This window comes from Acinetobacter sp. YH12076 (assembly GCF_013419525.1).
GTDB classification, from domain to species: domain Bacteria; phylum Pseudomonadota; class Gammaproteobacteria; order Pseudomonadales; family Moraxellaceae; genus Acinetobacter; species Acinetobacter amyesii.
Genome location: NZ_VOZY01000001.1, coordinates 1 through 57,671, shown reverse-complemented (window position 1 = coordinate 57,671; position 57,671 = coordinate 1). Strand labels below are relative to the sequence as shown.

Below are 57,671 nucleotides of genomic sequence, written 5' to 3'. Positions count from 1 at the left end.
TCATCGATTGATGATCAATAATCAAAACGGGTACTGGTAATAAAAATTCACTCATCATACATTTCGCTCATTTATTATTTTAATCAAATTGCATTTCCATAATTTGCACGAATGCGAATCATAAAAATATACCTAGAAGTTGGGATTTATACATCAAAATATAATTAAGTTATTGTGATTTAATAGAATTTAAATAGCGTATATTTTTGGTGTTTTTCATTATTTTGAATGAAAAGATTTATGGTTTTTTGTTTTTAATTTTAGATTTATTGGTTAAATAACAATTAAATTTGTATTCGGATTGAAAAAAATAATCGAAATGTGAATATCGTATTTTGACAACGGATAAATTGGACTGTTTCCGATATGAATTTATTTCTATCTATTGCTTAGTTATTTTAAATATAAAGCGTAGTAAATATTTAAAATAATGTGATTGATTTTTAGTCAACATTTATTCTATAGGACCTTATTTTCAATTCGCCTACTTTATCTAAAATACCTGAAACTAGTGATTTTAACGAAGGTTATATTTTAATAAGATGTATTTATCTTCTTACTTATCTGGCTAGTGTGAAGATATTATCGAGGCGATGAATTGAGATATACATCAAGTCATATATTACCTTATCAGGCTACCTATTTGGGTTAGCCTTTTCTTTTTTCTAGATGCTGTATTTCATTTTTTAACTGATGTTATATAGTAACATCAGAAGCGCGATTTGATTTAAATAAAAACCGATATGCGTAAGGCCATCCGCAAGTGTTTGAGACAGGATGACTTCTAATCAAAAATGTTTTTGCGATACTTTGAATAAGTAGACGCTAGTGAACGAGTTTTGCGGTGAGGAGCATTGCTCTGCAAGATGGTTTTCTTACGAAGCGCACTTCTCATTTTGCCGAATGAAGAAACAACGTTTCGTAAGAGTACCTCCAGCCGAAAACTAATCTCTTTATTCAATCCCTAGATGTAAGATTCCATCGAATAGATTTAAAAATGCGAAATTACTTTTACGTGAGTAACATCAGTTTTTAAATTAATATTAACTTCTGCCAAATAAAAAAAGAGAGCACAGGGCTCTCTTTAATTTTCACACTGATTAGTTAGTGCAGATTGTTAGTGATTTTCTGCAAGATTTGAAGCAATACATCAAATTCACTTTGAAGCGGCGTACTTTTACGCGTCACCAATGCTAATGTGCGTGTAGGGCTTGCTTCAATTTCTTTCACAGCCAAATCTTCATTGGCTTTGATCATATTGGTATGAACTGCAATTTCAGGCAATAAGGTAAAGCCTAAATCTGCGGAAACCATTTCAACCAAAGTTGGCAATGAGCTTGCTTTTAAACGATGGTCGTTTTTACGTTCACCAATCGGGCAAGCACTCAAAGCATGATCACGTAAGCAATGGCCTTCTTCAAGCAACATTAAACGAGATAAATCTAGGTCGTCTAAAGATTTCGCTTGAGCTGCATTTTGGTCAGCTTTGTTGTACACCAAGAACAATTTTTCTTTGTTTACTTCTGCAACTTTCAAGCTACGTGTATCGAAAGGAAGAGCAAGTAATACAATATCTAGATTACCGTGCTCGAGTTTCTCAACAATTTTTTCACTTTGTGCTTCATGTAAATGCAATTGAATTTTTGGTAATTGCTTATGCACTTCTTCTAATAATGGCGCAAGTAAGAATGGCGCAATAGTGGGAATGACCCCTAGATGTAAATCACCCGTTAGAGGTTCGCTCATTTCACGACTTAAACGCATTAGGTCTTGCGCATCTGCCAATAGAACTCGGGCTCGTCCGACAACTTGTTCGCCAAGAGGAGTTAAACGCACGTTTTGACGGTCGCGTTCTACCAATACGCCACCTAGTAAACGCTCAAGTTCCATGATCCCGCCAGACAAAGTAGACTGGGTGACAAAAGAACGACGCGCAGCTTCAGTAAAGTGTAGCGTTTCTGACAGTGTTACTAGATATGACAGCTGTCTTAAGGATGGTAATGCAGCCATAGTGTCCTAATTTATGATTTAAAGTGATCAGCAAACAAACCGCTAAGATATGGAATAAAATGCGGTGGGATATCATGCCCCATTCCATCAATTAATTCAAATTTAGCACCTGAAATAGCCTTTGCAACGGCCTTACCATGGCTTGGCGGCAGCAAACGGTCACGAGCTCCATGAACCACAATGGTTTTATGCTGAATTTGTTTATCCAACTGCAGCAGGGAACCTGTACATAATATTGCTAAAAACTGTTGAAGTACACCCGCTGGGTAAAAACTCCGCTTATAGAGTTTACGTGCAGTTTGTATCGCTTCAAGCTGATTAATATAGCCTGGAGAGCCTATAATATTAAAAACTTTCAGGCTATGGTTAATAATGCCATCTTCATCGTTAGATTCAGGTTTTTCAATTAGACTAAATAATTGCTTTGGAAATGGCGGTGGAAGTAAGGGTTGGATGTTACTGGTAAAAAGTAAGCTTAAGTTGTGCACTTTATCTGGATAGCGTGCCGCCACGATTTGAGCAATCATGCCGCCCATCGAAGCGCCTAAAATATGGACTTTATCAAGTCCCATACGATCAATTAATAGTGCAACATCGTCTGCCATATCGTAGAGATCATAGGGCGCACCTTGATTCTCTAGACCTAAGGCAAAACGTCCCATCAGTTTAAAGGTGTTAAGACGTGGGCCTGGGTTACGAATTTTACTCGACAGACCAATATCGCGATTATCAAAGCGAATAACTCGGTAACCTTGGTCTATTAGGGACTTACAAAAGAAATCGGGCCAATACAACATTTGTGCGCCGAGTCCCATAATCAGTAAGATTGCAGGATCTTCAGGATGACCACCCACCTCGACATGAAGTTCAATGCCATTGCCTAACTCTACGCGAGTTTCATGCATAAAAGAGGCATAAGGTGAAATATTAAACTGAAGGGCACTATTCATTTTTATTTTCCTTTAAAAAGGACGTCTATTATTATCAGGACGTCCTTGTATTTAAACCTTAAACTGAAGCGGGAATCAAGTCCGGAACCTGCTTAGTCAAAGTTAAGCGTTGCTTCCCAGCAGTTGCACCGAGCAGTACAAATCCACGTAATACGCCATCTTGATCGATCGCACGGGCAATCATGCCATCTTCAAGCTCTTCTGTTTCCCATTGAGTTTCAACATCAATAGGCGCAGGAAGGACAGTTAAAGGTGCTGCAGGTGTTTTAACGGCTACAGGCATAGCTGGATAATGCACAGCGGTATGTTCACCATTGAGGGTTTTTGCCAAAGCACGTGCTTGTTGCATGATCGGCATGACGTATGGAAGAAGGGTACCATTGACTTCAGCACAGTCACCGACAGCATAGATATCTGCCAAGTTGGTTTCTAAGCCTTTATTGGTTAATACGCCACGACTGGTGTGAATGCCGGCTTGTTTTGCCAAGTTAATTTCAGGCTGTAGACCAATCGCAGACAACACAACATCTGCCACTAAGCTTTGACCATTGGCAAGGCTCACTTGATAGTCACCATTTTCAATACGTGACACTTTGTCGACTGTCGTACCTAAAACGAATTGAATACCCGTTTCTTCTAAATTGCTTTGGAATTTAGCTGCAACATGAGACGGCAGTAGGCGACCCAAAGGTTGCGGAGCTAAATCGACCACCGATACTTTCGCCCCAGTATTTTGGAGGTCGTTGGCAAATTCACAGCCAATCAAGCCTGCCCCTAAAATCACCACACGTTTATCTTCACGTGCTGCTAGCTGTTTACGGAAAGCTTTGTAGTGATCTAAATTGTTGACGACGTGAATGTCTTCACTGCCATCACCCGAAATAGCTAAGCGAATTGGATTTGCGCCGACTGCTAAAACGAGTTTTGAATATAGTTGTGTTTGAGTTCCATTTTGGCTTTCAATAGTAAGCTCATGTTTTGCTGCATCAATGGATTTAACCCAACTCTTATTGATGATTTGCATATTGAGTTGAGCCGACATTTTTTCGGCATCCCCTAGAGGGATTTGCTCAGGAGCTTTATTACCAACGAGCGCATTGGATAATGTCGGTTTAGCGTAGTTAATGGCATCATCCGCACAGATCATAATAAGTTCTAGTTCAGTATTTAACTTTCGAAATTCACGTGCAACGGCATATCCCGCCATACCAGAACCAATAATGACAATAGGGTGCATACTCAACTCCAAACACATTTCATATTTTTTTAAAGACAAAAAAAAGACCATAACGATGATGGCCTTAGATTCTATTTATTAGATTTCAACCATTTCAAAATCTACTTTTGAGACACCACAGTCTGGGCAAGTCCAATCATCTGGGATATCTTCCCATTTCGTTCCTGCCACGATACCATCTTGTGGCCAGCCTTCTGCTTCGTCATAAATCCATCCACAAACGATGCACTGATACTTTTTCATTCCATTCTCCAAAAACTGACACAAAATTAAGTCAGTAAATACTTCATAACTGTATAAGTTTATTCCTTAAGGTTAAATCACCTTATACAGTAGACTCTTATGCTAAATTTTTACGCAGTTCTGACTATAAAGTAAAGTGGCTAAGAGTTTAATGAGTGAAATTAAAAGCAGAATGGCAGTGAGGGACAATAAATATCATCAAAACCCCAGATCTGGGAAAAATTGTCTGACAATATTTATGCCTATTGAAAGCTATATTGGAATTCATTTCCGTGAATTGGGCTCTAAATACCACTTTTTCTATTTTCATAGACTAAAGTCTTGCAGAAAAAATCTCTAAAATCTTTTATTTTATGATTAGGAAAATATATATTTGATATTTTTTAAATAAATACAATATTAATAATCAATAACTTATGTAAATTTACTGTATCTTAAATATGCATTTTGGTCGGGGGTTAGCTGTTCTTTTCTCTCAAATCGCGTTAAAATTCACACATTCCTTCCTTAATTTATTTTCTCCTATTATGAGTAATTCTACTGCTGCGGCATTGTGGTCTAACATTCGTACTGTCCAAGATTTCCCAAAACCAGGAATTTGTTTCTTTGACCTTACGCCGTTATTTATGAATAACATCGAATCGTTAACTGATGCCCTAATTGCAAGTATTCCAGCTGAGCAATTGGCAGAAGTAGATAGCTTTATTGCAGTTGAAGCGCGTGGTTTTGTTTTGGCAAGCTTACTTGCTCAGCGTACAGGCAAAGGTTTGGTGTTGGTACGTAAAGCCGGAAAATTACCACCACCAGTTGTCGGTGTTGGTTATAGCCTTGAATACGGTTTAGATCGTCTTGAAATGTCAGCTGAAATAGAATCACAAAAAGTAATTATTGTGGATGACGTATTGGCGACGGGCGGTACGCTTCGTGCAGTGAAACAATTGGCTGAAAAATGTAAACACCAAGTTTTAGGCGCAAGCATTTTCTTAGATTTGCCTGACTTGCATAAAGATTTAGGACTAAATATTTGGTCTGTTTTAGATGATAAAACACGTCCTGAAGCAGATGCAGCTTAAGCGTCAGTTTTAAAATGTAAAAAGCCTTGTCTATGACAAGGCTTTTTTATGTCAGATAAAAGCGACGTTGCTGCTTAAGGTTAATATTAATATTATGATTTATTTTTTTAAGTAATTTAATTCGAGATGTTGGATTAAATCATTAATATTTTCAGGGCATTGAAGGCGATGATGTCCGCCATCCATGACTTGAACCTGCATATAGTCTTCGAGTTGTTTTTCTGCCTCATACATATCCAAGATTTCATCGCCACGTTCGATATAGGCGATTTGTGGAATATCGTTATCCAAATCCATTTCATTAATTGCAGGGTAGTCGTCACGAAAGTCTGGATGCAGACTCGGGTTAGCAATCACACAAGGAATGCGATGAAACAGCGACATTTTCAAAGCCCAGTATGCCCCGAGACTATGACCGACGATGATATCGGGCTTAATGGTTTCAATACTCTCGTGGTAAAAGTCCGCAACAGTTTGAAAATTTAAGTTGCGATAGTCCACTTCAATGCAGAATTTTTGTTTTGCATTGATGGCATGGAACTTCGTAGATTCACGGGAAGAATCCAATCCATGTAAAAACAGAATTTTCGATAAGCAGGAAGTCATTGTTTTTCTACACACTGTTTTCAAACATTTTTGGATGTGTTGAATATTTTATTTTTCAACAATTTTATGACTTCATTGTAGAGAGAATTGTCAAAAAGAGAATTTAGCTTTTGGTCTAATTTATAGGCATTTAAAAGACTTTAGTCTTAAAGAAAATAGATTAAAAGGTTGAATTAAGTTATTGATATATATTTTAATGTATTGATAGTTATAAGTATTTTTTAAAGCTTTTAGTTATCATCTGATATCATTAAAATGTAGGTTTTCGAGCTTGAGTATTTAATTTTTATCTACTGCACATCTGTAAGGTATGTTCTATGTCTACCTGAAGTTATAACGATTAAAACATCTTACTTCGATAAATTTCTACTTATTAAAAAAATGCGCGCATTGCTTACTGCTCAATTCAAAGGAAATCTGCTATGCTATGCAACTTCCGTTTTTTAACTATTTGAGACAGAGATGACGCAACATAACGCTCAATCGACTTCTGAACAAGCCATTTCCGAAAACGATTTAATTGCACAGCGTCATGCCAAGTTAGAGCACATCAAAGAGCACGCCAAGGAAACAGGTGTTAGCCCGTGGCCTAACACATTTAAGCGTGAACACTATGCACAAGACCTACAAGATCAATTCGCTGAAAAATCAAAAGAAGAAATTGAAGCAGGCGAAAAGGTTTATGTAAAAGTTGCTGGTCGTGTGATGTTGAACCGTGGTTCATTCATCGTAATCCAAGATATGACTGGTCGTATCCAGCTTTATGTACCACGTAAAGAGTTGGATGCTGATGTTCTTGCAACAATTAAAGCACTCGATTTGGGCGATATTATTGCCATTGAAGGTTATATTGGTCGTTCTGGTAAAGGTGACCTTTATGTTCATATTGAACATTTTGAGCTTTTAACCAAATCACTCCGTCCACTTCCAGACAAATTCCATGGTTTGACTGATACTGAAGTTAAATACCGTAAGCGTTATTTAGACCTCATCATGAACGAAGAAACACGTAAAACTTTTGAAATTCGTGCAAAAGTGGTGTCAGGTATTCGTTCATATTTGAGCAATGAGCGTTTCATGGAAGTTGAAACACCAATGATGCATGTGATTCCGGGTGGTGCATCTGCGCGTCCATTCGAAACTCACCACAACGCATTAGATATGCCTTTATTTTTACGTATTGCGCCTGAGCTTTACTTAAAACGTTTGGTCGTTGGTGGTTTTGAGCGCGTGTTCGAAATTAACCGTAACTTCCGTAACGAGGGTGTATCAACACGTCATAACCCAGAATTCACCATGATTGAATTTTACCAAGCATATGCAGACTACAAAGACCTGATGGCTTTGACAGAAAATATGCTTGAAAAATTGGCCATCGACATCTTAGGTTCGACTGATGTGCCTTATGGTGATGAAGTGTATAGTTTCAAAGGTCCATTCAAGAAAATTTCGATGTTTGATGCGATTCTTGAACACAACCCAACGTTCACCGCTGAAAATGTATCTGACCGTGAGTTTCTTGCAAACTTCGTTAAAAATGAACTGAAAGAGCAAGTAAAACCTGGTTTTGGTTTAGGCAAACTTCAAACCATCGTATTTGAAGAAACTGTTGAAACAAAACTTCGTCAACCGACATTCATCACAGAATATCCAGCGGAAACTTCACCATTAGCACGTCGTAATGATGAAAATCCACATATTACTGATCGTTTTGAATTCTTCATCGGTGGTCGTGAATTGGCAAATGGTTTCTCAGAGTTAAATGATCCGATTGACCAAGCTGAACGTTTCCAAGCCCAAGTTGCTGAAAAAGATGCGGGTGATGATGAAGCAATGCATTACGATGCAGACTTCATTGAAGCATTGGAATATGGCTTACCTCCTACAGCGGGTGAGGGTATCGGTATTGACCGTTTGGTGATGTTGTTTGCGAATGCTGCAAGTATCCGTGAAGTGATCTTGTTCCCACATATGCGTCATAAAAACTAATTTAGTTTTTTGAAATAAAAAACCCGCTTACTGCGGGTTTTTTATTTTGTATTTTTATTGAACATCTTTACCTAAATGATGAAAAAAATAAAAGGAGATACAGTTTCACCCTTGAATAAATGAGTTGAAAAATCTAAGGTGGGCTGTGAATTAAACTTGAGAAAAAGAGCATGTATTTAAGAAAGTCACTCTATGCTGCTGTACTGTTTGGATTATCAGTTCCTGTTTTTGCTCAGGGGATTGTATTAAATAATGAAGAGTTACGCGCAGATTTGAATTGGTTGAATCAGCAAGGCGTTATTCAAATTAGTACCTCAACATGGCCAATGAGTGGTGATGAAATACAGCGAGCGTTAACTTCTGCAAAAGTGATGACACCTACACAACAAAAAGTATTACAAAGTATTCAAAATAAATTGACTGCCGAAAATGCATTATTAAAAGCAGAATTGTTTGCAGAGTCAGATAAAAATAATTTACCGCAAAATTTTGGTGATCATCAAAAAGCGCAATATCAAGGTGCACTTGAACTCAACGTTGGTGGTGAAAATTGGGATGGTCGTTTACGTGTAAATGCTGAAGATAAACAGCAAATTAATAACGATCAAGATGTAAATGTGGAAGGCTCATACATTGCCGGGAAGCTTTGGAACCAATGGTTAATTGCAGGTCAGATTCCGACTTATTGGGGGCCTGGTCATGACGGTAGTTTAATCCGTGGTGATGCGAGTCGTCCTGTGTACGGTGTTACTGCACAGCGTGCACAACAGAATGCTTTTGAAACACCATGGCTATCATGGATCGGCCCTTGGCAGTATCAAGCTTTTGCTGGACAGTTAGATGATTATTCTGCTATCCCAGATGCAAAACTCATTGGACTTCGACTAACTGCACAACCTACTCCATATTTGGAATTGGGAGCATCACGTTCTATACAATGGGGTGGCGAAGGTCGTCCCGAAAGTTTTAGTTCACTTTGGGATGCCTTTATTGGTAATAAAGATAATGGTGGAACAGGTAAGGCTGATCCATCAAATCAAGTCGCGGGTTTTGATGCGCGTTTGAATTTACAACCACTTGTGCAAGTTCCAGTTAGTCTTTACGGCCAATATATTGGTGAGGATGAAGCAGGTGGTTTACCGGCAAAAAGCATGTATCTTGCAGGTGTTGATTATTCTTCAAGTGTAAATAATATGCCTTATCAACTGTATACTGAATGGGTTGATACTCGAACTAATGGTGATGCCAAAGGCATTTCATACAATCACTCTATTTACACAGATGGATACTATCAACATGGCTATCCACTTGGTCATGCCTTAGGTGGTGATGCTCAAATGGTTTCAGTGGGTGGGAATATACGTATTGATCCACTAAACCGTCTAAATGGTCGTGTACTTTTTGCAAAAGTTTCTGAAACAGAGCGTGCAGCTTTGAATAACGCAGCATTTCCTGAAAAAGATGAATTGAAAGCTCTAGACTTGACTTGGACACATTATTTACGTCCAGATATGCCTTTAAAAATTAATGGTTGGGTGAGTGACTCGGATTTAAATGGTAATGATGGTGGAGCGTCAATTGGAATTGAACTACCATTAGATAAACGTTTATTTCATTACTAATTTATATTCATTTTTAAAATGATGTATTAATTGAAAAGTCCGCTTATAGCGGACTTTTTGATATTGGTTATTGCTAATTTTCAGACAAAAAAATACGCAATGATTGGGGTGTTCATTGCGTATAACAACGAATCTGTTTTCACAGGTTCGGTAAAGGAGAAATGTTATGAATTTAGGTATTCCTAAAACATAAATAGATAATAGAGTGAACGGTCAGTCATTTCATTGGTGTTCACGTTAAGTGATGTTACCTAACGTTAAAACTAAGGAGATTTTGTGAATACCTTCACAAAAAGTGCCTATAAAAAAGCCTTTCACATTGGAAAGGCTTAATTTTATAGAATTTTTTAAATTTAGAAGTGGAATACACCCAGTCCAGATTTAATTTCGTCTAACGTTTGTTGGGTAATATCACGGCATTTATCGGTACCGGTTTTTAAAATATCCATGATGTAGTCAGGATCTTTTTGCAATTCTAAACGGCGTTCACGGATCGGGCCGATCAGCTCTTTTAGTACACCTTCAAGACGCTTTTTCACAGTACCATCGCCTAAGCCACCACGACGATAGTGTTCTTTTAATTCTGCAACAGCATCTTTATCAGGGTCGAATGCATCAAGGTAAGTAAATACGACGTTACCTTCCACTTGACCCGGATCTTCAATACGTAAATGATTTGGGTCGGTATACATTGCATTAACAGCTTTCTTGATATCTTTATCAGTCGCGTCAAGCACAATAGTATTGCCCAAAGATTTAGACATTTTTGCTTTGCCATCAAAACCAGGTAGACGGCCTACATTAGAGAGTAAAGCTTTACATTCAGGAAGTACGTCACGACCAATTTGACGGTTTAAACGACGAACAATTTCATTGGTTTGTTCAATCATTGGAATTTGGTCTTCGCCCACCGGAACGACAGATGCTTTAAACGCTGTAATATCGGCAGCTTGAGCCACTGGATAACATAAGAAACCTGCAGGAATGTCACGCTCAAATCCACGCATTTGAATCTCAGATTTGATGGTTGGATTACGCTCTAAGCGAGAAACCGTCACAAAGTTCAAATATAACATGGTCAATTCATTCAATGCTGGTAAGCATGATTGAACGCAAATCGTGGTTTTGGTTGGGTCAATTCCTACAGCAAGATAATCGGTTGCGACTTCAATAATATTGCGACGAACTTTTTCGAAGTTATCGGCATTATCAGTTAAGGCTTGAGCATCAGCTAAAAGAAGATGTTGATGATGCGAATCTTGTAAACCTACACGTGAACGTAAAGAACCTACAAAATGACCTAAATGTAATTGTCCAGTCGGACGGTCGCCAGTCAAAATCACTGGACGATTATCTTGAGTACTCATTATCTGTTCCAAAGTGGTAGTCAAAGCTACGGCTGTTTTTCAAAGAATGTCCCCATTGTACGGCATTCTATTTTTGATTGTTACTGACACAGCACAATTGACTGAAAAATGGGTGAATATTTTGTTAATTATTAAAAAACTAAATACAATTTTAGCGTTAAATAGAATTAGAATATTAAAAAATGCCTAAAGGATAAAAATAATGGCGAGTAGCTTATTAATCTTACTTGATGATATTGCAACTGTGCTGGATGACGTTGCTGTCATGAGTAAGATGGCAGCCAAAAAAACAGCGGGTGTCCTTGGAGATGATTTAGCACTGAATGCACAACAAGTCAGTGGTGTCCGTTCGGATCGTGAACTTCCAGTTGTTTGGTCTGTGGCCAAAGGTTCTTTTGTTAATAAATTAATTTTAGTTCCGGCTGCCTTATTGATTAGTGTGGTTGCACCTTGGCTGATTACACCGCTTTTGATGATTGGTGGTTTGTTCTTATGCTATGAGGGCGTGGAAAAAGTTCTGCATAGTTTGCATCATAAAAAAGCCAAAACAGAAGAAGTTGCTCGTGAAGAGATGACTCATATTGAAACGGATTTGGTGACTTTTGAGAAAGAAAAAGTCAAAGGCGCCATCCGGACCGATTTTATTTTATCTGCTGAAATTGTGGTGATTTCATTGGGTACGGTTGCAACTGCGGCATTTGGGACCAAGGTCATGGTACTTTCGGTGATTGCAATATTAATGACCGTTGGTGTCTATGGTTTTGTCGCGATGATTGTCAAAATTGATGACTTAGGGCTTTATCTCACTCAACAAGCATCACAATTTAAAAAGACCGTTGGACAAGGTTTGTTAGCATTTGCACCTAAGTTGATGAAGACATTGACCATTGTTGGTACGATTGCCATGTTTTTAGTGGGTGGTGGCATCATTACCCATGGTGTGCCTTTGCTACACCATTTTATTGAAGGCTCTGTAGATTATGCAGAACATATTCCTACAGTTGGCAGTATTGTGGGTGCATTAACACCGACTTTAATCAATTTAGTGACAGGTTTTATTGCAGGTTTAATCGTGCTGTGCGTCGTATCTTTAATTCAAAAGGTATGGCCAAAGTCGCAAAAGGATTAATCTGTAAACGCACGGATATCAACTATTTTATATAAGGAAGATCACTATGCGCTGGAAAGGTCGAAGAGTTAGTTCAAACGTAGAAGACCGTCGCGGTGGTGGCGGTGCAAAAGCGGGTGGTATCAGTATTCTCGGTTTGGTTGTGGCATTTGTTGCGTGGAAATTTTTTGGTGTAGATCCGCAGCAAGCTTATCAGGCGACCAAACAAGTGACTTCACAGGGTCAAACGGCTGAAGTCAAAGGTCTGGATAATCCAACACCTGAACAACAAGAAGCGATGGATTTTGTTGGAACGGTTTTGGCCGATACGGAAGATACATGGACTAAAGTCTTCCAAGAACAGTTAAATGCCCAGTATAAGCCGCCTAAATTGGTCATGTTTAATGGTGTGGTCAATTCAGGTTGTGGTACAGCACAAGCTGCAATGGGGCCGTTTTATTGCCCAGCAGATCAAAAGGTCTATATTGATACTGCATTCTTTAAAGATATGCGTACGCAAATGGGCATTACGGGTGAACAAAATCAAACTGAATTGAGTCGTCAAGATCAGGCGGGTGATTTTGCGCAAGCCTATGTGGTTGCCCATGAAGTTGGACATCATATCCAAACGATTTTAGGTATTTCTGAGCAAGTTCAGCAGGCGCGTGCGCAAGCGTCTAAAGCTGAAGGTAATCGTTATTCGGTCATGCAAGAACTACAAGCAGACTGCTTTGCGGGTATTTGGGCGCATCATAATCAACAGCGTACCCAATTTTTAGAGCAGGGTGATGTAGAAGAAGCGATGGACGCTGCACATAAGATTGGTGATGACTATTTACAGAAAAGTGCAACTGGGCAAGTGGTCCCAGATAGCTTCACGCACGGAACCAGTGAGCAACGTATGAAATGGTTCCAGACAGGGTTGAAATCAGGCAATATCAATAGCTGTGATACCTTTAACCAAGCCATTTAAAACAAAAAAAGGAGGATGCAAACATCCTCTTTTTTTCATTGAAAAATAGATTGAAGCTTATTTGTTGAGAAATGATTTGAAGTTTCGAACAATACGATAGCTGACATACAATGCGGCAAATGCAAATAAAGCCACGCCAAAAACAGTATATTTAAGGCCTGAAATATCGTTTTGATAGAACTGTTTTAATTGGGCATCGCTATAGCGTAATTGTTTTTTTTGTCCAGTGCGGCTATTGGTGAAACTCACATTTTGGATATATTGAAATTGTCCGATTTTCAGTAAATCGAGGTGTTGAATTTGTCGGGTGTGTTGCTGATTAAATTCATCGAGACAAATATCTTGTGCATAGTTTTCACAATTCATTTTGGCAAGATAACCATTATTCGCCAGCATGATAAATATCGCACGATCGGGTGATTCATTATTGGAGACCAAAACCAATTGTTCTTTGGGTGTTGAATCCAGTGAGATCGTTTTTGCCTGACTAAAATAGTGCTCAGCACGTAAAATTTCCTGTGTCTTACTATAGCAAGTGAGGATCAGGGCCGCAGTAATGATAAAAATCACAGCAGCAAAAAAGAGTCGAAAAACAGTTTTAATAGTCTGATGCATAGGAGAAATCATGTAGATGATGAAAATGCATAAAATCTATGCAGGCTTGCTATGTTAAATGATCTTGATAAAAGATGTGAAAAAAACTGAATTGATACACGGAATTTAGATAAAATTCGTTAGAATATTTTATTTTTAAATACTAAATAATTTATTATTTATTTTAAAAATACCTATATCTCACTCTGTAGGCAACACAGCACCAAAATTGGGAACAAAATGGGAAATTATTTTTTTCTACAGGTTTTTACCGTTATTTTTGCACTTTCGATTGCAACCACGATTTTTAATAAACGTATCTTGGGCTTTCCACAAGCCATAGGTGTTCCTATTGTTTCTGCAATTTTTGTCTTTATTTTGCAATGGGGTGCAAGTTTGCTCAATGGCAATCAATTTGTGACGATTAATTTGCACAATATTGAAGAGGCAGTTCGTCATATCGACTTTTATGACTTTTTAATTAATGGCGTGATTTGTTTTATTTTGACCTCATCTGCCTTGAAATTTAAAGTTTCCGATTTACGTTTGCATTGGAAGCCGATCAGTATTTTGGCCAGTATAGCCTTGGTGCTCTGTGCGGTGTTTTTTGGTGTTGCTTTATATGGTTATCAGTTCTTAATTGGTCATCATGTTGATTTATTAGTGTTGTTGTTATTAGGTGCTGCTTTAGGTGCGACTGACCCAATTGGGGTTAAAGGTGTACTAAGTTCGGTGCGTGCGCCACATCATTTGATGGTGAAATTAGAAGGCGAATCGCTCTTTAATGATGCCATGTGTATTGCTGTGTTTATGACTTTACTCAATGTTTTGCAAGGTGAACATTTTACCGTCATTGGTACGCTTGAAACACTGTTATATGAAATTGTTGTTGCAGTCATTATTGGCTGGGCATTCGGTTTAGGGATTTTACGTTTACTCCGCGGTAAACATGAAATGGAATCCTTGATTTTAACTACAGCATTATTGGCAAGTGGTTCATATCTAGTCGCTTTATTCGCACATGCATCTGCACCAATTGCATGCGTCATCGGTGGTTTGATTGTTGGCAATAAATGGAAAGAAATCCTTCAAGATCGTGAAATTCGGGAAGTCAATCATTTCTGGCATACCGTTGAAGGGATCATCAATTCCTTCTTATTTACCCTGATAGGTCTTGAGTTATTTATCTTAGATTTAAGTATCAGTTTGATTTTAGGCGGTATGGTGGCGTTTATTATTTTGCATGCATCGCGCTTTGCAGCAAACTATTTATCTTTTGCATTCTTCCCAAGTTTCCGCAAAAAAAGTTACAACGGTAGCCTTGCCATCTTATCGTGGGGTGGGGTTCGTGGAGGCATTTCACTGGCCTTAATCCTTGCTGTTGCCAATATTCCTGAACTTAGTGAATACAGCAGTATTTTGATTGGATATACATTTATTGCGGTATTAATGTCGGGGCTCGTGTGTGGTCTAGGTTTACCTGCTGTGATGAATGCTTTTTATTACAATCCGAATGAAGAAACCAAAGGCTTTAAAGGTTGGTACCAAAGAATGTGCCATAAAATGAATAAAAAGGGCTTCCAATATATTGTGGGTGAAGATATCCATGGTAATGAAACCATCACGGTATATAACCCAGAAGCATTAATAGATACCAAAGCGGATGATGGTGTTGCTGCTGTACATAATCCAGAGAAAGTGCAAGAAGTTCGTCGATTAGAAAACCCCGAAAACTTCTAAATTGCTTTGTTCGATTTAAAAAAAGGAAATGCTTGAGCATTTCCTTTTTTTATTTCTAGCTGTGTTCCATCATGAAACAGCAAAATGTGGGAAATTATGACTGGTCATTCAGCAGGAGATAAAAACATATTGATATTGCGATTAGCTATCAAAAAAGTTCTGATGGACTACATCTACTTGTTGACTCTATAGGTTTGAAGTTATTAGCTGAAGGTGAATCGAAACCTAATAAACATCAGTCTGAAGGTCGACGACAATGGCGTAAACTTCGTATTGGTATAGATGCTGAAAACATTGCAAACATGGACAATTCAGCTCATGACAACAATGTCAGCAGTTCATAAGTACTAGAAAACTTACTTGCATAAATTTCACCTAGTGAGCCAATGAATTCTAGCTATACCGATGGCGCATATGACACAAAATGCTGTAGGCATATCATTTCAGATTTATAAGCACTCTAGTCATTCCTCAAAGAAAAAATGCGAAACCATGAAAAGACAAAAAACTGTGGCTTTGGGAAGAAATGAATTCTTAAAGACAGTCCGACGTGTAAGGTGTGCCGTCATGAAGCTTTTAGTCACATCATGATAAAGTTTATTTGAAGTTCTGCTTTAAATGACGCTGTCTTTTTGCATAAAAAATACGATATCTCGCCATGTTTTTAATTGCATAAATGCGCTCTCTACCAAGGGGCGATATTTATACAAATGGTTGTCATAGCCCAAATGTGTCGATAAAGTTGAATTTCTCACATTGAAAAATACTGATGTGACCTTGAAAGATTTACTCGATCACAACCAATTACTGTACTAATCTGTAAAAATTAAGTATTAATCAAAGAGAACCTTAGGGTTCTCTTTTTTGATGCGACTCAAAGGAGCTCATGTGAAGCAGAGTGATGAATTGGCAACGCAGATTTTGTCGGTTATTCAATTGATACCGCAAGCGAAGATTGCCACTTACGGACAAATTGCCAAATTAGCGGGTTTACCGAAGCATGCACGACTGGTTGGCTATGTGCTTAAGCATCTAGATGCAACATCAACGATCCCATGGCATCGGGTGGTCAATGCGCAGGGAAAAATCAGCACGCAGCGCTGTAATGAAAAAGGCGAAAATATTCAGCAATTGAAATTGGCAGCTGAAAATGTCTTTGTAGTGAATGGACGCATCTCATTGAAACAATATCAATGGATACCTTAAAAAATCCTTGCCTTAAACTTAGCGTTTTAATTTTATTATTGATGAAGTAGTCAATAAAAAGCCCTCTAGGATCAGAAGGCTTTTTTAAGCTATAAATCTAATGGCTTATTTGCGTACAACCAAAACAGGAATGTCTGAAGCACCCAGTACGCTTTGAGCTACGCTGCCCAAGAAGAATTTTTTGATCCCAGTACGGCCATGTGAACCAATGATAATCAAGTCCGCATGTGTTTCTTCTGCAGCTTTAACCAGTTCTGTATGCACCACTTGACCTTCAAGTAAGCGAGTTTCAACAGTGACACCTTCAGTTGAAAATTTCGCTTTTGCTTCTTCAAGTGTATTTAAAATCGATGCACGAGCACGTTCAATTAAATCATTGGTTTGTGTTGCTGAAATATACTCTGCAGCAATATATGGATCGAGCGTCAGTACTTGAACCACAGTAATTTTACTGCCAAAAGTTTTTGCAAACTCGACAGCTTTAGCCACCGCAGCATAAGAAGTTTCTGAACCGTCCACTGGAACTAAAATATTATTTAAAGCCATCTTATTTCTCCTTATCTGATCAATTGAATTTGGATGGAAAAACCTGAAAAAAAGCGCTATTTACATTGATCATAGTTTCATCATACGCTTTTTTATTTAGGAATAAAACCAAGTAAATTCATAGGGATATTGTGAAATTCGCAATAAAAATATTGCAAAAATATGGACTTGTTTTCACCATGCTTAGCGATAGCAAAAATGCTCAATAATGTAAGCAGCTATGTCTAGATTGTAAGACAATTTGGTCCTGAAAAAATTGAGCCTAGATGAATTCATCCATCAGTGGACTTGGTTTCAATCACACTGTTTTTCTTGCTCTGTCAGGGTAATATGCAACGCTTGTTGCTCAAGCAAGCTTAATTTATGCAACGCATCTTCAGGGAAGATCTGTTTTTGTAGGCGTTGAATCTGTCGTGCTGATAAATGCTGATTGGCACAATACATTGCAGCTTCATTGGCGCGAGCAACACTGACTAATTTCTCCTGATCATTGAAGTCGAGACGAATGATAGGCTGCTGTGCTCGGCTAAGTTGAGCCATGCTGCGCTTTTGTTGCATGCTCAATAAAGGCTGTTTATTAATCCAAGTCGCCACATCACGTCGCACACCATTATAGTCAACAAAAATAGGTGAGACGATTTGGCAGCCCGTTAAGGTCATGACGGCAAGGCTGAGGGTTAGACAGGTTTTTTTTATCGAACTGAATTGCATGATAAAACTCTAATTTTTAATCAAAAAATATAGTAATTAGGGCTAAAAATAGCATGATTTGCTTAAATAGTAACATCTTGAACTTTGCTTGTTTAAACTCTGAACAATTGCAAACAAAAATGCTTGACGATAATGTGTGAAATCTAGATAATGCCACCACAGTTTACGGCTATGTAGCTCAGTTGGTTAGAGCACCGCACTCATAATGCGGGGGTCACAAGTTCAAGTCTCGTCATAGCCACCATTTTTATAGACCAAGCTCTCAGCTTGGTCTCTTTTTTTGTGCCTAGAAAAAGTCAAATAGATTGAAATAATTACAGCACTAATAAAATGATCTATTTACGATATTTATGTGGAAATAAAAGAGAACTCAAATCTTTAACTGCATTATTTTATGACCTAACTTTTGAAATACACATCTCAATTACTTTTCATATTTACTGCTGTGTTTTTTGCGCCTATAAAAAGCCCAGTTATAGAACTGGGCTTTTTTTAATTTGAATCGAATAATTAGATACCCGGTTTCCAACCATTCACGATTGGGTAGCGTCGTTCACGGCTAAATGCACGTGAGCTGATACGTGGACCAATCGCGCCTTGGCGACGTTTGTATTCGTTTAGATCAACCAAACGGATGACTTTTTTCACGACTTCAGCATTAAAACCTTTGGCAATGATGTCATCTTGGCTCATGTCTTCTTCGATATACGCATACAAGATGGCATCCAATACTTCATATTCAGGTAATGAGTCTTGGTCTTTCTGATCTGGGCGAAGTTCCGCAGAAGGTGGACGAGTAATTACACGTTCAGGAATCACCGGTGTTTCTGAAATGCTGTTACGGTATTTTGCAAGTTCAAATACAATCGTTTTATAAACGTCTTTAAGAACCGCAAAGCCACCGACCATATCACCGTACAATGTGCAGTAACCAACAGATAATTCAGACTTGTTCCCCGTAGAAAGGACTAAATTGCCGAACTTGTTCGATAAGGCCATTAACAATGTACCGCGAGAACGCGCTTGTAGGTTTTCTTCAGTCGCATCAGTCGGTGCAGCGCCAAAGAAAGGGAATAAGGTTTGCATAAAGCCATTCACAATTGGATTGATTTCGGCAATACCAAAAGTCACGCCCATATTCTTGGCTTGTTCAGCAGCATCTTCAACACTGATTTGTGCAGTATAAGTATATGGCATCATGACCGCTTGAACTTTATCTGCGCCAATCGCATCGGCAGCAATCGCTAAAGTTAATGCTGAGTCAATACCACCAGATAGACCTAAAATCACGCCAGGGAAGCCTGAACGTTGTACGTAGTCACGGGTTGCGATTACAAGGCTTTGGTAGATTTCAGCCATGGTATTTAATACAGGCGTGATTGCACCTGGTTTAAAGGCTTTTTGTTCAGCATCGTATTCTGCGATATATAGATCTTCAACAAAACTCGGTGCTTGCAATGCAACTTCACCTGAATTGTTCATCACAAAGCTTGTGCCATCAAAGACAAGGTCATCTTGACCGCCCACTTGGTTACAGTAAACCAAATTGATGTTCAATTGTTTGGTCAATGCAGCCATGGTTTCAATGCGATGCTGTGGTTTACCAACTTCATAAGGTGAAGCATTTAAAACCAAAGCAGTTTCAACATTTAACTGAGCAAGCTGTTGAACAGTTGGTAAAGCCCAAACATCTTCACAAATCAACACACCAAACTTATGACCTAAATATTCAAAGACAAGGTGTTGATGACCTTCACTGAAATAACGTTTTTCATCAAAAACGCTATAGTTTGGAAGATTTTGTTTATTGTAAATCCCGAGAACTTGACCATTTTTCATGACAGCAGCAGAGTTATAGCGCTGACCATCTTCAGTTTGATTCACAAAACCAAAGACTAAAACGATGTCCTTAATGCTTGCTAATTGTTCAAAAGCTTGCTGTGTACGTTTATTTAAACTTGGACGTAATAATAAATCTTCAGCAGGATAACCAACTGTAGAAAGTTCAGGAAAAACAATAATATCTGCGTTCTGTTCTTTTGCAGCATTGGCTTGTTGAAGCATTTTTGCTGCGTTTGATTCTAGGTTACCAATATGCGGAGAGAACTGAGCAAGTGCAATTTTAAAACTATTCATTCCAACTAAATCCTATTCCTATAGGTGAATACACTTAACACACTGATTTGTATTATTGTGATTATTCAGCGAGTGTATTTAGATACGAAAAATACTGCCGAAAGGCGAAAACAAAACACCATCATCGTATGATAATTCACTTGTTTTGATGCAAAGCAAAAAAATAAGGTGAACCTATTTTATCTGAATTTAAGCGAGATACTAGAGGTATTCATAGCTTTTAAAAGCCTAGCTGAGCTTATGTGCCATAAAGTAAATATTAATGCTGTTTTTTTGTACTTAAAATAGCGTCAATGGCCGAGCACTAGTGTGAAATAGAATGATCAGGCGATATTCAATTTTATCCATAAATATTCGTCAAAGAGCATGGAAGCTTTACAGCTCAATGTGATGAACAAGTTCTGGATATAAAATAATATTTTTAATTCGCTTTAAATAGATGTCACGAGCAATGTCGCCTTGTTGCTCAATGTTGTAGTCAAAAAATGCTTTGTGTGGTTTGAGGGTATAGCGGTATGGATTATATTTTTTAAAACTGAAGAAATACGCCATCTGTAAAACAGCGCCACGACCCAAAACATTGATCTGCTGCTGGTATTGATAAACATGGGCCATCTCATGAATAAACAGGGCGCGATATCCTAAGGACGCTTTGGCATAGTCCGCTTTAAACAGTAAATTTCGTGCATGGATATACCCCTGAGGCGCCATGACCACATGCGCCGATTGCCAAGGCAAAAAAGGGTGATTCATCACTTTCACTTGCTCATATTGAATCAAATCCCCAAACACACTGCGACACATGGATATTTCACCTGCCGTGAGTGATCGATATTTAAAACCTTCAAGTTTTAACAGTCGGATGAACGTGTGAAAGAAAGGCAACATGATGAAAAGTGTTTATTGTTCCAAAGGGATGTGTAGTTTTACTATAACCTGAAAATACAATATCACGCTGTTGCGCTGTATTTAAAAAGCGATATTTTTGCATCTGCTACAGCGAAACATCGGTTAGGGCGTTACAATTTAGTTTTCGGTCAAACAGATAATCAGATGCAAGCACGGATTAATACTTTAATTTCTGAAATCAGCAAAAATATGTATGAACGTGAGCAGATTATTGCTTTGAGTTTGCTGGCTGGTGTTGCGGGCATGAATACCTTTTTATATGGTTTGCCCGGCACAGCAAAAAGTTTGATTTCACGTCGAATCGCCTCTGCTTTTGAAGTCCATGACTATTTTGAATATTTAATGAATCGTTTCAGTACGCCGGAAGAAATTTTTGGACCGGTATCGATCAAAGCTTTAAAAGAAGATCAATATATTCGTAAAACAGAACATTATTTACCACGAGCAGATTTTGCTTTTTTAGATGAAATTTGGAAAGCCAGTCCAGCGATTTTAAATACTTTACTGACCTTGGTGAATGAGCGGAGTTTCAAAAATGGTGACATTGTCCAAAAAGTTCCATTGAATGTTTTGGTTAGTGCATCGAATGAAATTCCCGAACCAAATCAAGGTCTAGATGCCTTGTATGATCGTTTTATCTTGCGTTTAGAAGTGCCGCCGATTGCTATTGCAGAAAACTTCCATGCACTATTACAGGCCAAACCGAGTCAAGTCAGTGTTGAAGTCGATGCAACTTTAAAAATAACAAAAGCAGAGTTACAAGATTGGCGGGAGCAGATATATCAGGTGGAATTACCCGCTTCGATTTTAAATCTGTTTGATCAACTTAAAACTCGACTCAACCATAACTTTGAAGATCACGTGGTCTATGTCTCTGACCGTCGTTGGCAACGTGTGGCTTATTTAGTCAAAGCCTGTGCATTTTTAAATGATCGTTCATCGGTGATTTTGAGTGATTTATTAATTTTAAAACATTGTTTATGGAATCAGCCTGAAGACATTGGTTTTGTTTCACAGCAGATAGATGAAGTATTGGCTGAAAATGGCTTAAATTATGGGTTGCAGTTCGAACAGCATGTGGCAGAGAAGGATGCACTTGAACAGCGGGTGCTCAATCATTTTTATTATACCGATGATGTCTATGAGAGTTATTTAATTCATGGCACTGACTACTTACGTGCAGTGACCAATCTAGATCGACACTATAAAGATAAAGTGTTGTATCTCGAACTGGATAAAATGGATACGAAAAAGGACTTCTTTGCCTTAGATGATACTGGTGAAGAAGTGCGTGGCATCGTATGTAATTTTAATGGTTCAAGAGTATGTACGTTAAAAGGTGGTTATTACGGCTTAGAAGAAGTGGTGACGCCGTATATAAAACATACCAAAGGTAGTCCACGTAGCTCTCTTTCAGCACAAAGCCAATATGAGCTGTTACACGAAGTTCAACAGCTTAAAGCACTGTTTCAAACAGAATTGGATCTGTTGACGGAACGCTTTAACAGTCAAAAACATCAGTTTAAATCGGTCTTTGTCACTGAACAGGATATTCAACATTTAATTCAATCTATTGAGCAGCAATTGGCACGATATCAGTTGCAATTGCAAGATTGTGAGCGCTTGGAACAGTTATGTCGCAATTAAAACCGACACGACAACAAACCCAATCGGCACTCGATGAATTAAGTTCACAACTTTATGATGAATTAAAACAATCCAGTTTAAAACATTGGTTGGATGATCATAAAGTTGCAAAAAAGCTCGATCAAAAAATTCAGGAATGGGCCTTTCAGGCAAAGTCGAGTTTAGATCAGCAGCATCCCTATGCAGTGGCGCAGCAGCAATTGGAACATTGGCTTGCGATAAAGCATTGGGAACAGGGCGATTTTGTTCAATTCCACACTGAATATGCTGCCTTCATGCAAACCTTGGGGATTCCAGAATTCACTAAAATGTGGCAACAGAGCCAACAGTCGTTGCTGACCGAGCAACAGCGTCAATTACACATTGAGCTATTCAAAGGCAAATGGCAGCGCAAATTGACTGAAGCTATTGCGCATTGGGAGTTTGAGCAGCTCCGTTTACAACGAGATGCCTTTTTAGATGAAATCAAAGATTTTCTCGCGACATTGTCGAAAATGGTCAAGCACCATGACAGTGTCGGGTTTGAAACTGGGATTTTTCTAGACTATTCCAAAGGACAATTAACAGAGCACGATGTACAGAACTTTGAGCAATGGGCGAATTATCTCGAGCAAGATCGGGCGCTTAAACGTCTATGTCAAATGATCGGAAGCGCACAGCCGAATATGCCACGTAAGCGGATTTCTGCTCAGTTAGAACAAGAACCACAGCAGCTTATTCACACCCCGATGGCGCAAGAGGAAATTACTGGAATTAAATTGGCACAAGAAATCAGTATGGCTTTACCTAGCGAGTTGGCGCTATTAGCCGATACAGACTTGCAGGTTTTATTTGATTTGAAATATTTAGAATCTAACCTGATGAGTTTTAATCGACAAGGTCAGCAACAGGGACGGGTGATCGAAGACCCACACCATACACAGCGTCGAGTCGGACAAAAAGGCCCGATGATTGTCTGCTTAGATACCAGTGGCTCAATGAATGGACAACCTGAACTGATTTCCAAAGCGATTTGTCTATATTTATCGATTCGAGCGCTAAAAGAAAAGCGAGCGATGTATTTGGTAAATTTCTCGACCAATTTAACCGCGCTGAATTTACAACATAATAGTGCTTTGGATGATGTCATTCACTTTTTAGGGCAGTCATTTCATGGGGGAACAGATATTATCCCTGCGATGAATCATGCCGTGGACATGCTGAAACAACCGAATTTTGTACATGCCGATGTGGTAGTGATTTCAGACTTTATTATGGGTCAACTGACTGAAGAACTCATGCAAGAGATCACACATTTTAAGCAGCAGGGCAATGGATTCTATGCTGTGGCTATCGGTAATTTTAAACTGGATCATTTAGATGACAGCCTGTTTGATCATCAATGGGTCTATCAATCTGCGACTGGCGAAGTGCAAAAAATCTAATAATCGTCCCTCACAAAAAATACGCCATGACCTTTAATGACAAGCTTTTGAGCCATACAGCATCGATGTTTTAAAGATTGTCTGACAAAGAAAATATTTGAGCATTTTTGCAAATCGAGAGGTCGGTTTTGCTAATGGCCTAGTGATCTATCTCACTTAATTTGATCCTCAATCTATGTGTTTTTACTTCAATCGACATGAAGTCAATGAAGGGGAAACACCCAAATTGAGAGCAAAATCATGAGCGCTTTTCAACCGATAAAAAAAACGTTAGCACGCGTATTTGCAGGCCCTGTCTTTGACCCAACCAAACAGTCTGCCGTTGTTCCTATTCGTCATATGAAATTTGATTTTGAACCAGAAAAAATTGATCCAAAATTTTATATGAATGCAGAATTGGCCAGTGCCTATTTTGCGTCATTGTCTATTTTCTTAACCCGTGGCGAAGATTTGGTGATTGATACTGCTCGATATCATCGCGACTTTATTCAAGATCCTGTATTAAGACAACGTGTCACGTCGTTGATTGGGCAAGAGGCCATTCATTCACGTATGCATGAAGAAATGAATGAAGCATATCGCGCAAGAAATCTGCCTGTGCAATTTTTTAGAAAGTTAGAACACTACGTCTTTGCCTATGGTTTTGAACGTATGCCACAGCCAATGAAGTTATCTTTAATGGCAGCAATTGAGCATTTCACCGCAGTGCTTGCGGAATACATGATGAATCATGAAGAAATCTTTTTTAATTCAATAGATGAAAAGCAGCGCGCTATTTGGATGTGGCATATGTTGGAAGAGTCTGAACACAAAGACATTGCCTATGATGTTTATCAAGAATTATCAGGTAATTATGCTTTACGTATTGCAGGCTTTTTCCCTGCATTAATTACCATTTTGGGTTTGATTTCAATTGGTGCATCGATTGTCCCTTTCTACAGAAAGCCATCAAATTTGATTAGCCTAAGCTACTGGAAAGATGTTCCGCGCAGTTTCCAACTGATTTTTGGTCTAAGAGATGGTGTTTATGGCAGCAGCCTAAGGCATATTTTTGATTATTTACGACCAAGTTTTCACCCAAATGATCATGACACTTCTGCATTTCTTGAATATTACAAAAAGCGTTTGCTGAACCCTGTTGATGGTGTATTAACACCTTATTTTGTCAAAGAATTTACCCCAGCATTAAAACGATAAAAGGACAAAACCATGGGTCTATTTGGAAAAAAGAACAAGCCAAGTGAAAACGCCTATGCGGTGGTCACAGGTGCAGGCAGTGGTATTGGGCGAAGTTTCGCTTTGGAGTTGGCTCGTCGTGGCGGAACAGTGGTCTGTGCCGATATTCATTTAGAGGCAGCACAAGAAACAGTGGATCAAATTCAATCCATGACCTCATCAAATGCTTATGCAGTGCAGTGTGATGTAGGTAAGGCTGAAGAAGTTAAAGCACTGTCAGAGCAAGCTGAGCAGTTGATGGGGCATGCTGTGACCTTGGTAATCAACAATGCAGGCGTCGGGCTGGGTGGTAAATTTGATGAACTGAGTTTAGACGACTGGCAGTGGTGTATGCATGTCAATTTGTGGGGTGTGGTGCATGGCTGCCATTATTTTGTACCCAAGCTGAAACAAAATAAGCAGGGGGGCGCGATTATTAATGTTGCTTCTGCTGCGGCATATACCGCTGCACCGGAAATGACAGCATATAACGTGACGAAGTCGAGTGTGTTGGCATTGTCTGAAACTTTATCGGCAGAGCTCAGATCGGCAAATATCCGTGTGAATGTACTATGCCCAACTTTGGTGCCGACCAATATCATGAAAAATGGACGCTTGCCCAATCGATATTCAGGCTTGGCTGATCAACTGCTGATGAATCATGCATTTACGACGAGCCATGATGTCGTCAATTTGACATTGAATAATTTAGATGCAGGGAAGTTGTATACCATTCCGCAACCTGATGCCAAATTATTTTGGTGGTTAAAGCGTCTATCCCCGCAAACCTATACCCGCTTATTGGGGGTGGGTTATCCCTTATTTAACAACTATATTAAAAAGTCGGGAGCAAAAGCATGAACATGCCGACACAATTACATGACGAAGATGTAAAAGCATTAGATCAAGAGAAAACTCAAACTAAAAAGGCAACAACGCAAACTAATGCGCGTCGTCCTGTAACGTCTTCTGCCAAAGCAAAAAAAGCAGTACAAGATCAATCAGAGTCAGAGCCTAGCCTAGAAAAACCAAGCGTAGAAAATCAAGTGCGTGTCTACGATACCATTGTGATTGGTGCTGGGATATCAGGTTTAGCTGCTGCTCATCAAATGAATGAACGGGGTTATACAGATTATGTGGTTTTAGAAAAAGCCAATCGCGTGGGAGGAACATGGCGCGACAATACCTATCCAGGTTGTGGATGTGATGTTCCTTCGGCGTTGTATTCTTTTTCATTTGCGCCGAGTCATAAATGGAGTCATTTATTTGCCAAGCAACCTGAGATTCTGAACTACTTAGAGGATGTGGCAGAGCAGCATGGGCTTTATCGTAACATTCAGTTCAACTGTGAATTGATTGCAGCGGAATGGAATGAGGAGTTAAAGCAATGGCAATTGGAGACGAGCAAAGGTAAGTATGCGGCGAGAACGGTAATTTTTTCCACTGGGCCGATTACTGAACCTCAAATTCCAAAAATTAAAGGTATTGAAAGCTTTGAAGGTGAAATGTTCCATTCTGCGCGATGGAACCATGCCTATGACTTAAAAGATAAACGTATTGCGGTGATTGGTACGGGGGCATCTGCGATTCAGTTTATTCCTCAGATTCAACCTATTGCCAAAAATGTGGTGGTGTTTCAACGTACCGCACCATGGGTATTGCCAAAAGCAGATTTGCCACTGAATGACCGTGCGAAAGGCATCATTACCCGCTTTCCAATAGTACAAGAAACTTGGCGCAAAAGTGTGGCCGGTATATTAAATGGTATTAATTTAGGACTACGTAATCCTTCGCTTTTAGAGCCTGTGAATTATTTGGGTCGTCAGTTGTTAAAAACACAAATTCAAGATGCTGAATTACGTGAAAAAGTTACACCAAACTTTTCTATTGGTTGTAAGCGTCTTTTATTTGCCAATAACTATTATCCTGCTTTGCAGCAAGCCAATGTCGAACTTGTACCACATGGTTTAGTTGAAATAGAAGGTAATACTGTTATTGCTGCGAATGGTGAACGTCATGAAGTCGATGTCATTATTTGGGGCACAGGTTTTGAAGTTTCTCATCCGCCGATTGGGCAACGTGTAAAAAATGCCAAAGGGGAGTTATTATCAGAACTTTGGAAAAACAGTTCTCCTGAAGCGTTTTTGGGTACCAGTATCGCGCAAGTACCTAATGCCTTCTTGGTGCTCGGGCCAAATATTTTGGTTTATGACTCATTTATTGGGATTGCAGAAGCACAGGTTGGGTATATCGTCGATGCTTTGGTAAAAATGAAACAAGAGAAGATAGAACGGCTTGAAATTAAGCCAAATGTATTGGCCTATCACAATGCAAAAGTACAGACGCATTTACAGACCACAGTCTTTAATAGTGGCGGCTGTAAGAGCTATTACTTAGATGCCAATGGACGTAATTTTGCAGCTTGGCCGTGGTCACTGAAACAGTTAAAGCAGCGTCTAAAACAGGTGGACTTGACAGACTATGAGACGGTTGCTTAGAGAAGGTTGCTTAATAAAAGTTACTTAACTTAATAAGCTAAAATAAAGCATCATCAATATTTAAGCCTTTTGTTTACAGCCTAATTTCTACGTGGAATTAGGCTTTTTTTATGACGCTATCTGATGAAACAGTGTGAGACTTTCTAGAAAATGGCGATTTAAAATACACTCAGCAATAAACAGCATACTTTATAGTTTGTGATGCATCGTTTTATCTAATGATTAAGTTGGAAAATCAGTCAGATGGGTCTTTTTTAAAGTGCAAAATAAATCTAGCTGCATAAAAAAACCGCCCCAAAGGGACGGTTTTTAGATTCGCACAATTCTTTCGAATTAACGACCTTGGATATCGCGTTGAGTTTCGCCAGTGTAAAGCTGACGAGGACGACCGATTTTGTAAGGTGCGCTGTGCATTTCTAACCAGTGGCTAATCCAACCAACAGTACGTGCAAGAGCGAAGATAACAGTAAACATTTCTGTTGGGATACCAATCGCTTTAAGGATGATACCTGAGTAGAAGTCTACGTTAGGGTATAGGTTACGTTTGATGAAGTATTCGTCAGAAAGCGCAATACGTTCAAGTTCCATAGCCAAAGCAAGTTGTGGATCGTTGATACCAAGTGCAGTTAACACTTCGTCACAAGTTTCTTTCATTACTTTCGCACGTGGATCGAAGTTTTTGTAAACTCGGTGACCGAAGCCCATAAGTTTAACTTCTTTAGTTTTCACTTTTTCCATGAACGGAGCAACGTTTTCTACAGTGCCGATTTCGTCAAGCATCTTAAGAACAGCTTCGTTCGCGCCGCCGTGAGCAGGTCCCCATAGAGCCGCGATACCCGCAGCGATACATGCGTATGGGTTAGCGCCAGTAGAACCAGCAAGACGTACTGTAGAAGTAGACGCGTTTTGTTCGTGGTCAGCATGAAGCGTGAAGATACGGTCCATTGCTTTAGCAAGAATAGGGTCAACTTTGTAATCACGGTCTGCAGGAGTAGCAAACATCATGTACAAGAAGTTTTCTGCGTAGCTTAAGTCGTTACGTGGGTAAACGAATGGTTGGCCTACTGTGTATTTGTAAGTCCAAGCAGCTAAAGTAGGAACTTTAGCGATTAAGCGAATAGCAGTGATTTCGCGGTGGTCAATGTTTTCAACATCGAAACCGTTGTGATAGAACGCAGAAAGCGCACCAACAACACCACACATGATCGCCATAGGGTGAGCGTCACGACGGAAACCATTGAAGAAACGGCCAACTTGATCGTGAACCATAGTGTGGTTACGAACTTTAGCATCGAATTCTTGTTTTTGTTCAGCAGTAGGAAGCTCGCCGTTCAAAAGAAGGTAGCAAGTTTCTAAGTAGTCTGCTTTAGTAGCAAGCTGGTCGATTGGGTAGCCACGGTGTAGAAGAACACCTTTACCGCCGTCAATGAAAGTGATTTTAGATTCACAAGCAGCCGTTGAGACAAAACCAGGATCAAAAGTAAAGTGACCTGCGGCCAACACATCTTTAACGTCAATTACATCTGGGCCTAGAGTGCCACTGTAAATTGGTAAGTCAATTTCTTTGCCATCAAGCTGTAAAACGGCTTTTTTGCCAGTTGCTTCAGACATTCAATAGATCTCCTGTCCTGGTGAATGTTTTATCTGACTCAGTACTAATCTTTTAATGCGAGAATCAGACAGATCAAAAATTTGCTCTAAGATTAGAGGGAACTGAAATTTTGTCAATTATACTTATGGATATAAATTGAGGATCATTCCTTGAAATGAAGCACAATTCATCCGCTTAAAAAATGAGTAAAATCACAGTGCCGACGCAGTATAATAAGTCAATTTGCAGGGGAGGTGCAGATTAAAAAAAGCCTATTGCCTTAATTGTAAGCAATTTTTAATTCTTAAAAACTCTGAAACAAATATGAATTACAAGACCGCTATTTCATTAAATTATTATAATTTTCGTAACTTACACACATCTGTGGCTCTAAATTGCTTTTTTCTTATTCATAATTAAAACGACTTAATCGTACTTAAAAAAAAGTTCGTTTGGTTAAAAAATAGTTAATTAAACGCCTTTAAAGGATCAATAAATGAGCATTTTTGTCATTGGAAAGGTAAAAAATGGCGTTTTATTAAACAGATTTGCTGTTGCTAAGATTTTTATGCACAGACTAAGTACTTATTTCGTTTCATGATCTTTGAGTTTTATTATTTGAGAAAATGATGCACATTTATTTTTATGATTATGGCTTGGCGAATGTGTTGGAAGATTTTAAAATGTAGTGGGAAAAGAAAGATTTAGATTTGTTCATCTTTAGTCTAAAAGTTTAAATCGCCATATACACACAAAAACAATAAGTGAGATTTACATTTAACTGATTAAAACCAACAACATAGTATGATTTTCTTAGATAAATAAGGTATTTGTTTTTAGAAAAGTTATTGTTAATGATTCTTATTTAAGGATATTTTGCAAAATTCCTAATTGTCTTCGTTTGTGTTTTGAAAGTTCACGTTTTATAATTCCCTGTCGTTTATAAGATCAGACAGCTGCAGAGTTTATTATATTGTAATGTCTGACTATGCTAGCTTTCCTACGAATTAATTCCAACAAACTCCGGATGGAGTTTTTACTTACAGGATGCCCGCTGTGAAAAGCAACAGACCTGTCAATTTGTCCATGGGTCAAGTTTTAGACGTAAACTTAAAATCCCCTGTGGCTATTGCATCAATTTTACACCGTCTATCAGGTGTTATCGTATTTTTACTCGTACCGGTCCTTCTTTGGATTTTAGACAAATCTTTATCTTCACCTGAAGGTTTTGCGCAAGTTCAAGCTGTGTTTGATAGCTTTATTGTGCGTTTTGTCGTATGGGTATTTGTAGCCGGCTTAATTTATCACCTTATTGGTGGTATCAAGCATCTATTTGCAGATCTTGGCGTTGCTGAAGAACTTCAAAGTGGTCGTATCGCAGCTACTATTTCATTGATCTTGTCTGCAATCGGTATTGTTGCAGCATTTGTATGGATTGTTCTCTAATGAAAAGTGCTACAGGTTTAACAGGATCAGGTTCTCGCGATTGGTTTATCCAGCGTGTAAGTGCCGTTGTATTGGCTGTTTATACTATTGTTGTACTGGGCTGGATCCTTTGCAATAGCGGATTCACTTTTGAGCAATGGTATGGCTTTATGATGACAACACCAATGAAGATTTTATCTTTATTGTCTGTCTTATCTCTTGTTGCGCATGCTTGGATTGGTATGTGGCAAGTATTCACTGACTATGTGACTACTCGTCAAATGGGTCCTTCAGCAAACGGTCTGCGTTTAGTGCTGACTTCTGCAGTGATTGTTGCAGTATTTGCATACGCGATCTGGGCGATCCAGATTTTTTGGGCAAATTGATAGGAAAATATCATGGGCGCTATAACCCCTAAAGAAGATTACACAAATATTCCACACCTAACTTTCGATGCAGTCATCGTTGGTGGTGGTGGTTCAGGTATGCGTGCTTCTTACCAACTTGCTCAAGCTGGTTTGAAAGTTGCTGTACTGACTAAAGTATTCCCAACTCGTTCACACACTGTTGCAGCGCAGGGTGGTATTGGTGCATCTCTTGGTAACATGCAAGAAGATAACTGGCACTACCACTTCTACGATACAGTTAAAGGTTCTGACTGGTTAGGTGACCAAGACGCAATTGAGTTTATGACTCGTGAAGCGCCTCAAGTTGTATATGAGCTTGAACACCTAGGTATGCCATTCGACCGTAATGCTGACGGTACAATTTACCAACGTCCGTTTGGTGGTCATGCTGCGAACTATGGTGAAAAACCAGTTCCACGTGCATGTGCTGCTGCCGACCGTACAGGTCATGCTCTTCTTCATACGCTTTATCAAAGCAACGTGAAAATGGGTACTCAATTCTTCGTTGAATGGATCGCACTTGATTTGATCCGTAATGAAGAGGGTGATGTGCTTGGTGTGACAGCTATTGACCAAGAAACAGGTAAAATTGCAGTATTCCAAGGTAAAGCAACATTGTTCGCTACTGGTGGTGCTGGTCGTGTTTACCGTGCATCTACTAACGCTTATATCAACACTGGTGACGGTCTTGGTATGGCAGCTCGTGCAGGGATTCCATTACAAGATATGGAATTCTGGCAATTCCACCCAACAGGTGTTGCGGGCGCAGGCGTATTGTTGACAGAAGGTTGTCGTGGTGAAGGTGCGATCCTTCGTAACGATGCTGGTGAGCCGTTCATGGAACGTTATGCTCCGACACTGAAAGACTTGGCACCTCGTGACTTCGTATCACGTTCAATGGACCAAGAAATTAAAGAAGGTCGTGGCTGTGGTCCTAAGAAAGACTACATCTTGCTTGATATGACGCATCTTGGTGCTGAAACAATCATGAAACGTCTTCCATCTGTATTTGAGATTGGTAAGAAATTCGCGAACGTTGACATCACTAAAGAGCCAATTCCTGTAGTACCTACAATCCATTACCAAATGGGTGGTATTCCTACAAATATTCATGGTCAAGTGGTTGTTCCTGTATCTCGTGAAACTGAAGCTTTGGTTGCGAACTACAATAAAGAAACTGGTGTGTACTCACACAATGCGGGTGACCGTGATTTCACTAAACCAGTGAAAGGTTTCTATGCAATTGGTGAATGTTCATGTGTATCTGTACACGGTGCTAACCGTCTAGGTACAAACTCATTGCTTGACTTGGTTGTATTTGGTAAAGCTGCTGGTGAACATATTGTTGACTATGTAACTAAACACCACGGTGATGAATATGCACCGCTTCCTACAACTGTTCTTGAAAAAACTTTGAATCGTGTTCGTCATCTTGATGAATCAACTTCTGGTGAAAATGCTCAAGAAGTTGCAGATGCAATCCGTGACATCGTTCAAGATCACGCTGGTGTATTCCGTACATCTGCACTTCTTGAAGAGGGTGTGAAACAGATTCTTGCGCTCGAACCACGTGTACGTAACATTCACTTGAAAGACAAATCTAAAGTATTTAACACAGCGCGTGTTGAAGCTCTAGAAGTTGAAAACCTGTATGAAGTTGCGAAAGCGACACTGATTTCTGCGGCTGCACGTAAAGAATGTCGTGGTGCGCATACAGTGGTAGATTTTGAATTACCACCTGATCATGCTGACTACCCATACGGTCGTCGTGATGATGAGTGGATGAAACACACTTTATGGTTCTCTGTAGATAACCGTCTTGAGTACAAACCAGTACGTTACAAGCCTTTATCTGTAGATGCTATTCCGCCTAAACCACGTACATTCTAATTGGGAGAAGTAAGATGAGTAGAGGTACTCGTACATTTAATATCTACCGCTACGATCCTGATAAGGATGCAGCTCCGTACATGCAAACTTTTAAACTAGAGTTGACTGATAAGCATCGTATGTTGCTTGATGCACTTCTAGCATTAAAAGTTCAAGACGAATCATTAACATTCCGTCGTTCATGTCGTGAAGGTATTTGTGGTTCTGATGGTGTAAACATTAATGGTAAAAATGGTTTGGCGTGTCTTTGGAACCTAAACGACTTACCAGAAGTGATCACAATTCGTCCACTTCCAGGTCTTCCAGTAATTAAAGATTTGGTTGTAGATATGAATCAGTTCTACGATCAGTACAATAAAATCCATCCGTTCCTAATCAACAATCAGCCTGCGCCTCCTAAAGAGCGTTTGCAGTCTCCTGAAGAGCGTGAACATTTAGATGGTTTGTACGAATGTATTCTTTGTGCATGTTGTTCAACTTCATGTCCATCATTCTGGTGGAACCCAGACAAGTTCTTGGGTCCTTCAGCATTGTTGAACGCATATCGCTTCATCATTGACTCTCGTGATACAGCAACTCAAGAGCGTTTGGCTCGTCTTGACGACCCATTCTCATTGTTCCGTTGTAAAGGTATCATGAACTGTGTATCTGTATGTCCTAAGGGTCTTAACCCAACTAAAGCAATCGGTCACATCCGTAATATGCTTTTAGATCTAGGTTAATAGATTTGGCAGTAAAAAGAAGCGCACCATTGGGTGCGCTTTTTTTGTCATATATAAAAGTGATGATAGTGAAAGTTATTCGCTGTCATTGCAGAGTGCTATAAATGGATTTCATAGAAACACAGTGAATTAAAAGTATAAAGTGATAGATAAATGGTTATTTATTGATGAAACGCTCGTTCAAGTCTGTCAAAAGGATTAGAAGATGTTATTATGTAACGTAGTAAAAAGAGAGAGGATAGGAATGTCAGCTCTCTTTTGTTTTTGTATATGAGATGAGGTAAAAATCGTACGTAGACTTTTGTCTTAATTGAAAGATCATTTTATATGTAGCACCATATCATAGATGAAAATACGAACAGTGTATTTCGCTAATTTATGAGAGGTATGTGTCAAAAAAATCAATTGAAAATGCTCGAACGTGTTAGCATTTAAAGTATCACTATATGTAAAAAATGACTTTGAATTGGGTACATTTTTTCTACAATTTAAGCGCTGTAGACGGTATATAAATGTTAATAAAGTCGCTTTAGAAAAGATAATTGCGAAAAATTTATTTTTTCTAAGATGATTTGCAAAAATTGCTCGATTTATGTCGGGTATTTCTCAATGAGTAATGATGCCGCTGAGGGCGTTATTGTTCATTAATCACATTGGGTAATCCTAATGTAGTGATAACGCCTCAAGGCTTAAGCCTAATGGGGACTAATGTCATATTACCAATTTGACATTACTAATCATGGGTTCGCTTAAAAAGCATCCTGAAATGTTTTGCAATAGGAAATGGGTCCACAAATGCAAGAAGTTGCTGACGCACTGCGTCTTGACACTGAACTTAGCGCTGACAGTGCAGCGTATATTGAAGAACTTTATGAGCAGTATCTAACGGCTCCAGACTCAGTAGAGGCTGATTGGCGTGAATACTTCGATAAATTCCCGAAAGGTGATCAACCACACAGCAATGTACGTGAGCAATTCCTATTATTAGGCCGTAATTCAAGCCGTGTTCAGCCAGTAGTGCAAAGTGCAGTAAGTTCTGAGCATGAACGCCGTCAAATCGGTGTATTACAGTTGATCGCTGCATACCGTAACCGTGGTCATCAAAACGCAAAATTAGATCCACTTGGTCTTGCAAAACGTGAAATCGTGCCTGATCTAGATCTTGCTGCGCACGGTCTAACTCAGTCTGACTTAGATACTGTATTTAATACAGGTAACCTTGCAATCGGCAAGTCTGAAGCAACACTTGGTGAAATGGTTCAAGCAATGGAAGCAACTTATACTGCTTCGATTGGTGTTGAATACATGCACATTGTTGATACAAAAGAAAAACGTTGGATTCAACAACGCCTTGAAGGTACTCGTGGTCAATTTGGCTACACTGCAGACCAGAAAAAACACATTCTTGAACGTCTAACTGCAGCTGAAGGCCTAGAAAAATATCTTGGTAACAAATTCGTTGGTGCGAAACGTTTCGGTGTTGAGGGTGGTGAATCTTTCATTCCTATGGTGAATGAACTTATTCAACGCGCAGGTTCAGTAGGCTGTAAAGAAGTGGTTATCGGTATGCCTCACCGTGGCCGTTTAAACCTTCTTGTAAACATCATGGGTAAAAACCCAGCTGATCTATTTGGTGAGTTTGAAGGTAAATCTCTGCATAAAAAAGGCTCTGGTGACGTTAAATACCACCAAGGTTTCTCTTCAAACGTAATGACTCCGGGTGGCGAAGTTCATTTGGCATTAGCGTTTAACCCATCACACTTAGAAATCGTTGGACCTGTAGTAGAAGGTTCTGTACGCGCACGTCAAGTACGTCGTAAAGATATCGGTGGTGATGATGTATTACCAATCATCGTTCACGGTGATGCTGCATTTGCAGGTCAAGGTGTAAACCAAGAAACCTTCCAAATGTCACAAACTCGCGGTTATACCGTGGGTGGTACAGTTCATATCGTTGTAAACAACCAAGTTGGTTTCACAACGTCTGACCCACGTGATGCGCGTTCTACAGAATACTGTACTGACATCGCGAAAATGATCCAAGCACCGATCTTCCATGTGAACGGTGATGATCCTGAATCTGTATTATTTGTTTCTCAATTGGCACACGATTTCCGTCATACATTCCGTAAAGACGTTGTAATCGATATGTTCTGCTACCGTCGTCGTGGTCATAACGAAGCCGACGAGCCAGCTGCAACTCAGCCAATGATGTATCAAATCATCAATAAAAAAGCGACTACACGTACGCTTTATGCTGACAAGCTTGTACAAGAAGGTGTTATTGATCGCGCTTCTGCTGATGCAATGGTTGAACAGTATCGTTCTGACCTTGAAGCAGGTAAACACGTTGCAAATGCGTTGGTACTTGAGCCAAATACAAAAATGTTTGTGGACTGGAAACCTTACCTAGGCCACGAATACACAGACAAATGGGATACCACTTTCCCAATCGAACGTCTAAAAGAGCTTGGTGCGAAAATGCGCGAGCTTCCAGAAGGCTTCGTGATGCAACGTCAGGTTGCTAAAGTGATTGATGACCGTCTGAAAATGCAGACTGGTGAAATGCCATTGAACTGGGGTGCTGCTGAAACATTAGCTTACGCGTCTCTTCTAGATGAAGGTTTCCTTGTTCGTTTAACAGGTGAAGACGTTGGTCGTGGTACATTCTCACACCGTCATGCAAAACTTCATAACCAAGTAGATGGTTCAACTTACATTCCATTATGTAACTTGAAAGAAAACCAACCACGTACAGCTATTTATGACTCATTATTGTCAGAAATGGCGGTTCTTGCATTCGAATACGGTTATGCAACGACTCTTCCGAAGAGCCTTGTCATTTGGGAAGCGCAATTTGGTGACTTCGCAAACTGTGCACAGGTTGTAATCGATCAGTTCATCGCGTCTGGCGAAACTAAGTGGGAACGTGTATGCGGTCTGACTATGCTTCTTCCACACGGCTTTGAAGGTCAAGGTCCTGAGCATTCATCAGCTCGTTTAGAGCGTTTCTTACAGCTATGTGCTGAAGAAAACATGCAAGTGATCACACCGACTACACCAGCGCAGATTTACCATGCGATGCGTCGTCAAGCACTTCGTCCAATCCGTAAACCAATGATCGTGACTTCACCGAAGTCTCTTCTTCGTCACAAACTTGCAACGTCTACTTTAGAAGAACTTGCAAATGGTTCATTCCAAACTGTGATCGATGAAATTGACAATATCAACAAGTCAGACGTAACTCGTCTAGTGCTTTGTGGTGGTAAGGTTTACTACGACTTACTTGAAAAACGTCGTGAAAAAGAATTGAACAACACAGCAATCGTTCGTATTGAACAATTGTATCCGTATCCAGAAGCACGTCTTGCTGAAGTTCTGGCACAATATCCAAACATTAAAGAATTGGTTTGGGCTCAAGAAGAACCGAAGAACCAAGGTGCATGGTTATTCATCGCTCCGCGTCTTTATGACGACGTGATGAAAGCGGGCAAACAAGTTCGTATTAGTTATGCAGGTCGTGAAGCTTCTGCTGCACCGGCTTGTGGTTCACCATATTTGCACGCAAAACAACAAGCTCAGCTCGTAAATGATGCTTTAGCTATCGTAGCTGAATAACAGGAGATTCTTAATAATGGCAACCGAAATTAAAGCACCGGTATTCCCAGAGTCAGTTGCTGACGGTACAGTTGCAACTTGGCACAAACAACCAGGTGAAGCAGTATCACGTGACGAAGTGATTTGTGATATTGAAACAGATAAAGTTGTTTTAGAAGTTGTAGCTCCTGCTGACGGTACGATTTCTGCAATCGTTAAAAACGAAGGCGATACAGTTTTATCGAACGAAGTGATTGCGACTTTTGAAGAAGGTGCTGCTTCTGGCGCTGCTCAAACTCAAGCTGTTCAATCAGAAGAGAAAGTAGAACAAGCTGCTGCGCAAACTCAAGCGGGCGCTGCTCCTGTTGTTGAACGTGCTCAACCTGTTGCTGATCAAGCTCCTGCAGTGCGTAAAGCATTGACTGAGTCTGGCATTGCTGCTGCTGACGTTGCTGGCACTGGCCGTGGCGGTCGCATCACTAAAGAAGATGTTGCAAACCATCAAGCTAAACCAGCTGCTCCTGCTGCTGCGCCATTAAGCGTTGCTGTTGGTGAACGTATCGAAAAACGTGTTCCTATGACTCGTCTTCGTAAGCGTGTTGCTGAACGTTTACTTGCTGCAACTCAAGAAACTGCAATGTTGACTACGTTCAACGAAGTAAACATGAAACCAATCATGGAAATGCGTGCGCAATACAAAGATGCTTTTGAAAAGCGCCATGGTGCACGTCTAGGCTTCATGTCATTCTTCGTAAAAGCAGCGACTGAAGCGCTTAAACGCTACCCAGCTGTAAACGCTTCGATTGATGGCGACGATATCGTATATCACGGTTTCTATGACATCGGTGTAGCTGTGTCTTCTGATCGTGGTCTTGTTGTACCTGTACTTCGTGACACAGACCGTATGAACTATGCTGAAGTTGAAAACGGCATTCGTGCATACGCTGGTAAAGCGCGTGAAGGTAAACTTGCAATTGAAGATATGACTGGCGGTACGTTCACAATTACTAACGGTGGTACTTTCGGTTCACTTCTTTCTACTCCGATTTTAAACACACCACAAACTGCAATCTTGGGTATGCATAAAATCCAAGAGCGTCCAATGGCGGTGAATGGTCAAGTAGAAATCTTGCCAATGATGTACTTAGCGCTTTCTTATGACCACCGTCTAATCGATGGTAAAGAAGCAGTAGGCTTCCTTGTAACAATCAAAGAATTGTTAGAAGAACCAGCTAAGCTAATCCTTGATCTTTAATACTTCAGAATAATGCAATGGGCTTAGAGCGATCCTCTAAGCCCATTTTTGGAGATACACATGTCTCAATTTGATTTAGTTGTTATTGGTGGCGGTCCTGGTGGTTATGAAGCTGCTATCCGCGCTGCTCAATTAGGCTTTAAAGTAGCTTGTATTGAAAAACGTATTCATAAAGGTAAACCATCTTTAGGTGGTACTTGCTTAAACGTGGGTTGTATCCCATCTAAAGCATTACTTGATTCATCTCATCGCTATGAAGATACCGTTCATCACTTAGATGACCACGGTATTACGACTGGTGAAGTGAAATTTGATCTTGCAAAATTACTTGATCGTAAAGACAAAATTGTTAACCAATTGACGATGGGTATTGATGGCCTACTTAAAGGCAATGGTATCGAATGGTTAAAAGGTACAGGTAAATTACTTGCAGGTAAGAAAGTTGAGTTTGTATCTCACGAAGGTGAAACTCAAATTTTAGAACCTAAATATGTAATCCTTGCATCGGGTTCTGTGCCGGTAAATATTCCAGTTGCACCTGTAGATCAAGACATTATTGTTGACTCTACTGGCGCGCTTGAGTTCCCAGAAGTGCCTAAACGTCTTGGCGTAATCGGCGCGGGTGTAATTGGTCTAGAACTTGGTTCTGTTTGGCGTCGTCTAGGTGCTGAAGTTGTTGTATTTGAAGCAATGGACGCATTCTTACCAATGGCTGATAAGGCTTTGGCAAAAGACTACCAAAAAGTATTGACTAAACAAGGTCTTGATATCCGTGTAGGTGCGAAAGTATCAGGCACTGAAATTAACGGTCGTGAAGTGACTGTTAAATATACCCAAGGTGGCGAAGACAAAACTCAAACTTTCGATAAATTGATCGTTTGTGTGGGCCGTAAAGCATATGCAGAAGGTTTATTGGCTGAAGATTCAGGCATTAAACTCACTGAGCGCGGTCTAGTTGAAGTAAACGATTGGTGTGCAACTTCAGTTGAAGGTGTATACGCAATTGGTGACTTGGTACGTGGTCCAATGCTTGCACATAAAGCAATGGAAGAAGGCGTAATGGCTGTTGAGCGTATCCACGGTCATGCAGCTCAAGTGAACTATGACACTATTATCTCTGTAATTTACACACACCCAGAAGCGGCGTGGGTTGGTTTAACAGAAGAGCAAGCGAAAGAAAAAGGCCACGAAGTTAAAACAGGTCAATTTGGTTTCGCTGCAAATGGTCGTGCAATGGCTGCTGGTGAAAACGCAGGCTTTGTTAAGTTTGTTGCTGATGCGAAGACTGATCGTCTACTCGGTATGCACGTGATTGGACCTGCTGCGTCTGACATCGTACACCAAGGCATGATCGCACTTGAGTTCGTATCAAGTGTTGAAGACCTACAGTTAATGACTTTCGGTCACCCGACATTCTCTGAAGTCGTTCACGAAGCTGCACTTGCAGTCGATGGACGTGCAATTCACGCGATTCAGCGTAAACGTAAATAAGATGTAAAAAGAGCGGCTTAGGCCGCTCTTTTTTGTTTCAGATGGTTGTTTTAATTTGAATAATCATCTAAAAATAAAGATAAGAAATATTTTAAGATTTAAAAAGGTTAAAGCTGCTTTGACGGATGTCTGGGCTTTAATGGGTCATAACAAAGCGAAGAAAGAGTAAAAGGTTGTTCAATGAATCTACACGAATATCAAGCTAAAGCGTTATTAAAAAAATATGGTATGCCAGTCCAAGAAGGCGTATTTGTAACTACCGCAGAAGAAGCAGTCAAAGCTTTTGAGCAACTGGGTGGTAAGTTTGCGGTACTCAAAGCCCAAGTGCATGCAGGTGGTCGTGGTAAAGCAGGCGGTGTTAAAGTCGTAAAATCTGCACAAGAAGCCACTGATTATGTGAACCAAATGGTCGGCTCACGCTTAGTCACTTATCAAACAGATGCATTAGGTCAACCCGTCAGTGGTATTTTGGTATCTGAAGATGTTTATCCAGTAGAGCGTGAATTGTACCTAGGTGCTGTAGTTGACCGTTCTAGCCGTCGTGTGACCTTTATGGCATCGACTGAAGGCGGTGTTGAAATTGAGAAAGTTGCAGAAGAAACGCCTGAAAAAATTATTAAAGTTGAAGTAGATCCTCTAGTGGGATTGTTACCATTCCAAGCACGTGAAGTGGCGTTTGCTTTAAACCTAAAAGATGGTCAAGTGAATCAATTTGTCAAAATCATGTCTGCGGCTTATCAAGCATTCATTGAAAATGATTTTGCTTTATTTGAAATTAACCCGTTATCCGTACGTGAAAATGGCGAGATTTTATGTGTGGATGCAAAAATTGGTATCGACTCAAATGCTTTATATCGCTTACCAGAAATCGCAGCACTACGCGATAAAACGCAAGAAAATGAGCGTGAGCTGAAAGCCTCTGAGTTTGATCTGAACTATGTTGCCTTAGAAGGCAATATTGGCTGTATGGTGAATGGTGCTGGTCTAGCGATGGCAACCATGGACATCATCAAGCTATATGGTGGTCAACCTGCAAACTTCCTAGATGTAGGAGGCGGCGCGACCAAAGAACGCGTAATTGAAGCCTTTAAAATCATTTTGGCGGATAGTTCTGTGCAGGGTGTATTAATTAATATTTTTGGCGGAATTGTACGTTGTGACATGATTGCTGAAGCAATTATTGCAGCGGTTCAAGAAGTAAATGTGACTGTACCTGTGGTTGTTCGTCTAGAAGGGAACAATGCAGAGTTGGGTGCAAAATTACTTGATGAATCAGGTTTGAAATTGATTTCTGCAAATGGCTTGGCTGATGCTGCAGAAAAAATTGTTGCTGCGGTAAAAGGCTAAGGGAGTAGAGATCATGAGCGTATTAGTTAATAAAGACACCAAAGTATTGGTACAAGGTTTTACCGGTAAAAACGGCACATTCCATTCTGAACAGTCAATTGCTTACGGCACAAAAGTGGTCGGTGGGGTGACTCCGGGCAAAGGCGGCACACAACATTTGAATCTGCCCGTATTCAATACCATGAAAGAAGCTGTACGTGAAACGGGTGCAACGGCAACCTCGATTTATGTACCGGCACCATTTGTCCTAGATTCAATTATTGAATCGATTGATTCAGGTGTTGAGCTGATCGTTGTGATTACGGAAGGTGTGCCTACACTCGATATGCTAAAAGCTAAACGTTACCTAGAAACCTATGGTAATAATGCACGTCTAATTGGTCCGAACTGTCCAGGGATTATTACTCCGGGTGAATGTAAGATCGGTATTATGCCGGGGCATATTCATCAGCCGGGTAAAATCGGCATTATCTCGCGATCAGGGACTCTGACCTATGAAGCTGTAGCGCAAACCACCAAGCTGGGTCTAGGTCAGTCGACGTGTATCGGTATTGGGGGAGATCCAATTCCGGGTATGAACCAAATTGATTGCTTAAAGCTGTTCCAAGACGACCCGCAAACTGAAGCGATCATCATGATTGGTGAGATTGGTGGTACAGCAGAAGAAGAAGCAGCTGAATATATCCAGTCGAATGTTACAAAGCCTGTTGTCGGTTATATCGCGGGTGTGACTGCACCAAAAGGTAAACGTATGGGACATGCAGGCGCGATCATTTCGGGCGGTAAAGGTACAGCAGAAGAGAAATTTGCTGCTTTTGAAAAAGCCGGAATGGCCTATACCCGTAGTCCTGCTGAATTAGGCTCAACTATGTTTGAAGTCTTAAAGTCAAAAGGTCTTGCTTAAGTACGGTAAGTTTCTGTTAATAAAAAACCCCTCAAATGAGGGGTTTTTTTATTTTTATTTAATAATAGTGGTTGAATAGTAAAGAAAATTTATAAAATCAGCATATTCTCATTCATTATTAACACTTTAGTATGAATAATTAACCAAATTTAATCGGTCAAAATATGATATAATGTGAAATACGTCACATTAATTTAATTTGATGAATAATTACTCTTCTAACGTGAATAATCATGATTTATAAATCTTATTTATCTCGTCTATGTTTCTTGTCGATTTTTTCGAGCCTTCCTACGGTTGTATTTGCAGTTGATAATATTGATCAGCAAAGAGAACAAAGTGTTGCAGATATCCGTGTCGGTAAAGTGGATCAGGGATTTAACCAATTACAAGTTTTATTAGCGCAACATCCTGAAAATCAGAAGCTCATTGCAGATTACACGCTCCTGCGTTATGCAAATGCAACCTTTAGCTCTACAGATATGGCCTACTTGGCGAAGATTAGTCCAACGACGTTTCCAGATTATGGCAAAGTCAGTGTCATCAAAGCTTTACGTGATCTTAAACAATATGATCAAGCCTTACAGTGGGCACAAAAATTTTATCAGCAGGATCAATCGGAACAGTGGTTGATTTGGCAGGGTGTGTTGCTGGCAGAATCAGGTCAAAAAGAACAAGCAAAACAAAAACTGGCAAATCTCAACTTACAGTCGCTTGGTGCAGATTATCTTTCGCAATTGGCCTATGCCTATCGATTATTGGATATGCCTGCTGAATCTCTCAATGCAGCGAAATATGCGCTAGAAAAACAGCCAAATACTGATACCCAAGAACAGTATATATTGGCTCTATTGCAAAATAGCGATTTTGCCACTGCGCAAAGCTATATTCAGGCCAATGGACTCAATAGTTCTAAGCCAGTGTTGCAACATTTGCTCAAGATGAATGAGTTCTCACAGCGTATCCAACAAGGCATTCAATCCTCAAAAAATGCGTTTGATATGAAGCGTGGGGCAACGGCATTTGAACCACTAGATCGTGTTCTAGCTGAAATGAGTGCTTATGAAGACTCACTTCCTGCAGATGAAGCCAGTAAACGTAAATTTTATTATGAATATATCTATGCCTTAAATGCACGTAATGCTTCAAAGCAGGCACTAGCACAAGTAGAAAAAACCGGTCAAACAGCTAAAGAAATGCCTGCTTATGTACGACATGCTTTGGCAGACAGTTATTTAAAATTACGTCAACCTGAAAAAGCTGAGCCTTTATATCAGAGTTTATTTGCTGAAAAAAATTATGCGGACTATAACGTCTATGCTGGTTTGTACTATAGCTTGATTGAACAAGAAAAATTTAAACAAGCCAATCAGTTAATCGACACCATGGACAAACAGTTGCCGACCTTTGTTTATAGTAATGCAAAAGGTGTTGATAAGGCGCCACACGATGATCGTACTGAATTTATTGCGTTGAAGGGATTGAACTATGCTTATCGCAACGAGCATGAAAAAGCGGAACGTTACTTTAATGACTTAACCGCTAAGGCTCCCGGCAATATCGGGTATCAAAATAATTTGGCATTAATTCAACGTTGGCGTGAAAAACCAGAGCAATCCCAGCACACTTTGGCGCAGCAGAATAGCTTAGAGCCAATTTCACAAGGAATGCAAATTAACCGCATGCAGAATTTCCAAGCCTTGAGTCAAATTCAAGCTTGGCGTGAACTCAATCAATATATGGTCAGTCATGTCGGTGATGATACGGGCGTAAAACAAAGTAAAAAAGAATTAGATGATCGGAATCGTGCGTCAATTCAACATCAAAGTACCTTTGCAAAAAGTGAGTCTGATGATCCTCGTGTACAAAATCGCCTGAAAGGTTCACGTGAACAGGAAAACTGGACGCGTATCAATAGCCCATGGTTTTACGATAATTACCGACTCTTTGCAGACCATAGCAACCGTTGGTCGAAGTATGAGTCTGGCAAATTAAAAGACCAAAGGATTGGCATGGGTTTAGAGTGGGCTTCGGATCGTAAAGCTGCATCTGCATTATTCTCTCAAAGCACCGATGGCGACCGTTTTGGTGTGCAATTGGATTGGTCACATTGGTTAAATGATCATTGGAACTATGCACTGGGTTATGACAGCCAAGCGGATATTCCATTGCAATCTTTGGCACAGGATCATAAAGGGCAGGCTTATCGTTTTGCATTGAACTGGCAACAAAATGAATCACGCAAAGCAGGTGCAAGTTATCAATTGACCGATATTGATGATGGCAATCTACGCCAAGAACTATCGGGATATTTTAAACAACAATTCCAGCAATCTCCGCATCATATTTCTGCGGCAACACTGCGTGGTTATTACGGAAAAAATGATCCGATTGATGTGCCTTATTTTAACCCTGAACATAGCTATAGCGCTGAAGTGACATTGGAACATGATTGGATGACATGGCGAGATTATGAACGTCATTTTAACCAGCACTTTGCAGCAACTATCGGTACATTCAGACAAAAAGGCTACTCAAGTCGTCCGATTTATAATTTGTATTATCAACATGATTGGCAACTCTCACGCACGTGGAAACTGAACTACGGCATAGGTTGGGGTTCACATCCGTATGACGGAAAAGATGAAGATCGTAGTTATGTAGTTGTTGGTTTTGAGGGGCGCTTCTAATGAAAAATACATTAATACACCGCATGTTGAAGCAAAGCTTAGTTCTAGCTGTGACTTTGCCCATCAGTACGACATATCTTTTTGCTGACAATAATGTGCCAAAAACTGCAAATTTGGCGATGCCTGAACTCGATGAAAGTACAGCACATAACCAATTTGTAACGCTGACCTTTCATGATGTTCGAGATGATGTTGCTAAACGTGGTGACCGAGATGTCTATGCGATTAGTACGCAAAATCTTGGGCAATATTTTGCGTGGATTAAACGAGAAGGTTGGCAACCCATTCGTTTAGAAGATGTCATGCAGGCGCGTTTACAAAAGAAAAAGTTACCTGAAAAGGCGCTATTATTAACCTTTGATGATGGTGCGTTAAGTAGTTATAGCAAAGTTTTTCCATTGTTAAAGCAATATCAATTTCCTGCAGTTTTTGCTATTCCAACCAGTTGGATTAATGGTAATACCAAAGATGCTTATGAAGCTTACGGTGTGGGTAATTTGATGAATTGGGATCAAATGCGGGAAATGCAAAAATCGGGATATGCCGAATTTGTGTCGCATTCGGATGATCTGCATCATGGTATTTTGGCAAACCCACAAAAAAATATGGAACCTGCTGCGATTACACGTCAGTATTTTCCAGCTCAAAACCGCTATGAAACCGATGCTGAGTTCGAGCAGCGTATTGTGCAAGATTTGAAGAAATCTAAACAAGAACTTGATCGTCAACTGGGTATTCATAGTATGGCGATCTTCTGGCCATACGGCGCAGTTACACCAGAAATTGAGGGATATGCACGTAAAGCAGGACTGCCCATGTCGTTTAGCTTGGGTAATGTGGTCAGTCAGGCAGATTCAGTGCATACCTATCAGCGTGCCTTGATTATGGATAACCCAACACCAGAGTTTATCCACCAAAATATGGAAGACTTTATCGTTGAAGCTCGTGCGCCTTATAAACAACGTAAAACATTCCTGAATTTTAATTTGACTGAATTACAAGCGCCAACGGATGAGCAATCAGATCAGAAATTAGGGAGATTATTAGATCAGGTCAATGCGTTAAAAACTAATACATTGCTTTTAAATGCCGCAGTTGATCATGATGGTGACGGTAAAATTGATGCCTTATTTTTCCCAAATTCAAAACTGCCGATGCAGCAAGATTTACTGAATCGTACCGTATGGCAAGCTCGTACACGAATTGGTAATCGAGTCTATGCACAGCTTCCAATCAGTTTAGAGCTACAGCAGGGGATTAATCTAGCAGACCTAACGGCAGATCTATTGAAAAATAACAGTTCGCTAGAAGGTTTAATTATTAACACCGGTAACAGTTTGGACTGTGCAATTCATTCAGCTCAGTGGTCAACCGCATGTACTGAGCAAGTGCAAAAAATTATTGCAATTAAAGAGCGTAGTAAGGCGCAAGCGCATTTTTATTCCAATATTAGTAATGACAACCAAACCGCGCTCAAGGTGAATTTAACTGGACATCAGTTTTCTGGATTAAAACCGTTGGTGACTCGTGCCTTAACAGCGTCGGACTTTCTGTATTTAAGTATTAACCCAGGTCAACATCCGCAAAGTTTTAAAGCCTTTATGTCCGCATTGAAGACTTTGAATACAGAGCAAAAGCAACGCTTGATTGTCAGTTTAGATATCAATCCAAAAATGAGCGAGAAAGATTGGACACAGTATCAGCAAAACTATCAGGCTTTACGCGCAGCATCGGTTCAAAAAATCGGACTGAATAATTATCAGCTTCAGGATGGCGAACGCGTTCAACATCACCTATATCAAAGCATCAGCTTGAATGGCAGTCCACTGACTTACCGTGATCCGTATATACAAGGAGGTCAGTAATGCAAGAATGGGAACTGAGTTTTAACGATCTGTTTTTTGCCTTTGCTTTCCTATATCCCTTGTTTATGGCGTGGATTTGGATTGCTGGAGGCGTGTGGTTCTACTTAAAGCGTGAATGGAAACAACCTGAACTTCCCGTGCCAACCGTACACGGTTGTAGCATTATTGTGCCTTGCTTTAATGAAGAAGCACAGGTACGTGACACGATTCGATATGCGATGCAGAGCCAATATCCAAATTTTGAAGTGATAGCGGTGAATGATGGAAGTAAAGATCGAACCGCTGAAATTCTAGACCAATTGGTACTCGAATATCCTAAATTGCGTGTGGTGCATTTGGCTGAGAATCAGGGTAAAGCGTATGCATTACGTGCAGGCACGATGGTCAGCCAATTTGAATACTTGATCTGTATAGATGGTGACGCATTGCTGCATCCGCATTCGGCACTTTGGATGATGCATCATCTGACCAGTTTTCCACGCGTGGGCGCTGTAACCGGTAATCCACGTATTGTGAACCGTTCAAGCATCTTGGGTAAAATTCAGGTTGGAGAGTTTTCTTCGATTATTGGTTTAATCAAGCGATCGCAAAGAACCTATGGTCGTATTTTTACAGTATCAGGTGCAATTGCAGGTTTCAGAAAAACTGCACTAGACCGCATCGGTTATTGGCGTGATGACATGATCACAGAAGATATTGATGTGTCATGGCGTTTGCAGTTTGATCATTGGGATTTGCACTATGTACCGCAAGCCCTTTGCTATATCTATATGCCAGAAACCTTTAATGGACTTTGGAAACAACGTTTACGTTGGGCTCAAGGCGGCATCGAAGTACTATTTGCCTATTTACCTAAAATATTTAAATGGCGTTTACGTCGGATGTGGCCGATTGCATTCGAATCTATCATTAGCGTGATCTGGGCCTATGTCATGTTCAGTATTTTTGTCTTGTATTTTTATGGTCTATTTTTCTCATTACCGGGTGAGTGGGCGATCCAATCACTATTACCTCAATGGTATGGGGTGATTTTAGGTGTAACCTGTTTATTCCAGTTCCTCGTGAGTTTATGGATCGATCGCGCTTACGACAAAAAACGCTTACTGCGAAATTATTTTTGGGTGATTTGGTATCCCTTATTTTTCTGGATCTTAGCCATGCTGACCACGGTCGTTGCTTTGCCAAAGACTATTTTCAAAACCCAAAAGCGTGCGCGTTGGGTCAGTCCAGACCGTGGATTTAGAGGGGAGGAAAACAATGAACCAAGTTAATTTACAAAATCAGAAGCCAGTTGCAAATTCAGATTTTAAAATTATTCAAGATGAATCATTGCTTGAATTACCTGAATATATTGATAAACCTGAATACGTCAAACGCAAGTCAGCAGGCTATGGTCTGATGGCAGTCGGGTGGATGCTTTGGATGTGGTTGTTTTTACCGCTATTAACCCTTGTGTTTTGGTGGTTTGAAGGCACGGTGGTGTATTCACAGGTTATGGATCAGTCCCAACCGATGACCAGTCTAACGATCATGAAATTGATTTTCTCAATCGGAATCTTTATTTGCTGTCTATTTGTTTGGGCAAGTTATAACTGGCTGCGTTTTCACGGTGAAGACCGACGAAAGGCGCCTGAGAATGCTCAAGATGAAGATTTGGCGAAAAGCTTTCATGTAAAAGCCAGTGATATAGCCACGATGCGAGAATCAAAAAATATCACCTTGCACTATACGGACGAAGGACAATTAGAACACTATAAAATCAACAGCTAATCAGCGTTCTTCATTAGATCTAAGGTTCTAGATCTGATGCTGTAGGCATTGGTATTAGTCCGTAGCTAGGGCAGGTGCAAATGCCTTTTTTATTTGCTGTACATCTGGATGATTTTGCACGAAATCATCTGGATAATACCCAATATGTTGCACACCATGCTGTTCTAGTAAACGGATATTGTCAGTGAGCTCCTGATTGGAGATGGGTTTTTGATGATTCCAATCGGTCACTTGAAGTTCAAAAATGGTACGGTTCAAATTGGAGTCATATTTTTTGGCACGTTCGATCAAGTTTAAATAAAACTGACGATGGTCATCTGCTTTTTCCATATAGGGCATGGCCATGATGGCGTTGTAATCATAATGTTGATATGTACTGGCATTAGACTGGCTAAACCATTTTTCACTGTTCGGGTTCAGCACAGCTTCAGCATACATATTTCGAGCAAAATGTAAGTCAGGTTGCTGCTGTTTTAAAATCTGACTGATGCCTTCAGCAAATTGGTCTAGATAAGCGGTTTTGTAGCGTGAAAATTCAAGCTGCTGCGCATGCTTTGGTTGTCCAATCAATTGTTGATCGAAGCCCCATGTTTTGTAGGTCTGAAGCGCTGCGGTACTATTATCCTCAAAATCATTGAGAGTGATATCGTCATGATAAAGAATGCCATCCACTTTATTTTGCTGAATAAAGTCTAGAAAAATTTCTGCTGTGTATTGTTGGTTTCTCGGGTCAAAGGGTGATATCCGAATATAACCTTTTTTTTCACTTTGGCTTTTTACATATTGCAGAGGGTATTGTTTCGGAAACTCCCACGCAATTAAAGGCAGCCATGCATATACAGTTTTTACTTGAGTCTGCTGTCGTATTTCGTGCAAAACACGTTGAAATAAATCTGAGCGCATTGGGATATAGCGATTTTTAAAATACACCGCATCAGCCGAACCATTGGCATCAGGGTCTGCAAAAGCCTGTAGAAAAATCGTATTGGCTTCAATGCTGCGGATACGTTCGATCAAAGCGCGGATATTTTGTTCTTGCTGAGCCTGGTTGGCATCATATACATAATCTAAGTCGATATGCATGATGCGCATACGTTCAGTAGTACTTGGCTTTTGTGCATTGTTGGTCAAAGTTTGATGTACGGAATTGGCTGATGCATATTGCTTGACCAAATCTTGTATTGGGTGGTGGGTAATACGTACAGTTTCAGCACTGCTACAGCCTGAAAAGACGAAACCGAGGCAGGTCATTAGACCTATTAATTTTTTAAAGGGGCGTAGGGAAGTAACGGCATTTAAGGAAGAAGTCATATTTATATTTGCACTGAGCGTATTATCATTCGTAAATGTTTTCATCGCATATTTTGCTGCACGTTATCGCAAGTATAGCTAAGCAGAATATGATGAATCTGAGGATTGTAGCAAGATTGCAGGGGAAGGGTTATTCTTAAAAGTGTGATTTGGTTTGCACTTTGTTGTGATCCAGTATTTCGTCATTTTAAAGTCATGATTTGGTACTGAACGAATTTTTTAAGCTCTCGTAAGTCTTCCTTGTCGATGATCTCAATAAAAAAAACCGCAGGATTAAGCTGCGGTTTTTTTAGCGTGTAAAACGAATTAACCAGCTTTTTTGTTTAAGCTCTGAGTTAAACCATTAATATCGCCACCTTGGATACCAAGCTCACTCATCAAGCTATCAATCAGTGGGGCCTGGCTGCGGTAGCGTAGGGCACTATTTACCACTTGGTCTGACAAGGCAACATTACCGCTACCTTCGTGGTGAGCATCACCTTGGCAAGAACCTGCATGTCCACCATTTAGGCCATTCACTTGCAAAATCTTAATGTCATCAATGTTTTCCATTGGTTTAACACTTTCGCGAATGATTTCAGGTAAGTATTTCAGCATCGCTAAACGAATTTGCATTTCAACCTGTTCAGATGACAATACGTTGTTTGCTTCGTTCACTGCACGTGTACCTTCAGCATCAACTTGGTATTGTTTTTCCATCGCTTGAGCCAACAGAACTTTTGCGTCAGCTTCACCTTTGGCTTTTAAGCGAACTTTTTCAGCTTCGGCTTCAGCTGCAATACGAATCGCTTCTGCATCATCTGCGGCTGCTTGTTTACCCGCTTCAGCCGCGACAGTAATGGCAATCGCATCTTTCTCCGCTTTTTCTTTCGCAGAGACCAATTCAACAGCTTTTTGACGTTCAGCTTGTTGGATTTGACGAACGGTAATCACTTCTTCTTCGGCTTTTACCGCTTGAGCACGGGCTTGATCGGCATGTGCCTTAGCTTCAGATTCAGCACGAGATTTTTCAGCAATGGCAATGGCACGGTCTTGCTCAGCGAGTTCAATTGTTTTCTTTTGTTCCACTTGGGCTTGCTGAATAATTTGTGACTTTTGAATATTTTGATTTTCAACGTCACGTGCAGCAGTAATACGCTTTAAGTCAACTTCACGTTCAGCAGCAATACGCGCTTCTTCGGCTTCACGTTTTTTAGCAGCTTCTTGTGATGCAATTTCTGCAAGCTGTTCTGCACGACGGATTGAAATTTCACGTTCTTGTTGCAGTTTTGCATATTCTTCTTCACGCAAAATTTGTAGACGTGCTTGTTCTGCTTCTAAGTTCTTGGTCTTAATTGCAAGATCTGCATCTTGTTCAATCGCATTACGTTTACGACGACGGTCTTCAATGGTTTCTGTCAGTTTAGTTAAACCTTCAGCATCGAACGCATTTTGTGGGTTAAAGTATTTAAAGCCTGTTTGGTCTAAGCCAGTTAATGAAACAGTTTCAAGTTCCAAACCGTTTTTATGTAAATCTTCAGACACCACTTGCTGAACTTTTTGTACGAAGTCGACGCGTTTTTCATGCAACTCTTCCATCGCCATTTCTGCGGCAACTGCACGTAATGAGTCAACAAATTTACCTTCAACCAAATTCTTAAGTTCATTCGGTGACATGGTCTTTTGACCTAAAGTCTGTGCTGCTGTAGCAATCGAATCTGCGGTTGGTTTCACACGGACATAGAACTCCGCCATCACGTCGACACGCATACGGTCACGTGTAATCAGCGCTTGGTCATCTGCACGACGTACTTCAAGACGGAGGGTGTTCATATTGACTGGGATAATTTCATGCAGCACCGGAAGCACAATAGCACCGCCACCTAAAATCACTTTTTCACCGCCGAAGCCTGTACGCACAAATGAAATTTCTTTACTTGAGCGACGATAAAGTCGAGCAATAATAAAACCAATAAAAATAAGTGCGGCAAAAATTATCCCGACTGAAACAAGGATACCGCTTGGAATAATGTCTAACATGGACGTTTATCTCTTTTGTTGTAGTTCAAGTTAACCCTCTAAAGTGCTAACAAGTTTGGTTTAAAAATCAGTATTTTGTTGACTCATCATGACTTCGAGATTTGCTGAACGTATGACGCGTTAAATGTATTTATATGGTGTTAGAAGAACTGATCGAGCATCAATTCATTCAAAATTTAGAGCATGGTGGCTTGAAAGCCTACATTTGTTTTTTGGGTTAAAACCACTGATTGACCTTGGCTGAAAATTTCATCTTGTTCAGGTTCAACCAAAATATAATGGGTCAATCCGTGTTGATCTTTGACTTTGGCTTGAGCAGGAGACTGTGGTCGTGCATCACCCAAAATGATCGTGGCCGTTCTACCGATCAATTCATCACTATAAATGGCAGTGGTTTCATCTTGGGGTAAAATACGGGCAATGAGCATTGCGCTAAAACGTACGAAGGGCATGCACAGAAAAATACAGGCTGGTGCAATAATCCATGCACTGAACATCATACTGGTCATTTGGTTAACGATGGCTTGAATAGCAAAGCCCAATAAACTATAGACACATAAGAAAATGATGAGCCATACAAACAGTGGAATACGACCCAAATACAACCAATCGAGCACACGTGTCACGATACCTGCATCGGCATCTACACCTAGCTCTGCATTATGACCAACATCCTCAGGTAGGAATTGATCTAAGAAGCCTTGAGAACCACCCCCTAAAATTGTTAACACAATCTCAAAAAGTCCAAACAAGAACATTAAGCAGAGACTGATGCTAAACACGATATTAGACGGGTGAGTAAACAATTCCCACATTATATTTATCTCTATATTTATGCTTATAAAAAATCAAAAAAAAATAATTCTGGCCGAATTTTTTTCAGTAAATAAAATAACATTATCTGTCGAAATTGTGTAAAAAAATTACAGATCAGATTAACAAAAAGTCGGCTTTTATGTGAGCTATTACTAAGTTTTTCTTTAAAAATAGGTGATCAATTAAGTCAGGATTATCTAAATCTAAAGTTAAAAGTATTTCTGCTTTACCCATTTAAGATTTAAGTCATTGTGATCAATCAAATTTTCAGTCTAATTGCAGATATATAAGTGGTCGTGCTCAAGGGAGAGAAATGGCTTGTTAAAAGGCACAGAAAACAATGTTAGGAAATGTAAATTTATAACCGTCACGGCAGTGCTGAGAGCTTTACCGTGACTTTCGATGTCATATGGAGATTTGAACTGGTGTTCAATAGAGCTATTTTTAGGTGGCTTTAACCGTTTTTATAACAATGAAGTTTGAATACGTACTTTCATATCTAATGCGGCTTGAACAATAAAGGTTTTCATCCACTTCACTTGTTCGCCCATCGGATTGGTTTTAATCGCAGTGTCTAAAAAGCCCATGCTTTCAAGTTGAAACAATTGCTTTTCGATCTCTTCCTCTAACTGGCTGCTATTGGCTGCGAGCGGGAAATGGATTAAGTGAAATGCTTTGGGATAATTATAAAAAGCATAGAGCAGATTAAATGCGCGTTGATCGGCCTTTAAATTGCCAGCGCCAATTTCGTAGCCGCGATCTTGGTTACTGTGAGTCACCCCAATCAAAAACTCGAGTTTATTGTCCAAAAGTCGTAGGCCGAACTGAAGGCCAATTTGGTCTGCACTCAGCTCATGTTGGATAAAGTTATTCAGTGGGCTGCCGTCATCATTCAAGGGTTCTTGGAGCACGAGCATGTGTGAAGAATGCTGATAAATATAGCCAGCAAGACCTGCGGCTTCAATCAGCGACTTTAAGGTTTCAAGCGTATATTGACTATATGGCATATCAATAACTATTGGAGAGTGATATAGCTACTTTAGGTAATTTGAGAGAGTTTGAATACCGATTGTTTAGAGGATTTAGCGATTAGTTAATTGATAAAAAATTGCGTAAAATTACGGATCTCGGACTAGAATAATACTGAAATTGATAAGTCTATCGTATTAAATTAATTAAAATTGATAAGCAGTATCAGACAATTTGTATATGACGAATAAGAATATCAATATCACAAAACAAGCAATCGTTATGAAAGCTTAATCACTATAATGTATATATATCTTTAAAAGTGTAATAAGTACACATATTCTAAGCTGGTGTTGTCCATGTCATTAAATGAGGAAAGACTTACTCATCTTAAACAGCTTGAAGCTGAGAGTATTCATATCATCCGTGAAGTTGCTGCTGAGTTCGAAAACCCAGTCATGCTGTATTCAATCGGTAAAGATTCAGCGGTCATGCTGCATCTTGCTTTAAAAGCATTCTATCCTGCCAAACTTCCATTCCCACTACTACATGTAGACACGGGTTGGAAATTTAAAGACATGATTACTTTCCGTGACAACATGGCAAAAGAGCATGGCTTTGATTTGATCGTGCATCAAAACAAAGAAGGTAAAGACGCAGGCGTGAATCCGTTCGATTATGGTAGCTCAAAATATACTGACATTATGAAAACTCAAGGCTTAAAACAAGCGCTTGATAAATATCAGTTTGATGCTGCTTTCGGTGGTGCGCGCCGTGACGAAGAGAAATCTCGTGCTAAAGAGCGTGTTTACTCGTTCCGTGATACCAAACACCGTTGGGACCCTAAAAACCAACGTCCTGAACTTTGGAATCTTTACAACGGTAAAGTGAACAAAGGCGAAAGTATTCGTGTGTTCCCATTGTCTAACTGGACTGAGTTGGATATTTGGCAATACATCTACCTCGAAAATATTAAATTGGTTCCTTTGTATTTGGCTGCTGAACGTCCAGTGGTTGAGCGTAACGGTACTCTGATCATGGTTGATGATGAGCGTATGCGTTTGAACGAAGGTGAAGTGCCACAAATGAAATCGGTGCGTTTCCGTACTTTAGGTTGTTACCCGCTTACAGGTGCAGTTGAATCAACTGCAACAACTTTACCGGAAATTATCCAAGAGATGCTTTTAGCCACAACATCTGAACGTCAAGGCCGTATGATCGACCATGACGAAGCAGGTTCGATGGAAAAGAAAAAGCAGGAAGGTTACTTCTAAGAATCTCATAATCTCCCTTACGCAGCAGTGCTGCTCACCCTCTTTACGAAAGAGGGGAAACTCCCGAGAAGGAACGGAGCGAAGTCTCCCTTTCTTAAAGGGAGATTTAGAGGGATTAAAAAGATTCAGAAACCGATTTCAAAAGAATATGTGGAGCTTTGAGCAATGTCTCATCAATCAGATTTAATTAGCCAAGACATCTTGGCGTATTTAAAACAACACGAAAATAAAGACCTTCTTCGTTTCCTCACTTGCGGTAACGTAGATGACGGTAAATCGACTTTAATCGGCCGTTTGCTTTACGATTCAAAATTGATTTATGAAGATCAATTGCAAGCTGTGACTCGTGACTCTAAAAAAGTAGGTACAACGGGTGATGCGCCTGACTTGGCTTTACTTGTCGATGGTCTACAAGCAGAGCGTGAACAAGGTATTACCATTGACGTGGCTTACCGTTATTTCTCTACTGAAAAACGTAAGTTCATTATTGCTGACACCCCGGGGCATGAGCAGTACACACGTAACATGGCAACTGGTGCGTCGACTGCCGATTTAGCGATCATCTTGATTGATGCGCGTTATGGCGTTCAAACGCAAACTCGTCGTCACTCATTTATTGCGAGTCTTTTGGGTATTCGTAATATCGTGGTTGCAGTGAACAAAATGGACTTGGTTGAATTCTCTGAAGCGCGCTTCAATGAAATTCAAGCAGAGTACAATGAGTTCGTAAACCAATTGGGCGACCGTAAACCTGCGAACATTATCTTCACGCCTATTTCTGCGTTGAATGGTGATAACGTTGTAAACAAATCGCCAAATACGCCGTGGTACCAAGGTCAGACTTTAATGGAGACTTTGGAAACTGTTGAAATTTCGCATGATACGAGCAAGCACGAATTCCGTTTCCCTGTTCAATATGTCAACCGTCCGAACCTCGATTTCCGTGGCTTCTGCGGTACGATTGCACTTGGTGAAGTAAAAGTTGGCGATACCATTACTGCATTACCATCTGGTAAGTCTTCGACCGTTAAAGAAATCGTGACTTTTGACGGTAACTTAGACCATGCTGTTGCAGGTCAAGCGGTAACTTTAACACTGAACGATGAAATTGATATTTCACGTGGTAACGTGTTGGTAAAAGCGGGCGAACAGCCGTTAATTTCACGTTCTGCACGTGCCTCTGTGGTATGGATGACAGATGCGCCTTTAGTAGTTGGCAAGCTGTATAACGTGAAGTTTGGTACGCAAACTATTCCTGCGAAAGTTGCGAAAATTAACTACCGTACCAATGTAAACACATTGGAAAAAACGGAAGTTGAACAGCTTGAATTGAATGCGATTGCAGATGTAACGATTGAGTTTGATGCGCCAGTGGTATTTGACCGTTATAAAGACAGCCGTTACACAGGTTCATTCATCTTTATTGACCGTTTAAGCAACGTAACCGTTGGTGCGGGTATGGTTGAAGCTGCGGTTGAATGGACTGCACACAACGAGCCTGTAACTGCTGAAGCGCGTGCTGCACGTTTGGGTCAAAAACCTGCTGCGGTAACAGTAACTGCGAAAGCACTTGAAAATGCACAAGCGATTGAAAGCTTGTTGATTCAGCAAGGTGTGGTTGCGATTGCAAAAGCGGGCTTAACTGCAGAGCAAGTTGCGCTAGTTCGTGAAACTGGTGTGGTTGTCGTGACTGACCTTGCAGAAGGCACAGACGTAAGCTACGCAGATGAATCTGCTGAAGAAGTTGCTGAGAAAATTGTTGAGTTGGTTCGTCTGTAATAGATTGAATTGATTTAAAAAAGACCCGCTGAGAAGCGGGTTTTTTTTGTTCAAACTAGTGATGTTGTGTTAAATTTAATTATTCTTAAAGTGTATTTGGGGGAATACATGATTACTGGATTTCGATTATATGAAGTCGCAACATATAAAAATCAGGTTGATGTTAATGGGCTTAAAAAGTTAAATTTTTTTTATGGGACAAATGGTTGTGGTAAAACAACAATTAGTAGATTGCTTGCAAATCCCAATGAACTTAAATTTTCTAAATCTGCTGTTAGTAATGTAAGTGGGTATAAGACTTATGTTTATAATCAAGATTTTATAGAGCAAAACTTCCATTTGAATGATCATTTAAATGGGGTGTTTACTCTTGGTGATGATGCAAAAGAAGCGGAGATACAAATTGCTAAAATAAAAAATGATATAGAAGTTATCACAAAAGATACGGATGAAAAGAAAAAAATATTTGATGAGCAAAACGATCAATCTTTAGTAAATCAACAAAGGATTGAAAGGGAAAAATTAGTAGTTAGGGCAGGCTTTGTTGCACAAACCTATCTGTAAAGGCTTTTTCAGCGATATAATTTTCAAATGAAGAAGCCTACACACAAAATCTACCGCACAACCAATTGGCCCGCATATAACCGAGCACTCATGAGTCGCGGAAATATTGCCATTTGGTTTGATCCTGCTACGCAATGGTATGCTCCATCAAAAGGCAAACAAGGGCGAAATCAAACCTACT

At 39.9% G+C, this 57,671-nt stretch carries 45 protein-coding genes, 1 tRNA gene and 2 pseudogenes (1 of these 48 running past the window's edge); 31 read left to right on the top strand and 17 right to left on the bottom strand.

What is annotated here, in order from left to right:
- The 5 genes from FTU22_RS00240 to rubA form a co-directional block, all read right to left on the bottom strand.
- Positions 1 to 58: the 5' portion of a response regulator transcription factor gene (locus FTU22_RS00240; RefSeq protein ID WP_180092200.1), read on the bottom strand. The gene continues 554 nt to the left of window position 1, outside the view; only the first 58 of its 612 coding nucleotides appear in the window; it begins with the start codon at positions 56 to 58; its stop codon lies off the left edge, out of view.
- 1,046 nt (positions 59 to 1,104) lie between these two features.
- Complete coding sequence (gene oxyR, locus FTU22_RS00235) at positions 1,105 to 2,010, bottom strand: LysR family transcriptional regulator OxyR (RefSeq protein WP_180007453.1); 906 nt, start codon at positions 2,008 to 2,010, stop codon at positions 1,105 to 1,107.
- Between the two features lie 11 nt (positions 2,011 to 2,021).
- Entirely contained in the window at positions 2,022 to 2,960 is a 939-nt protein-coding gene (locus FTU22_RS00230) for an alpha/beta fold hydrolase (RefSeq protein WP_218948325.1), read from the bottom strand.
- Between the two features lie 58 nt (positions 2,961 to 3,018).
- Positions 3,019 to 4,197, bottom strand: coding sequence for an NAD(P)/FAD-dependent oxidoreductase (locus FTU22_RS00225; protein ID WP_180092197.1), 1,179 nt, complete (start codon positions 4,195 to 4,197; stop codon positions 3,019 to 3,021).
- Positions 4,198 to 4,275: 78 nt separating this feature from the next.
- Positions 4,276 to 4,440, bottom strand: coding sequence for a rubredoxin RubA (gene rubA / locus FTU22_RS00220; protein WP_005179369.1), 165 nt, complete (start codon positions 4,438 to 4,440; stop codon positions 4,276 to 4,278).
- A gap of 527 nt (positions 4,441 to 4,967) precedes the next feature.
- On the opposite strand from rubA, the gene FTU22_RS00215 reads away from it, so the two are divergent.
- A complete protein-coding gene (locus FTU22_RS00215; protein ID WP_078189930.1) occupies positions 4,968 to 5,513 on the top strand; it encodes an adenine phosphoribosyltransferase in 546 nt (181 codons plus the stop codon).
- Positions 5,514 to 5,612: 99 nt separating this feature from the next.
- On the opposite strand, the gene FTU22_RS00210 is transcribed toward FTU22_RS00215, so the two are convergent.
- Entirely contained in the window at positions 5,613 to 6,119 is a 507-nt protein-coding gene (locus FTU22_RS00210) for a YqiA/YcfP family alpha/beta fold hydrolase (RefSeq protein ID WP_180077258.1), read from the bottom strand.
- A gap of 462 nt (positions 6,120 to 6,581) precedes the next feature.
- Here FTU22_RS00210 and lysS point away from each other — a divergent pair, with 462 nt between their 5' ends.
- Together lysS and FTU22_RS00200 are read left to right on the top strand one after the other, a co-directional pair.
- Positions 6,582 to 8,108: a lysine--tRNA ligase gene (gene lysS, locus FTU22_RS00205; RefSeq protein WP_180077256.1), complete on the top strand. Its 1,527-nt coding sequence runs from the start codon at positions 6,582 to 6,584 to the stop codon at positions 8,106 to 8,108.
- Between the two features lie 170 nt (positions 8,109 to 8,278).
- Complete coding sequence (locus FTU22_RS00200) at positions 8,279 to 9,730, top strand: capsule assembly Wzi family protein (RefSeq protein ID WP_180092194.1); 1,452 nt, start codon at positions 8,279 to 8,281, stop codon at positions 9,728 to 9,730.
- Between the two features lie 353 nt (positions 9,731 to 10,083).
- Here FTU22_RS00200 and trpS read toward each other — a convergent pair whose 3' ends face one another.
- Entirely contained in the window at positions 10,084 to 11,097 is a 1,014-nt protein-coding gene (gene trpS, locus FTU22_RS00195; protein WP_180007457.1) for a tryptophan--tRNA ligase, read from the bottom strand.
- Positions 11,098 to 11,299: 202 nt separating this feature from the next.
- Between trpS and FTU22_RS00190 the strand changes: the two genes are divergently transcribed.
- Together FTU22_RS00190 and FTU22_RS00185 are read left to right on the top strand one after the other, a co-directional pair.
- Positions 11,300 to 12,226 (top strand): DUF808 domain-containing protein, encoded by a 927-nt coding sequence (locus FTU22_RS00190; protein ID WP_111884427.1) that lies wholly within the window; start codon positions 11,300 to 11,302, stop codon positions 12,224 to 12,226.
- A gap of 46 nt (positions 12,227 to 12,272) precedes the next feature.
- Positions 12,273 to 13,178 carry a neutral zinc metallopeptidase gene (locus tag FTU22_RS00185; RefSeq protein ID WP_180024102.1) on the top strand — a complete coding sequence of 302 codons (906 nt, stop codon included), beginning with the start codon at positions 12,273 to 12,275 and terminating at the stop codon, positions 13,176 to 13,178.
- Between the two features lie 57 nt (positions 13,179 to 13,235).
- Here the strand turns inward: FTU22_RS00185 and FTU22_RS00180 are convergent, their stop codons facing one another.
- Positions 13,236 to 13,793, bottom strand: a complete 558-nt coding sequence (locus FTU22_RS00180; protein WP_180092191.1) for a hypothetical protein — start codon at positions 13,791 to 13,793, stop codon at positions 13,236 to 13,238.
- Between the two features lie 219 nt (positions 13,794 to 14,012).
- Between FTU22_RS00180 and FTU22_RS00175 the strand changes: the two genes are divergently transcribed.
- The 3 genes and pseudogenes from FTU22_RS00175 to FTU22_RS00165 all read left to right on the top strand — a co-directional run bounded on the left by FTU22_RS00175 (position 14,013) and on the right by FTU22_RS00165 (position 16,718).
- Positions 14,013 to 15,512, top strand: a complete 1,500-nt coding sequence (locus tag FTU22_RS00175; RefSeq protein ID WP_078189922.1) for a sodium:proton antiporter — start codon at positions 14,013 to 14,015, stop codon at positions 15,510 to 15,512.
- Between the two features lie 122 nt (positions 15,513 to 15,634).
- Positions 15,635 to 16,067: pseudogene (locus tag FTU22_RS16250) on the top strand (transposase); the annotation flags it as partial.
- Between the two features lie 333 nt (positions 16,068 to 16,400).
- Entirely contained in the window at positions 16,401 to 16,718 is a 318-nt protein-coding gene (locus FTU22_RS00165; RefSeq protein ID WP_180115395.1) for an MGMT family protein, read from the top strand.
- Positions 16,719 to 16,823: 105 nt separating this feature from the next.
- On the opposite strand, the gene FTU22_RS00160 is transcribed toward FTU22_RS00165, so the two are convergent.
- Together FTU22_RS00160 and FTU22_RS00155 are read right to left on the bottom strand one after the other, a co-directional pair.
- Positions 16,824 to 17,264 (bottom strand): universal stress protein, encoded by a 441-nt coding sequence (locus FTU22_RS00160; RefSeq protein WP_078193002.1) that lies wholly within the window; start codon positions 17,262 to 17,264, stop codon positions 16,824 to 16,826.
- Between the two features lie 294 nt (positions 17,265 to 17,558).
- The gene (locus FTU22_RS00155) at positions 17,559 to 17,975 is read right to left on the bottom strand and encodes a hypothetical protein (RefSeq protein ID WP_218954988.1); all 417 of its coding nucleotides are present in this window, start codon (positions 17,973 to 17,975) and stop codon (positions 17,559 to 17,561) included.
- Between the two features lie 167 nt (positions 17,976 to 18,142).
- Between FTU22_RS00155 and FTU22_RS00150 the strand changes: the two genes are divergently transcribed.
- Positions 18,143 to 18,219: transfer RNA gene (locus tag FTU22_RS00150), tRNA-Met, on the top strand.
- Between the two features lie 266 nt (positions 18,220 to 18,485).
- Here FTU22_RS00150 and FTU22_RS00145 read toward each other — a convergent pair.
- Together FTU22_RS00145 and FTU22_RS00140 are read right to left on the bottom strand one after the other, a co-directional pair.
- Positions 18,486 to 20,111: an NAD+ synthase gene (locus FTU22_RS00145; protein ID WP_180092185.1), complete on the bottom strand. Its 1,626-nt coding sequence runs from the start codon at positions 20,109 to 20,111 to the stop codon at positions 18,486 to 18,488.
- Positions 20,112 to 20,486: 375 nt separating this feature from the next.
- Complete coding sequence (locus FTU22_RS00140) at positions 20,487 to 20,999, bottom strand: hypothetical protein (protein ID WP_180092183.1); 513 nt, start codon at positions 20,997 to 20,999, stop codon at positions 20,487 to 20,489.
- Positions 21,000 to 21,164: 165 nt separating this feature from the next.
- On the opposite strand from FTU22_RS00140, the gene FTU22_RS00135 reads away from it, so the two are divergent.
- The 5 genes from FTU22_RS00135 to FTU22_RS00115 all read left to right on the top strand — a co-directional run bounded on the left by FTU22_RS00135 (position 21,165) and on the right by FTU22_RS00115 (position 27,804).
- Positions 21,165 to 22,667 (top strand): AAA family ATPase, encoded by a 1,503-nt coding sequence (locus tag FTU22_RS00135; protein WP_180092180.1) that lies wholly within the window; start codon positions 21,165 to 21,167, stop codon positions 22,665 to 22,667.
- The gene (locus FTU22_RS00130) at positions 22,655 to 24,091 is read left to right on the top strand and encodes a VWA domain-containing protein (protein WP_180092177.1); all 1,437 of its coding nucleotides are present in this window, start codon (positions 22,655 to 22,657) and stop codon (positions 24,089 to 24,091) included. Before FTU22_RS00135 ends, FTU22_RS00130 begins: the two co-directional genes overlap by 13 nt.
- Before the next feature lie 240 nt (positions 24,092 to 24,331).
- Positions 24,332 to 25,288, top strand: coding sequence for a metal-dependent hydrolase (locus tag FTU22_RS00125; protein WP_180092174.1), 957 nt, complete (start codon positions 24,332 to 24,334; stop codon positions 25,286 to 25,288).
- 12 nt (positions 25,289 to 25,300) lie between these two features.
- Positions 25,301 to 26,167, top strand: coding sequence for an SDR family NAD(P)-dependent oxidoreductase (locus tag FTU22_RS00120; protein WP_180092171.1), 867 nt, complete (start codon positions 25,301 to 25,303; stop codon positions 26,165 to 26,167).
- On the top strand, positions 26,164 to 27,804 hold the full coding sequence (locus tag FTU22_RS00115; protein WP_180092168.1) for an NAD(P)/FAD-dependent oxidoreductase: 1,641 nt from the start codon (positions 26,164 to 26,166) through the stop codon (positions 27,802 to 27,804). Before FTU22_RS00120 ends, FTU22_RS00115 begins: the two co-directional genes overlap by 4 nt.
- Positions 27,805 to 28,137: 333 nt before the next feature.
- Here FTU22_RS00115 and gltA read toward each other — a convergent pair whose 3' ends face one another.
- Positions 28,138 to 29,415, bottom strand: a complete 1,278-nt coding sequence (gene gltA / locus FTU22_RS00110) for a citrate synthase (RefSeq protein ID WP_078189909.1) — start codon at positions 29,413 to 29,415, stop codon at positions 28,138 to 28,140.
- A gap of 1,027 nt (positions 29,416 to 30,442) precedes the next feature.
- Between gltA and sdhC the strand changes: the two genes are divergently transcribed.
- The 13 genes from sdhC (at position 30,443) to pgaD (ending at position 48,758) form a co-directional block, all read left to right on the top strand.
- A complete protein-coding gene (gene sdhC / locus FTU22_RS00105; RefSeq protein ID WP_078192993.1) occupies positions 30,443 to 30,841 on the top strand; it encodes a succinate dehydrogenase, cytochrome b556 subunit in 399 nt (132 codons plus the stop codon).
- On the top strand, positions 30,841 to 31,206 hold the full coding sequence (gene sdhD, locus FTU22_RS00100) for a succinate dehydrogenase, hydrophobic membrane anchor protein (protein ID WP_078189907.1): 366 nt from the start codon (positions 30,841 to 30,843) through the stop codon (positions 31,204 to 31,206). The genes sdhC and sdhD overlap by 1 nt, the downstream gene beginning before the upstream one ends.
- A 12-nt stretch (positions 31,207 to 31,218) precedes the next feature.
- Positions 31,219 to 33,117: a succinate dehydrogenase flavoprotein subunit gene (gene sdhA, locus FTU22_RS00095; protein WP_078192991.1), complete on the top strand. Its 1,899-nt coding sequence runs from the start codon at positions 31,219 to 31,221 to the stop codon at positions 33,115 to 33,117.
- Between the two features lie 14 nt (positions 33,118 to 33,131).
- Positions 33,132 to 33,839, top strand: coding sequence for a succinate dehydrogenase iron-sulfur subunit (locus FTU22_RS00090; RefSeq protein ID WP_078189905.1), 708 nt, complete (start codon positions 33,132 to 33,134; stop codon positions 33,837 to 33,839).
- Positions 33,840 to 34,634: 795 nt separating this feature from the next.
- Positions 34,635 to 37,457, top strand: a complete 2,823-nt coding sequence (locus tag FTU22_RS00085; protein ID WP_180092566.1) for a 2-oxoglutarate dehydrogenase E1 component — start codon at positions 34,635 to 34,637, stop codon at positions 37,455 to 37,457.
- A gap of 16 nt (positions 37,458 to 37,473) precedes the next feature.
- Positions 37,474 to 38,691: a 2-oxoglutarate dehydrogenase complex dihydrolipoyllysine-residue succinyltransferase gene (gene odhB, locus FTU22_RS00080; RefSeq protein ID WP_180092165.1), complete on the top strand. Its 1,218-nt coding sequence runs from the start codon at positions 37,474 to 37,476 to the stop codon at positions 38,689 to 38,691.
- A gap of 60 nt (positions 38,692 to 38,751) precedes the next feature.
- On the top strand, positions 38,752 to 40,182 hold the full coding sequence (gene lpdA / locus FTU22_RS00075; RefSeq protein ID WP_180092162.1) for a dihydrolipoyl dehydrogenase: 1,431 nt from the start codon (positions 38,752 to 38,754) through the stop codon (positions 40,180 to 40,182).
- Positions 40,183 to 40,362: 180 nt separating this feature from the next.
- A complete protein-coding gene (gene sucC, locus FTU22_RS00070) occupies positions 40,363 to 41,529 on the top strand; it encodes an ADP-forming succinate--CoA ligase subunit beta (protein ID WP_078192988.1) in 1,167 nt (388 codons plus the stop codon).
- Positions 41,530 to 41,542: 13 nt separating this feature from the next.
- Positions 41,543 to 42,433, top strand: coding sequence for a succinate--CoA ligase subunit alpha (sucD, locus tag FTU22_RS00065; RefSeq protein ID WP_078192987.1), 891 nt, complete (start codon positions 41,543 to 41,545; stop codon positions 42,431 to 42,433).
- A gap of 233 nt (positions 42,434 to 42,666) precedes the next feature.
- Positions 42,667 to 45,123 (top strand): poly-beta-1,6 N-acetyl-D-glucosamine export porin PgaA, encoded by a 2,457-nt coding sequence (pgaA, locus tag FTU22_RS00060; RefSeq protein WP_180092159.1) that lies wholly within the window; start codon positions 42,667 to 42,669, stop codon positions 45,121 to 45,123.
- Entirely contained in the window at positions 45,123 to 46,988 is a 1,866-nt protein-coding gene (pgaB, locus tag FTU22_RS00055) for a poly-beta-1,6-N-acetyl-D-glucosamine N-deacetylase PgaB (RefSeq protein WP_257221498.1), read from the top strand. Before pgaA ends, pgaB (FTU22_RS00055) begins: the two co-directional genes overlap by 1 nt.
- On the top strand, positions 46,988 to 48,259 hold the full coding sequence (pgaC, locus tag FTU22_RS00050; protein ID WP_180092156.1) for a poly-beta-1,6-N-acetyl-D-glucosamine synthase: 1,272 nt from the start codon (positions 46,988 to 46,990) through the stop codon (positions 48,257 to 48,259). Before pgaB (FTU22_RS00055) ends, pgaC begins: the two co-directional genes overlap by 1 nt.
- Entirely contained in the window at positions 48,246 to 48,758 is a 513-nt protein-coding gene (gene pgaD / locus FTU22_RS00045; RefSeq protein WP_180092153.1) for a poly-beta-1,6-N-acetyl-D-glucosamine biosynthesis protein PgaD, read from the top strand. Before pgaC ends, pgaD begins: the two co-directional genes overlap by 14 nt.
- A gap of 54 nt (positions 48,759 to 48,812) precedes the next feature.
- Here pgaD and pgaB (FTU22_RS00040) read toward each other — a convergent pair whose 3' ends face one another.
- The 4 genes from pgaB (FTU22_RS00040) to FTU22_RS00025 all read right to left on the bottom strand — a co-directional run bounded on the left by pgaB (FTU22_RS00040) (position 48,813) and on the right by FTU22_RS00025 (position 53,911).
- Positions 48,813 to 50,069 carry a poly-beta-1,6-N-acetyl-D-glucosamine N-deacetylase PgaB gene (pgaB, locus tag FTU22_RS00040; RefSeq protein WP_180092150.1) on the bottom strand — a complete coding sequence of 419 codons (1,257 nt, stop codon included), beginning with the start codon at positions 50,067 to 50,069 and terminating at the stop codon, positions 48,813 to 48,815.
- A gap of 306 nt (positions 50,070 to 50,375) precedes the next feature.
- On the bottom strand, positions 50,376 to 52,088 hold the full coding sequence (locus FTU22_RS00035; RefSeq protein WP_180024120.1) for a flotillin family protein: 1,713 nt from the start codon (positions 52,086 to 52,088) through the stop codon (positions 50,376 to 50,378).
- A gap of 176 nt (positions 52,089 to 52,264) precedes the next feature.
- Positions 52,265 to 52,903 carry a YqiJ family protein gene (locus tag FTU22_RS00030; RefSeq protein ID WP_180007473.1) on the bottom strand — a complete coding sequence of 213 codons (639 nt, stop codon included), beginning with the start codon at positions 52,901 to 52,903 and terminating at the stop codon, positions 52,265 to 52,267.
- Positions 52,904 to 53,368: 465 nt separating this feature from the next.
- Positions 53,369 to 53,911 carry a hypothetical protein gene (locus FTU22_RS00025; protein WP_180092147.1) on the bottom strand — a complete coding sequence of 181 codons (543 nt, stop codon included), beginning with the start codon at positions 53,909 to 53,911 and terminating at the stop codon, positions 53,369 to 53,371.
- A gap of 321 nt (positions 53,912 to 54,232) precedes the next feature.
- Between FTU22_RS00025 and cysD the strand changes: the two genes are divergently transcribed.
- From cysD to FTU22_RS00005, 4 genes and pseudogenes are all read left to right on the top strand, one after another.
- Positions 54,233 to 55,147 (top strand): sulfate adenylyltransferase subunit CysD, encoded by a 915-nt coding sequence (gene cysD / locus FTU22_RS00020; protein ID WP_078189893.1) that lies wholly within the window; start codon positions 54,233 to 54,235, stop codon positions 55,145 to 55,147.
- A 165-nt stretch (positions 55,148 to 55,312) separates the two neighbouring features.
- Entirely contained in the window at positions 55,313 to 56,926 is a 1,614-nt protein-coding gene (cysN, locus tag FTU22_RS00015) for a sulfate adenylyltransferase subunit CysN (protein WP_180092144.1), read from the top strand.
- A 108-nt stretch (positions 56,927 to 57,034) separates the two neighbouring features.
- The gene (locus FTU22_RS00010; protein WP_180092141.1) at positions 57,035 to 57,490 is read left to right on the top strand and encodes an AAA family ATPase; all 456 of its coding nucleotides are present in this window, start codon (positions 57,035 to 57,037) and stop codon (positions 57,488 to 57,490) included.
- Between the two features lie 27 nt (positions 57,491 to 57,517).
- Positions 57,518 to 57,671 (top strand): annotated as a pseudogene (locus FTU22_RS00005) (IS5/IS1182 family transposase); the annotation flags it as partial.

Excerpts from the sequence above, each read along its gene's own strand:
- lpdA (WP_180092162.1), top strand. The coding sequence starts at position 38,752 with ATGTCTCAATTTGATTTAGTTGTTATTGGTGGCGGTCCTGGTGGTTAT.
- lysS (WP_180077256.1), top strand. The coding sequence starts at position 6,582 with ATGACGCAACATAACGCTCAATCGACTTCTGAACAAGCCATTTCCGAA.
- FTU22_RS00200 (WP_180092194.1), top strand. The coding sequence starts at position 8,279 with ATGTATTTAAGAAAGTCACTCTATGCTGCTGTACTGTTTGGATTATCA.
- cysD (WP_078189893.1), top strand. The coding sequence starts at position 54,233 with ATGTCATTAAATGAGGAAAGACTTACTCATCTTAAACAGCTTGAAGCT.
- FTU22_RS00215 (WP_078189930.1), top strand. The coding sequence starts at position 4,968 with ATGAGTAATTCTACTGCTGCGGCATTGTGGTCTAACATTCGTACTGTC.
- pgaC (WP_180092156.1), top strand. The coding sequence starts at position 46,988 with ATGCAAGAATGGGAACTGAGTTTTAACGATCTGTTTTTTGCCTTTGCT.
- pgaA (WP_180092159.1), top strand. The coding sequence starts at position 42,667 with ATGATTTATAAATCTTATTTATCTCGTCTATGTTTCTTGTCGATTTTT.
- sdhC (WP_078192993.1), top strand. The coding sequence starts at position 30,443 with ATGCCCGCTGTGAAAAGCAACAGACCTGTCAATTTGTCCATGGGTCAA.
- odhB (WP_180092165.1), top strand. The coding sequence starts at position 37,474 with ATGGCAACCGAAATTAAAGCACCGGTATTCCCAGAGTCAGTTGCTGAC.
- sucD (WP_078192987.1), top strand. The coding sequence starts at position 41,543 with ATGAGCGTATTAGTTAATAAAGACACCAAAGTATTGGTACAAGGTTTT.
- pgaB (WP_257221498.1), top strand. The coding sequence starts at position 45,123 with ATGAAAAATACATTAATACACCGCATGTTGAAGCAAAGCTTAGTTCTA.
- FTU22_RS00145 (WP_180092185.1), bottom strand. The coding sequence starts at position 20,111 with ATGAATAGTTTTAAAATTGCACTTGCTCAGTTCTCTCCGCATATTGGT.
- FTU22_RS00225 (WP_180092197.1), bottom strand. The coding sequence starts at position 4,197 with ATGCACCCTATTGTCATTATTGGTTCTGGTATGGCGGGATATGCCGTT.
- rubA (WP_005179369.1), bottom strand. The coding sequence starts at position 4,440 with ATGAAAAAGTATCAGTGCATCGTTTGTGGATGGATTTATGACGAAGCA.
- FTU22_RS00185 (WP_180024102.1), top strand. The coding sequence starts at position 12,273 with ATGCGCTGGAAAGGTCGAAGAGTTAGTTCAAACGTAGAAGACCGTCGC.
- trpS (WP_180007457.1), bottom strand. The coding sequence starts at position 11,097 with ATGAGTACTCAAGATAATCGTCCAGTGATTTTGACTGGCGACCGTCCG.
- sdhD (WP_078189907.1), top strand. The coding sequence starts at position 30,841 with ATGAAAAGTGCTACAGGTTTAACAGGATCAGGTTCTCGCGATTGGTTT.
- cysN (WP_180092144.1), top strand. The coding sequence starts at position 55,313 with ATGTCTCATCAATCAGATTTAATTAGCCAAGACATCTTGGCGTATTTA.
- sdhA (WP_078192991.1), top strand. The coding sequence starts at position 31,219 with ATGGGCGCTATAACCCCTAAAGAAGATTACACAAATATTCCACACCTA.
- FTU22_RS00160 (WP_078193002.1), bottom strand. The coding sequence starts at position 17,264 with ATGGCTTTAAATAATATTTTAGTTCCAGTGGACGGTTCAGAAACTTCT.
- FTU22_RS00090 (WP_078189905.1), top strand. The coding sequence starts at position 33,132 with ATGAGTAGAGGTACTCGTACATTTAATATCTACCGCTACGATCCTGAT.
- FTU22_RS00155 (WP_218954988.1), bottom strand. The coding sequence starts at position 17,975 with ATGCAATTCAGTTCGATAAAAAAAACCTGTCTAACCCTCAGCCTTGCC.
- pgaB (WP_180092150.1), bottom strand. The coding sequence starts at position 50,069 with ATGACTTCTTCCTTAAATGCCGTTACTTCCCTACGCCCCTTTAAAAAA.
- FTU22_RS00135 (WP_180092180.1), top strand. The coding sequence starts at position 21,165 with ATGCAAGCACGGATTAATACTTTAATTTCTGAAATCAGCAAAAATATG.
- FTU22_RS00125 (WP_180092174.1), top strand. The coding sequence starts at position 24,332 with ATGAGCGCTTTTCAACCGATAAAAAAAACGTTAGCACGCGTATTTGCA.
- FTU22_RS00140 (WP_180092183.1), bottom strand. The coding sequence starts at position 20,999 with ATGTTGCCTTTCTTTCACACGTTCATCCGACTGTTAAAACTTGAAGGT.
- pgaD (WP_180092153.1), top strand. The coding sequence starts at position 48,246 with ATGAACCAAGTTAATTTACAAAATCAGAAGCCAGTTGCAAATTCAGAT.
- FTU22_RS00130 (WP_180092177.1), top strand. The coding sequence starts at position 22,655 with ATGTCGCAATTAAAACCGACACGACAACAAACCCAATCGGCACTCGAT.
- FTU22_RS00035 (WP_180024120.1), bottom strand. The coding sequence starts at position 52,088 with ATGTTAGACATTATTCCAAGCGGTATCCTTGTTTCAGTCGGGATAATT.
- FTU22_RS00085 (WP_180092566.1), top strand. The coding sequence starts at position 34,635 with ATGCAAGAAGTTGCTGACGCACTGCGTCTTGACACTGAACTTAGCGCT.
- sucC (WP_078192988.1), top strand. The coding sequence starts at position 40,363 with ATGAATCTACACGAATATCAAGCTAAAGCGTTATTAAAAAAATATGGT.
- FTU22_RS00190 (WP_111884427.1), top strand. The coding sequence starts at position 11,300 with ATGGCGAGTAGCTTATTAATCTTACTTGATGATATTGCAACTGTGCTG.
- FTU22_RS00120 (WP_180092171.1), top strand. The coding sequence starts at position 25,301 with ATGGGTCTATTTGGAAAAAAGAACAAGCCAAGTGAAAACGCCTATGCG.
- FTU22_RS00230 (WP_218948325.1), bottom strand. The coding sequence starts at position 2,960 with ATGAATAGTGCCCTTCAGTTTAATATTTCACCTTATGCCTCTTTTATG.
- FTU22_RS00010 (WP_180092141.1), top strand. The coding sequence starts at position 57,035 with ATGATTACTGGATTTCGATTATATGAAGTCGCAACATATAAAAATCAG.
- FTU22_RS00030 (WP_180007473.1), bottom strand. The coding sequence starts at position 52,903 with ATGTGGGAATTGTTTACTCACCCGTCTAATATCGTGTTTAGCATCAGT.
- FTU22_RS00210 (WP_180077258.1), bottom strand. The coding sequence starts at position 6,119 with ATGACTTCCTGCTTATCGAAAATTCTGTTTTTACATGGATTGGATTCT.
- gltA (WP_078189909.1), bottom strand. The coding sequence starts at position 29,415 with ATGTCTGAAGCAACTGGCAAAAAAGCCGTTTTACAGCTTGATGGCAAA.
- FTU22_RS00175 (WP_078189922.1), top strand. The coding sequence starts at position 14,013 with ATGGGAAATTATTTTTTTCTACAGGTTTTTACCGTTATTTTTGCACTT.
- FTU22_RS00025 (WP_180092147.1), bottom strand. The coding sequence starts at position 53,911 with ATGCCATATAGTCAATATACGCTTGAAACCTTAAAGTCGCTGATTGAA.
- FTU22_RS00115 (WP_180092168.1), top strand. The coding sequence starts at position 26,164 with ATGAACATGCCGACACAATTACATGACGAAGATGTAAAAGCATTAGAT.
- FTU22_RS00180 (WP_180092191.1), bottom strand. The coding sequence starts at position 13,793 with ATGCATCAGACTATTAAAACTGTTTTTCGACTCTTTTTTGCTGCTGTG.
- oxyR (WP_180007453.1), bottom strand. The coding sequence starts at position 2,010 with ATGGCTGCATTACCATCCTTAAGACAGCTGTCATATCTAGTAACACTG.